Here is a 55,612-nt window from a genome sequence, read left to right on the forward strand (position 1 = left end):
ACGAAAGTACAGTTCCCCGATGTAAAAGGTCCTGTGAATCCAATTTATAAAAATAGTTTATTCTTAGATAGCATAAAGGAATTTCAAACTGATTTATTATTAAAAGAGAATAATCATATACAGTATTCAACACAAATAATGGACTATGAAAAAAATGATATAAAATATAAATTATTAATTAAACCAAAAAAAGAAAAAGACGGATCGGTGACATACATATACGCGATGGCTTCTTTACAACCTGTCGATGAGGCGGTACAAATGGTGCAAGATTATTACATCTATATTGTTGCATTTGTAGTCGTTCTAATTTTTCTAGCTTCGTTTTATTACTCAAAACAAATTGCAAAACCGCTACTAAAAATAAATGATACAACGAAGAAAATAGCTCATTTGGATTTCACAGAAAAAATTCCGATTACTTCAAAAGATGAAATTGGTGATTTATCGCAAAATATTAATACATTATCTAATAAACTACATTCACATATTGGACAGTTAGAACAAGATATTGAAAAAGAAAGAAAGTTAGAAAACACAAGGAAAGAATTTATTGCGGGTGTATCGCATGAACTAAAAACGCCGCTGAGTATTATGAAAAGCTGTATTTTCATTTTAAAAGATGGGGTAGCTGAACATAAGAAAGACTACTATTTTCAGGCGATGGAAAAAGAAGTAGACAAGATGGATATACTAATTTTGGATATGCTTGAATTAGCTAAATTTGAGTCTGGCACATACAACATGAAGATGGATTCTTTCTATATCGATGGAGTGATTGAAGAAATATGTGAACAGCTTTCATCGGAGATAGAGAAAAAAGAACTGAGTGTGCACAAACATATATGTCCAGCAGAAGTGATTGGGAATCAAAATAGAATTGAACAAGTAATTGTGAATTTTATTACGAATGCAATACGTTATACACCAGAAAAAGAAGATATTATTATTTCCACAATAGACGGGAAGGATCATATAAAAGTATGTATTGAAAATAAAGGTGCTCACATTGAAGAAGAACAATTAGATAAAATTTGGGATCGTTTTTATCGCGTGGATGCGGCAAGGAAACGTTCACAAGGTGGAACAGGGCTTGGTCTTGCAATTTCAAAGAATATTTTAGAATTGCACGATGCTGAATATGGGGTGAAGAATACCGAAGATGGTGTGTTATTTTACTTCTATTTACCGAAAAAAGCGTAGACAATACTATCTACGCTTTTTTAATTTATTTTCATATTATCTTTACCTAATCTTTATTTCTAAACAGTATACTTTGAATAGAAAATGAGGTTATGTAAGGAGTAGATTAGCCGTGAATAGCAATTTACTAGGTGTGATGGTATTTATTTTCTTGTGTGCATTTATTGTATTTTTAATTGATATTACGATATGAAAAAAAGAGCGCTAATTAAGCGCCCTTTTTTTGTGTATTCATTTGATAAGCACCGATGCTTTTGAATAAGCGTGGTGAAGTTGTAAATAAAAGAATTAGTAATACAGTACATAGTATGAAAGAACCGATCATGGTGCTGCCGTTTACAATTAATGAATATAGCACAGCTGATTGTCCTTTAGGTGCATATTGACCAAAGAAAATAATACCAGCAATAAAGTGACAGAAATAGCGTGCAAAGCTGCCGACAAATGTGGCAAGGATAATGTAAACGAGTGCTTTTTTTCCTTTGTTTTGTTTTGGTTTATCTTTGCGACTACCAAAACTTGAATGCTCTGCATTACTGTTGTCTGAGGCAAGTGCTTTTTGAATTGGACGATAGAATAAACCAGCAAAGCCGATAAAGGCAAAGGCAATGAAGTACTCAATGAATGCTTGAACTGGTGTTAGAATGTAAGCATCGCCTACGACAATTTGTAAAAGCCCCCAAATTAAGCCTCCTAAGAAAGCCCTTTTGAAGCCCCAGCGGTATGCGATAATAAAAATAGGAATCATAGCAAATGAGATGGAACCGCCTGTTGGAAGTTTAATTGATAATGGTAGAATGTCGATGACCAAGGCGAAGGCTGCAAGAATAGCAGATTCGATCATCGCTTGTAAATTGGTGTTACGCATGTTGTCTCCCCCTAAATCCAAGTTGCACAAAAAAGAACATTATCATAGGAGGATACGAAATACGTAAATAAAAAAAGAGGTGTGTATTTCGGACGTTTGCACAATTCCTGCGTTAGCATTAACTAACAGGTTCAAAGGGTCGGAACGAATTGTTCCCTCTCAGCGGTAAGGCTCCCCCTGTGATAACGAGATTCTTTATTTGTTATTGTTTATTGTAAGTGAAATGGATGAGAATGGCAAACATACTTTGTATGACAATTATTGAAATATAATTGTATTGAAATGTTAATAAATATGAAGCAAAAAGATATAGTCCAAGTGAAATAGAGTGTGATATAATTTTTTTGAAAATAATTATCATTCTCTTCTGAGGGGGAAGGTTATGAGCTTAGTAGATATTAAAATTGGCGAGAAAGTGTTAGTAAAAAGTATTCAGTCTTTAGATCAGTTATTAAAGCGTAGACTAGCTGCTTTCGGTCTCGCGGAAGGAAGCGAACTTCGCTTGAAACAGAAAGCGATGTTTAAAGGTCCTTGTACATTGGAGTGTCGTGGACAGTTAATTAGTATTCGTCATTGTGACGCGAAAATGATAAAGGTGGAATTAGCGTGAATAAGGTTGCTTTGCTAGGGAATCCGAATACAGGGAAAACATCATTATTTAATGCACTTACTGGTTCTTATGAATATGTAGGAAACTGGAGCGGTGTAACAGTAGAAAAGAAGGTTGGTAAATTAAAAGATAAGCAAGGAACATTAATTGATTTACCAGGCGTTTATGATTTGAATCCAGTTTCACGTGATGAAGGTGTCGTTACGAATTTTCTACTAACAGATGAATTTCATCATATGTTAAATATAGTGGATTCTTCTCAATTTGAGCGAAATATGCATTTAACATTGCAATTACTTGAATTTGGTAAGCCCGTTTCAATTGGTTTAAATATGATTGATGTGGCAAAGCAAAGAGGAATTGTGATTAATGTAAAACGGCTATCAGAAATATTAGGTGTAACAGTCGTTCCTGTCATCGCAAGAACCGGAAAAGGCTGTGAGGAATTACTTACTACTCTTCATGAAGAGAAACAAAAAGAGAAAAAGCCATTCATTATTTCATATGGTGTACAAATGGATGAAGGGATTGGAGAGGTAATCGCTCTTTTAGAGACAGCGAATTATGAGCATCCGAGATGGTTAGCCCTTCAATTTTTAAGCAATAACGAAGTAGTAGAAAAAGAAATGAAAGCATTACCAATTTATAAGGAACTTATAGCCATTCGATCTCGTTTAGATGGAAAACTTGATTTTACGTTGGAAGAGCACATTTACAAGACTCGTGAAGCGTATATTGAAAAGTTAAAAACAAATGTTATGCAACATGAGAAAGAAGGAAAAATTCCTTTTTCAGAAAAAATTGATAGGTTAATTACACATAAAATTTTAGGACTTCCAATCTTTTTAGCAGTTATGTTTTTTATTTTTCAGGTTACGTTTACGTGGATTGGTACACCTTTATCTGATATGCTTGATGGATTTTTTGGCGGACAACTTACTGATTGGGTTACAGCTCGGCTCACAAGTGTTGGCGCTTCTGACTTTATTCAAGCACTCGTTACAGAAGGTATTATTGCTGGCGTTGGTGCGGTATTAGTATTCGTTCCACAAATCTTTGCACTATTCTTCTTCATTTCATTATTAGAAGACTCAGGATATATGGCACGAATTGCAGTTGTTATGGATAGAATTATGGAGTTTTTCGGTTTAAACGGAAAAGCATTTATTCCGATGATTATCGGCTTTGGATGTAACGTTCCAGGTATTATGGCAGCGAGAACGATTGAACAAGAAAAAGAAAGGTTACTTACAGTTCTTGTAACACCGTTTATGTCTTGTTCGGCACGTTTACCTGTATATGCACTATTTGCGGGAGTTTTCTTCCCTCATAGTCAGGCGACTGTTGTGTTTTCTTTATATATCGCAGGGATTGTTCTTGCATTACTCGTTACAAAAATTATGTCTCTTACTATTTTAAAAGCAGAAAAATCTATTTTTGTAATTGAACTACCACCTTACCGTGTGCCGCAAGCGAAAACGTTATGGCTGAGCACGTGGGAGAAAGGTAAAGGATTTGTTCGTAAAGCGGGTACATTCATCTTCGGTGGTTCTGTTGTCATTTGGTTATTAAACTATGCAGGTCCATCAGGATTTGGTGTTGATATGGGAGACAGTTTCTTAGCGATGATTGGTGGATTTATTGCACCACTTTTTGCACCGCTCGGTTTTGGAACGTGGCAAGCTGCGGCATCCCTTTTAACAGGATTTTTAGCGAAAGAAGTTGTCGTTTCTACGATGGCAATTATTTATGCGGTTAAAGAAGATGTGCTAGGAAATGTAATGGGAGCACATTATACTGCGCTATCAGCATATGCATTTATGTTCTTTATTTTATTATATGTTCCGTGCTTAGCGACAGTAGCTGTTATTAAACGTGAAACAGGATCGATGAAATGGACAGTTTTCTCTGTCGTTTATCCGCTCGTTGTTGCTTATGTATTAACGCTCATTATATACCAAGTTGGGTCCTTACTCGGATTCTAGAAGGAGATGTATCGCGGTGATGGTCAATATTATAATTGGAGCTATCATTTTTGGTTATGCAGCATATACGTTAGTTAATTTTGTAAAGAGAAGTAAAAAGGGAAAATGCGCAGCATGCTCTTTAAGTAAGTCATGTCAGTCGCAAACTTGTAGTCCAGATATGGAGCAAATTGCTCAGAAATAGAAAAAAGCTTTGCGAAATTCGCAAAGCTTTTTTGTTTACTTTTTAATTTTTACAAGTTGTGATGCTTCTACTCCATTTGCTCCAGGTAATTCTTTGCTAGGGTCTTTATCAAATTTTAGAATACCTACAGATTTTTCTTCACCTTTTACATTTCCATATGCTGCGTCATCAACGATGGCAAACATATCTCCATAAGAACGGCCGTCACCGATAATTGTGTTACCTTCATATTTTAATTTCGCTCCATCAAGTGTAGCATTTTCAACTTTCTCTTTTGCAAATAATACACCTTGCTCTGCTGTTACAGCTGGTAACTTATCAATTGCTTTTGTGTCATCATTTTTATCGACTTTTTTAAGTAGTTCTTTCTTAACGAGTTCTTCACCAGTTTTCTTATCCATTACAAGTACTTTTTTACCTTCAAGTGTTGCAACTTTCATTTTATATACATCTTTTTCTTTTACATCTTTTTTGTTTTTATCTGCGATTTGCTGAACTTGATCTTCCGTTCCGTATAATACTAAGCCGTTCGCTTTTTCTCCTAATAAAGAACAACCTGATAATGCTCCGAATGAAATTGCTGCTGCTAGCCCGATTCCTACTAATTTTTTCATGATGATTTCTCCTTTTTATATGTTTTATAGTAAATACAGTTTTTGTATTAGTCCTTACAGTATGAGAAGCTTTTTTGCTATTCCGTTGCTTCTGGTATTAGTGTATAAGAAATATTGAAACGTAACTATCGAGTTAGCTTACAGTAACATTACAATTATGTAATTTAGTGAAATCGCGCAAAAATAAGTTAATTTTGGAGGCAGAAATAATAAGGATATAGTAGGAATACAATATTATATCTGGAATGTCATATTATATTAGTTGTATTTTGGAAATAACATGTAAGGACATCTTAGTTTTGTTATAATAAACACATAGGTTGTAAAAATGAATATTCTTACTGAAAAGGGAGATTTTTAATTTTCCAAGTAGTGAATTTGAAATATGAGGTATATCATAGGAGGAATTTGGATGTCTGTATTTAAACGATTAAGAGATTTAACAATGTCGAATGTGTATTCATTAATTGAAAAAGCTGAAGATCCAGTTAAGATGACGGATCAATATTTACGCGATATGCAAGCGGATGTACAAGAAGCTGAGAAAAGTGTAGCAGCTCAAATTGCACTTGAGAAGAAATTCAAAATATTATTTGAAGAGCAAGAAGCACTTGTGAAAAAACGTGAAGAGCAAGCTCATATGGCTGTTCAAGCTAGCAACTTAGATCTTGCGCGTCGTGCTCTTGAAGAAAAACAAAATGCAGAGCAAAAGATGAATGAGTATAAAGCGAGCTATGAGCAAAACAAAGCAGCTGCTGATAACCTTCGTCTTAAGCTAGAAGAAATGCGTAAGCAATTAACAGAGCTGAAAAATAAACGTGAAACACTTGTTGCACGTGTAAATGCAGCGAAAGCACAAAAGAATATTAATCAGGCGATGTCTGGATTTGATTCAAATTCAGCAAAAGCTGGTTTAAGCCGTATGGAAGAGAAAGCACTTCAATTAGAGGCTGAAGCAGAAGCAAGCGGTGAAATTTACAAGAAAGAAAAGTCGTTAGATGATGAATTCGCAAGCTTAAACAAAAATTCTGTTGTTGACGATGAATTAGCTCGTATTATGAAGCAGTACGAGAAATAATATAGAATAGACAAAGAAACCGACATGTCTGAAGAGAATTCATGTCGGTTTTCTATTACCCCGCATTAACGGGCAGTAAGACTCCCACCTCAACATTTTGTGAAAGCAGAGAGGTTGGTGGGAGTCGAGCTGCCCGTAAATGCCCGATTGGTGAAGGCTAATAATCAGTAGGGGATGGAAAACTCCCCACTGATTAAAGTTTCACTTTACTTTTTTAGAGGAGGTTTTGTAATGACGTGGATGAATGTTTTAGCTATGCTTGTATGGACTGGAGCGAGTGCGGTACTTTTATTTGCAATTATGTGGGTTGATTCGATTTTTACAAAATACAATGATTTAAAAGAAATGAAAAATGGAAATACAGCAGTGACAACGCGTTTCGTTATGAAATTATTTGCGCAAGGGTACATTTTATCTCAATCTATAACGAAAGCGAATGACTTATGGCAAGCGCTTCTTGCCTCAGCAGTTTCATTCGTTATTTTATTAATTGTAGAAATGTTCATTGAGTTTGTGTTAAAGAAAATGTCTGGTTTAGATTTAGAAGAAGGAACGAAAGAAGGCAGCTTAGCACATGCGTTGTTAGCTGGTTCATTACATATCGTTGGTGCACTTATTTTAGGTGCTTGTTTATAAAGAGAAAAGGAGGGGTAGATTGTGAGTTTATTTAAACGTATTAAAAATATAATGAAGAGTCCGGAGCCGCCGAAGCCAGAAAAGAGTCTTTTAACGTTGGCTCCTGGCGATATGATTGAAGTCTCGTTAGTCATGTACGAATTAACTGGGAAAACGAGCATGCATTCTCGCAAGGAGATTATTTTAACTTTGCAGGATGGGAAAGATATTCGTTATTTGAAAATCGAAGACCGTGAAAATACGTATTACAAATTGTATACACCGATTGATGGTCGTTTAGATTCAATCGATGAAATTCCGACGACGATTGAAATGGATGATATAGAGTATCATATGGAAGAACAATATAATGGACGTGTTGTTGTTATGGGGAAAACACCATTTGCTGCTTCAGAAGAACAGTACGTATGGGAATTCCAATCTGATAACCGTAAATTATTACGTGTTGAATGGCAAAATGGTCGCACAATGATGTATGAGGGAGAAGTAATTATTCCTGCTGATGTACAAATCATAAGAGCAACATAAGGGGGGCGTAATCATGTCAAACCGATTGTTTACCATGATTAAATCGTTCGTAATCCCTATACTTGCTATCGTTACATTACTTGTTATTGCCGGTTATGCTTTATCGGGCTGTCAAAGTGGTCAGGCGAAGTCAATTCAGGACCGTTACCCACTAGAGTCTGTCGCAAAGGATGGTAAACAAGAATCTTACGTGTATAGGGCCGCCAATCGGTCAGTTCCTGAAGTTGCAAAGGAACTTATAGCCGAAAGGAAACCGAAGCAAGCATCTAAAGAAGACGAAAATCAAATGTTCCTCGTTTATTCTGATAAAATGTATAATTTACAAAAGGATAAAGAGAAACCATCTGATACGTTAATTGAAATAAGCAATGAAGAATTTGTCCGTCAAAATTACCAACCATCCTTCTTACAAGGATATATTATGGGGAGTATATTAAACGATATATTCGGTTCACGCAAATCATCATACGGTGATTATCGCGGATATAATGACAGACAAAATCATAAACCGGTGATCCCGGAAAGACCACCTACGAAAGAGGAAAAGAAAACCCCGCCTCCAATTACGAAGGAAGGGAAAGGGTCTATTATTAAGCGAGGCGATAATGTAGATCCGAAATCATCTGTAGGTGATAAAGGAAGTATTACGGAAAAAGGAAGTAAAACGACGCCACCGCCTTCTACCGGAAGCAAAGGGAAAATTACGAAAAATCCGGGTGGCTCGAGTGGATCTGATGTGAAGCCGAAATCATCCATTAAAACCCCACCAAAGAATACGTCGCCCCCGAAAACAAGGGTTGGCGGTTCAGGGAAAATTATGAAGAGAAGATAGTATAGAGACCGAAAAGTGGAATTTGCTTTTCGGTCTTTTTATTATGGGAATTAATTCCTTATAGCTGGTACAATTAAGTTATAAGGAGGAGATTATTATGAGTATATATAAAAGGTTTAGTTTGATTATGTTCCTCGTCTTATTCCTCAGTTTGTTTATTAGCACAACGATGAAATTTCACTTTATCCCGCATTAACGGGCAGTAAAACTCCCACCTCAAAATTCGGCTGGAGCAAAGAAGTTAGGTGGGAGATCAACTGCCCGTAAACGCCCGATTGGTTCAACTAATAATCAGTGGGGGATGAACAAAACCCCCACTGATTATAGTTTCACTTTATAGTAGGTATTCTATGGATACTGTGTACATGTACTCTCTTTCTATATGTTCCGCTTCGCTTTCAGCATGAAGTGCCCGCCTTTCAAAAGTACGTCGATTGGATTAAAAGCGGGGGAAGATGGGGGGAGTAAAATATATCAACGGTTTTTCGATTATATCTATCGTAGCTCAAAATATATCAACGATTCGAAAAGGAATATCGATTTACCAACTTCATAATAAAAAGAGGGTGTACCAATATTTTGGCACACCCTCTTTTTTCATAATGATTAATGAATATCACGTTTCTTAAAGTTACCGCCCTTTACTTCAGCTACGTCATAAACTGTAATAAAGGCATTAGGATCGATTTCATTAATCAGGTCCTTCATTTTACTTTCTTCTAAACGGTTAATTACACAAGAAATTTCTTTGAATTTCTCTCTTGAATAACCACCGTATACTTCGTTATACGTTGCGCTTCGGCCTAAACGATCGCGAATTGTTTCTACCATTAATTCAGGCTCTTTCGTGATGATTTTAAATGTTTTCGAACCACTTAAACCAACTTCAACGATATGAATCACTTTCGAAGCGATAAAGTAAGCAATTGCCGAAAGGATAGCCCCTTGAAGACCAAATACTGTTGAAACAAAAATAAAGACAAACATATTTAAGAATAAAATAAGGTCACTTGTTCCAAAAGGTAACTTACGAGAAAGTAATACAGCTAGCATATCGATTCCATCTAATGCGCCGCCGTTACGTAATGCTAGTCCCATACCGAAACCGATAATAATACCACCAACAACTGTAACGAGTAATGTATCACCTTCAATAATAATTGGTATTCCGTGCATGACAACGGTACCTATTGCTAATGAAGCAATCCCGATGATGGAATAAATTGCAAAACTTTTACCAATTTGTTTATATCCTAACCAAACGAAAGGAATGTTAATAACTGCGATTAGAGCTCCTAATGGCAATCCAAATAATCTTGAACTAACGATACTTAAACCAGTCACACCACCGTCTGATACGTTATTTGGAATTAATACCGATTCTAATCCGTACGCTGTGATAAATGCCCCAATAATAATCATCAAAGCTTTTGAAGCGATTTTCAGCTTATTGGGCTTACTCTTGACAATTTTCTTCATGTAATTTCCTCGTTTCAAACTAGTTTCTTATTTGTTACGTAATTCACACCTAAATTCCATTTTAACATTTAATTTGAAAAAATTCTCCTTTAATGGATGTATGCAGGGGATATTATCACCATATTACCATTAAAATATTTTTGAAATTCGTATAAGAAATCCCATCCTTTTAAAGGATGGGATTTTGTTAAGAAAGTATAAAACTAACGACTGTTAGGAATAAAGCGAAACCTAAAATAGTTCCACATATTTTCATATGGCGCTTACGCCCCATAACGACAATTGCGACATATTCGCGAATCATTGCATTAGGCCAGTAATAAAAGGCTGTTTTTGATCCTATTCCTTGGCTATTAAGGCCAGCTTGTCTTGCATATATGCCAGCACGGAAAAGATGGAAATTATTCGTTGTAAAAATACTTTTATACTTACCTTCTGGTTTTAAAGAATCCATAATTTCTTTAGAGAACGACATGTTTTGATATGTGTTTACAGAACGATTTTCTTGTACCGTATGTTCAAGCGGAATTCCTTTTTCAACAGCATAATTTTGCATCGCTTCTGCTTCCGGAAGACCTTCATCAGGCCCTTGCCCACCAGAGAAAATGATTGTTGGTGGTGTATTCACAGCGGCTTGTTTCCAATAAAAGTCGATTGCTTTATTAATGCGACTTGCAAGTAAGGGTGGCACTTTGTCATTAATTAAGCCGCTACCAAGAACGATGATGAAATCTTGATTACGTCTCGGTCTATTGAATTGGTATAGAAAATAAGCGCTTAAGAAGTTAGATAAATGTATAAAGAAATACATAGTTACAAGAGAAATAGCAGCAAAAATAAATTGAAAATGCTCTGAGAATAAACTTGCTGGATTTATGATAGGGATTAGTACACAGAATAAAATCCCTAAAGCAGCAATTAAAGTTAAAGAGTTTGTAAAGCGTCTTCCTTCACGCCTCATCAAGATTCTCGCATTAAGAAATAGTCCAAACATTAGAGCAACGATGCCAAAAGGTATCATGAAAAGTAGAGCTAACATGGGTAGAATAACGATGAAATGTAAAGTGTTACTACCAGATGCAAACGAGGCGATTGCACAAAATAATAGAAATGAACAGAAAAAGGCATTAAATAAAAAGCCATTTATTATTTTTCGTGGATCTTTTAAGTAAGAGATAAGAAAAATAATAAACAATATAAGAGGAATGATTCCGAAAAACATAAATATAGTACACCTCAATTTGTATAATGTTTTATTGCATCCTTAATATTACATGATTTTGAAGATGTTGATAAAAAAATAACGATTTCGAATTTTCTCAATAACCGATATAGTTAAATATGGTAAAATGTATTCAAAGTGATATATTAAAAGTAAAATGGTTGAAGAGGCACTCTGTGGAGTGTCTTTTTCTTTTTGGTATGTAATTATGCATATTATGTTTATTTTCAAGGGAAGAGGATTAAAATATAAGTTGTGGATACACGCTATAAAGCAGAATTTTATATTAATATTTACCTCTACTCTTTTGTACCTAACAATCTTGTAACAATTCATGATTCTGTTTTCTAGTGTGTGTTTACAAAAAGCGGGATGGGGTATATATAAACAGGGGAAAGGACGTCTTCTTGAAAGGCGTCTTTTTGTTTCTTAGTATAGATAATTTCCACTATTAACGTAGTGCAAACTATCTATACTAAACATTAGCAATCTTCCGTATAAATATTATCAATTTACTATATATTCCAGTGGTGTTAAGTTAAATATGAAAGGCTTTCTTTTTCAAAATATTACCCCTAATAAATTTTTGGAAAAGTCAACTGTCTCCAAACTTGCCATTAATGCTTAGAGAAAAAGCACTCAATTTGAGTGCTTTTTCTTATTGAAACATGCTATTTTTGTAGGCGATGTTCATAAAATAAAAGTAACGAAATGAAAGTAGGTGATAAAATGCCAGCTATTGTGGAAGGGGTTATTATTGAGAATTGTAACGGGACAATTAACTTAGGTGATAAATATAACGTACATCCAATTGAAAAAACGAAAGCTTATAATGGATCTGGATCTTCAAATACGGGACTAAATGTGAGGACATTCAGTGGTATTAGTACGGCAGATGTAACGGATAACGATGTGAATGACCAAGTAATTCAATCTACGTTATAATTTTTATATGTAAAATTGCATAAAATGATGTGCTTGCCCTGTGATACAATTTAGTTGTGAGCTGTTAGTGATTCTTCTTTATCATAGTTGTTAGATTAGAAATGTAACATCTTATCGAAAATCATACGTAAAAAAAGACACTTCAAGCGAAGTGTCTTTTTCATTTTAGTGATATCCTTTAGCAGAGTCTTTATGAATTTTATTTTTAAATATGCTGTAGCTCCAAAGCTGATATCCAATAACGATTGGTACCATGACAATTGCAACGAAGAACATAATTTTTAAGTTTAATTGACTACCAGCTGCGTTGTATAACGTTGTACTATAAGCGTCGTTAATACGAGATGGTAACATTCTTGGGAACATACCTGCAAAACCAGTTGTCATAAACATTGCGATTGTTAAGCAAACGAATGTGAATGCAAGGCCGATTTTATGTTTGTACACCATAATAAGTGTGAGTACACTCATTAACATTGCAAGTACTGGAAGAATGAATAGTACAGGATATTCCGTGAAGTTTTGGAATAAATTTGTACGATTTGCAGTTGCGACATAGAAGATAGCTAAAATGATAGCAGCTGCCATTGAAAATGGTCTTGCAATTTTATAAGCACGATCAGATACTTCGCCAGTTGTTTTAATCATAATCCAAAGGGCACCAGATACGACGAATATAGCAGTGAAGAAAAGACCACCTAAGATACCATAATGGTTTAGTAAGCTAAGTAAAGTTCCTTCATAACCATCTTTTCCGATTTGCAGCCCGTAATACAGGTTAGCGAATGTAACACCGAATAAGAAGGCGATTAGGAAACTACCAATTGTAAACGCCCATTTACAAGTTTTTTGCCAAATTGGTGAATCGTCTTTATGCATAAATTCAAGTCCAGCGGCACGAGCAAATAGTGCAAGTAATACTAAAAATAGTGGTGTATATAGGTAGCTAAACATATTTGCATATGTGACTGGAAAGGCAGCAAATGTTGCGCCACCAGCTGTAATTAACCATACTTCATTACCACCCCAGAACGGGCCGATAGCTTCTTGTAATTGATTTCGTTCTTGTCGGTCTTTCGCAACGAATGGGAAAATCATTCCGTTACCGAGTGCGTAGCCATCAAGAATGAAGTAAACTGTCCAAATTACGCCCCATAAACCGAACCAGATAATTGCAAGCATATCATGAGACATGAGCTGTACCTCCTTCAGTAGCAGGTTCTTCTAATGCAGCGGGTCCTTTTTTCGCGAACTTCAGCATTAAGTATACGTCTGCAATTAAGAGTAAAGTGTAGAACAATATTAAACTAATTAATGAGAACCAAATTTGTGGAACTGATATAGGTGACACGGATTCTGCTGTACGCATTAGTTTATAAACTGTCCACGGTTGACGACCTACTTCAGCGACAATCCAGCCAGCGTTAATTGCGATATATGGAAGTAAAACAGACCACATTGTAATTTTTAAATAACGTTTTGAGTTTTCTAGTTTTCCTTTTCGGTTTAAATAGAAACCGTACCAAGTTAATGCCATAAAGAACATGCCAAGTGCAACCATTAAGCGGAAGCTATAGTACACGAGGTTAACATTTGGACGTTCATCTTTCGGGATATCTTTTAAACCAACAATTTCGCCATCAAATGAGTTTGTATAGAAGAAGCTTCCGAGCTTTGGAATAGTAAGGAATTCAAAGTTCTTTTCATTTTTTACATCAGGAATTTGAATGATTGAGAAACCTTGTCCTTTTCCAGTGTCCCAAACAGCTTCCATTGCAGCTCCTTTTGCTGGTTGATATTTAGCAGCTGATACACCAGATTGATGGCCCATAAATGGTGTAATTGTTGCAGCGAATAAACCTAACATTAAACCAAACTTAAATGATTTTTTGAAGAATTCAACTTCGTTTTTACGTAATAAATGATATGCACTAATTGCCATAACGAAGAAAGCACCGACAATATAACAACCAATTACAGTATGGAAGAACATATTCCATGCATATGGATTTGTAACAAGAGCCCAGAAATCATTTAATTCAGCGCGGCCGTTACGTACGACGTAGCCAACTGGGTTTTGCATAAAGCCGTTTGCTGTAATAATCCAAAGGGCAGAAATATTTGTTCCAAGTGCAACCATCCACATACAGAAAGCACGGAACTTTGGTGAGATTTTGTCTTTACCGAATAACCATATTCCCATGAAAGTAGATTCTAAGAAGAAGGCAACGAGTGCTTCGATTGCGAGAGGTGATCCAAAAATATCTCCCATATATTTGGAGTACTCAGACCAGTTTGTTCCAAATTGGAATTCCATCGTAATCCCAGTTATAATCCCCATTACGAAGTTAATTGTAAAAAGTTTTCCCCAGAAATTTGCCATTTTGCGGTATGTTGGATTCAATGTGCGGGCGTATTGAGTTTCCATACATGCTACTAAAATAACAAGTCCGATTGTCAAAGGTACAAATAAAAAGTGATAAAAAATAGTAATTGCAAATTGAAAACGACTTAGTAACAGAACGTCGGACATAATAAATATTCACTCCTTTTTTACATTATCTACAATCAGTTTATAGTGAAAAAACGTTTAAAGTATGTGAGACTTGTTACAAAGGTGTGTGTATATTTTGAAAGAATTATGTCGATTATCTGAAAATATCCTATTTTTACTATAAAGCAATATCCTTTTTGAGTTTTTCAAATTTTGGTACACTATATATGTAGTGTAAATGAGAGAAAAGAGGGTTCTTTACTATGAAGTCATTAGAAGAGATTTTACAATACAATGAAAAATTTGTTGAAGAGAAAAAATACGAAGAGTATGAAACAGGGAAATTTCCAAACAAAAAGATGGTAATTATCTCTTGTATGGATACTCGTCTTGTTGAATTATTACCGAAAGCAATGAATATGCGTAACGGTGATGTGAAAATTATTAAAGTAGCAGGCGCTGTTATTTCACATCCATTCGGAAGTATTATGCGTAGTATTTTAGTCGCTGTATATGAGCTTGGAGCTGACGAAGTATGTGTTGTCGGTCATCATGATTGTGGTATGGCAAAAATTCAAGCAAGCAGTACAATTGAAAAAATGAAAGAGCGCGGCGTAACAGAAGAGAAATTAGATACACTTCGTTATTCTGGAATCGATTTAGAAAGATTCTTACAAGGGTTCTCTAGTGTAGAAGAAAGTGTAGAACATAGTGTGTCAATACTTCGCAACCATCCGTTACTTCCGGAAGAAGTACCTGTTCACGGTCTTGTTATAGATCCTGACACAGGAAAATTAGATTTAGTTGTAAATGGTTACGAAAATTAAGAATTTACTTTGTCATCCTTTTTATCTGGGACAGGATCAAATCCTCCTGGATGGAAAGGGTGACATTTTAATATACGCTTACATGTAAGCCAAAATCCTTTGAAGGCACCGTGTTTTTGAAACGCTTCTAATCCATAATGAGAGCAAGTCGGATGAAAGCGGCACGTTGGCGGTGTCATCGGAGAAATGAACTTTTGATAAAAGCGTATAATACCGATAAAAATCTGTTTCATAATGGTCCCCTTTTCAGCATAGTCTTAAAGTATTATAGCACGACAGTACATAATTCTTTACTAATGTCGATTTCCGTTATATCATATTGGATATAACGGAATTAAATTAAAAGCGGGAGAGATGTTGTATGCCATCAGTAGAAAGCTTTGAATTAGACCATACGATTGTAAAGGCGCCTTATGTAAGACATTGCGGAGTCCACAATGTAGGTAGTGACGGTATTGTAAATAAATTTGATATTCGTTTCTGCCAACCGAATAAACAAGCAATGAAACCAGATGTTATTCATACGTTAGAACATTTATTAGCATTTAATTTACGTAAATATATTGATCGTTATCCGCATTTTGATATTATCGATATTTCACCAATGGGCTGCCAAACAGGATATTATCTTGTAGTAAGCGGAACACCAACGGTTCGAGAAATTATTGATTTATTAGAACTAACATTAAAAGATGCGGTTCAAATTACAGAAATTCCAGCTGCAAATGAAACACAATGTGGCCAAGCGAAGCTTCACGACTTAGAAGGAGCACAACGCTTAATGAACTTCTGGCTAAGCCAAGATAAAGATGAACTTGAGAAAGTGTTTGGATAAAGTGATACTTTAATCAGTGGGTGAGAGTCTTATTGCCTACAAATAAAAAAACTGCCTGTGAAAGGGCAGTTTTTTTATTTGTAGAAATGTATGTTATGAAGAGTATTGACTTTAACGTATACGTCAAAGTTTATAGTAGGGATAAATAAAGTAAGTAAAGGGAGGAAATGATGGATAAGTATAGCATTGGCGAAATTTCAAAAGAAACGAATGTAACGACGAGAACACTTAGATATTATGAGGAAATTGGATTGATAAGACCGTCTTATGTTGCTGATTCAGGATATCGTTACTATTCAAAAGATGATGTAATTACATTGCAGCAAATCACAACTTTTAAAAAGCTTGGTTTTAAGCTTTCAGAAATAAAAGAAGTATTAAAAGAAGAAAAGGGGATTTCAGAAGAAGGAAGATGGAAAAATGCGATTCAAAATGAAATTCAAACAATACAAGGGGAAGTAAAAAGATTACAGGATTTAGAAAAGCTACTATATACAACATTTCATTCCATTGAATTAACAGGAGAGCTTAGAACAGAAGATTTAATGTTATTTATAAAATCAGTACAGGGAATTGATCAGAGGGAGAAATTTTGGAAAAGATATTTTAATGAGGAAGAGCAGCAGATTATTCAGGGCTTACCAACATTTGAAGAAAACGATAAAAGAACGAAAGAGTGGCTGCAAGTATTAAGAGAAATTCGCGAGCGTATAAATGAACCAGTAGATTCACCAGAAGTTCAACAATTGGCGGAGAAAGTAGTGGCTTTTTCCATGCATATATTTCAAGAAGATGAACAATTAATAAATAAGTATTGGGAATTAATTAGACCTGAAGAGGGGGAGATTGCAAAAGTATATGGACTTGATTCGGAAACAATGAAGTATATAGATGAAATGGTAGATTATTATTTGAAAAAGGAGGAAGATAAATGACAGCTATGCAAAAAGAGAAGCTATATGGAAAGGAGCACGCGCGATTAGAGCGGCAATACTTTTATAAACATGTGGGCATTTTCATTCTTGCGCAGCTTTTATTTATTTTTCTAATAGGGCTTGTACCAGCTCAAGAGTTACCAAGTGGATCTTATATTCTTCATATGAAAGAATGGATTTTGAATAAACAAATAGGCTTTTATAAAAATGCAACTGTTAATACCATTATCAGTGTTTGGACATCGGTGCTCATTATTCATTTTATTTGGGCGATGTCGTATATCTTTTTTCCGAAAAAGAAACGTAGTTCGCTAAAGCAAGAAACACGACAAGAGGTAAAAGAAGAAGTGAAAAAGAAAAAGGAGATTAGTACAAATAGGGCGTGGCTGTATTTAGTATTTGGAGGCTTAATTGAAATATATTGGGCAACAGGATTAAAAACAAATTCGATGAGCATTTTGACACTTATTGCAATTTTAGTTAGTTTTCATCTATTAATTGAAGCAACTAAAAGAATCCCAATTGGAACGGCATATGCAGTATTTACTGGAATTGGGACAGTGGGAACGATAGTAGTAGATATTTTATATTTTAAAGAGCCATTTTCGTTTATTAAAATTTTCCTTGTTTGTTTATTAGCACTATTTATTATCGGATTGAAATTTAGTGGCGACAAGGAAGAGGTGAAATAAAATGGCGTGGATGTATTTAATTATAGCTGGGCTTTTTGAAATTGTCGGTGTAATTGGGATAAAGAAAGTAACAAAAGATAATAATTGGACGAATAATATTATTTTAATAGGTGGATTTATTATTAGTTTTCAATTTTTAACGATGGCGCTCCAAGAAATTCAGTTATCAATTGCATATGCAGTTTGGACTGGAATTGGGACGCTCGGTGCAGCGGTTGTCGGTATTTTATTTTTTAAAGAGCCGAAAAATGCTTTTCGGATTATTTGTATCGTTGGAATTATGGGGACGATTATTGGATTGAAAGTAGTGAGTTAAAGAAGAGCAAAATCTGCTCTTCTTTTTTATGAAAGTAGACTAGACACCCCAACATATAAAATAAAGGCAGAACCGAGAAAATAAACAAATGCTTTTGCTTTTTGCCGCTCTTTTATTTCATCAATTCCAAAAAGGATAAACATAATACTTAAAAGGATAAATACGAATGGTAAAAGCATAGAGAAGTTTGAAAAGAGGCTAAATAGGGCGAGAATAAGAGCGATAGTCGCTATTATAATTCGAATGTTTTTTAACATGAAATCCTCCTTTAGAAGAACAGTATAAATGGAATGACAAAAATAATGGTAAACATACTTAAACCGATGCTAATAGCTCCAATTTGCTTTTACTGCTTTTGAATCATCTCAATGCCTACTAAAATGCCATACAAATGGTAGGTGAAAAGATTTGAAAGTTCATTGTAAATGTACTGTATAAACATAGAATCAAAGTAATAAAAACGATGATTAGTTGTATTTGTTTTATGTGCATTTTAGCCCCTTTTAAGTAGAAAGAGTTAGTTACCTGGAGATAATAATTATAATAGCGACGATTAAAGTAAATACGCCAGAAAAGAAGGAGAGTGTACTATGTACTTTCTTTCCTTTCTGTTTTTCTTCTGCGCTCATGATGAAAGTCATAATAGATAAGGCAATAAGCATATAGGGCATCGTAACAAGCGGGTTTGTAGATATTCCATATAGAGCGAGAGAGATGACAATAAGAGCGGATATGATGCGAAATGTTTTTAGCATACTACCACCTATCTTCTTGTAGTTTTAAATTAGCCTTCAATGTAATAACAGTTCGTAGTTGGTATTTAAAGTTTCATTCTACATGTAACGAAGGTAGTTCGATATTACAATGAAGAGCATAAGAATAGAAACGAAAAAATGCGAGATACCCATTGATTTTCTTCCGGATTTCAGTTCATTAATTCCTAGAAGAATAAAGAAACAACTGAGAGCAAATTGCATGTATGGGAGAAGTGTGAAATTATCGGTAGCAAGAGAATAAGTGCAAAGAGAGATTGTGAGAAGCATGAAAAAATAGCGTATTCCAGTTAGCATCGAATTCCTCCTTTAAAGAGACCATTTATCGAAATATTTCTGAGAAGCCAAGAAATAAAGCAACAGCCCCTGCTAACAGAGCAAGTATGCTACCACCTTTTTGCTGTTTTAAGATTTCCTCTATACTAATAATGAAAGCCATCCCCCCTAAAAAGATGAACATATAAGGCATGATTTCCCTATTACCAGTAAAAAAGCTATAGATTGCTATAGATAAAGCAATAAGTGATAAAGTAATCCGTAATCCTTTCAGCATAAAAGACCCTCCTCTATTTTATGTATGTAATGATGAGAACAATCCAAGAGAATGCTCCAGCAACAATGCAAATAAATCCGGTTCCTGAATCCTTCTTTTTTATTTGCTCAATTGCGATGAGAAACATTAAAGCTCCTAATAGAAATTGTGAAAGTGGTAGAAAGTTATTTTGACCTGTATAGAGCCCAATTGCCGACATAATTATCACAGTGAGTGCGAGTGCGATGCGAAGTATACGAAGCATACTATGATTCCTCCTTATTATTTTTCGAGTAAGGGTTATCTTCGGGCTTATCAACAGAATGTTTATATGCGTAGCCTTTATTAATCGTCATAACGGAGAGTACTAATATGATCAGTACGATTATAATGCCGATAATTAATATTTTGAGCATGAAATCCCTCCTTTTCTTTATTTTACATAATTTTGTAATTGATGAAAACAATAGAAATTAAAAGGATGAAAGAAGGGTGTTACATGGAGAATAAAAAAACATATTATATATCAGTTGGAAATGGTCAAATTTCGCAAGTGAAGACGGCGGATACGTATAATTTTGAAATTTATGCAAATGACGAAGAGATTACGGAGTTAAGAGAGTATTTTGATCAAGCGTATGAAGAGGACTTAGGTTCGTATGTACGCTCTCACGTTCCATTCGTTGAGTATCATCACGATTCGAATAATGATCGATATGATGAACAACTACAAAAGGCATATAAAATGATTTATGATCTAGGGAATCATGAAACGAAAGAATTAGTCGCACAAATGGGAATAATCAATGGATTGTAATTGGATAATATTATGCAGAAAAGCGAGAATATGCTACAATTTGTGGTAGGAAAAACTTGTAATCATCAATAGGGGAGTAATGGCATGTACAAATTTAAAGATTATTACCACAACACTGTACAATTATCGTTTGAACGTTACCCATTTTCTCCTGAGCCAAAGCATGTTTGGGTTGTATGCCGGTACGGGGATCAATGGTTATTAACGCATCATTTACGCCGTGGTCTTGAATTTCCAGGTGGTAAAGTAGAACTCGGGGAAACACCGGAAGAAGCGGCAGTTCGAGAAGTTCATGAGGAAACCGGCGGCATAGTTTCTGATTTAACTTACTTAGGGCAATACAAAGTATCCGGAAAAGACAAAATAATCATTAAAAACATTTATTTTGCAACAATTAGTGCGGTAGAGCAACATACGCATTACGAAGAAACGAAAGGGTCTGTTTTATTAAAAGACATTCCTGATAATATTAAAACTGATAGAAAATTTAGCTTTATTATGCGCGATGATGTATTAGCGCGTACGATGAAACATATAGAAGAAATCGGCTGTTTTACGAAGTAAAGTGGCCGGTTTCTTTTTTTGATTAAATACCCAAAAAAGGTGTGAATATATCTTTACTTTTAGGGAGGCATTTTGGAATGAAAGTATCCACTTACTATTGTCACTTTTTGTCGGTAAATCGATATATTTCAAAAATCGCTGATATATTTGGAGTTGCGGTCGATATATTCGAAAAATCGCTGATATAATTTATTTACTATTGTATTGTTTTTACCTCCACCTCTAAAAATGAAAGAACCTCCAACAAATCATCCACCACACGTGAATGTTCAAAGTCACCCCCAAATAAATCTCTCTTCCAAACGCCAAGAATCCCTACTTGTTCAGAACCAAGCACATCATTTTCTGGATGGTCTCCAACGTAAAGGCATTCTTCTGCTTTTACGTTTAGCTTTTGCAAAGCTCGTTCGAAAATCTCAGGATGTGGTTTTTTAATTCCTTCTGCTTCTGAAATGAAAATTGTGTTTGTATACGTATGTATGTTTAGTGCTCGGAGGTTGTTCATTTGAAAATCAGTAAAGCCGTTTGTAATAATACCAATTTTAATGTTTCGCTGTTTTAATTGTTGAAGTAGTTCATGCATATTTTGGAAAGGAATACAATGATGTTGGAAGTTTGTAATGTAGTCGTGTAGCAGTTGCTCTTGCGTTAAAGTGGTAATGTTGTATTCGCAAAGGAGAGTGGAATATACCTTATCTTTCCACGTGTAACCATTATTGTCGAGTTCGAGAAAACGAGAGCAATACTCGAATTTTTCTATGTTTATCAAATGAAAGGCGAAGCGATTATATTGATCGCGAATAAATTGCTCTAGAGATTGGCGACGATCTAATAGTGTTCCATCTAAGTCAAATAAGACTGCTCGAATCATGGGAAACCTCCATACAGCTTTTATAATTAATTATCGCATATTCGTTAAAAAATGATTATGATATTTTTGTAGAATGGAATAATGGAGGTGCGTATGAAGAAACTGTATGGCAAGTTAATGTGTTTTATGATTTCAACGGGCTTAGTAGCTGGATGTGATATGTCGGAGCAAACTTCGAAAAGAGAGAAAAAAGATGTGTGCGAAACGACAGAAGAATGCACACAAATAGGTGATAAAACACTTCAAAAAGTATATAAAAAGATAGATGGACTTTCAGAACTTGAAGTACTAGAGGATTATGATTTAGAAGGACATTCAAGTAACGATATGAAAGAAGCAGAAATGAAAAAAAAGGATGATGAAAATTATTTCTTTTTAGCTTCTTATTATATCGATGGTGATGAAATTGTAGATCCTTATTTCGATAAACTAGATCGCAAACGATTGAATAAGGCTTTTGCGGAGGATAAGGACGCGAAAGAAGAAGTATTAAAGCAACGTCAAGATAGGGATTATCATGAATCGTTATGGGAGATGTATAGCACGCTTATTCCTGCTAAGTATCGCACTGACATAAAAGAGTTTGATATGGTAACAGATGGATACGATGGAATTGTGGCTCATGTTATGCCAAGTATGGAGTATCCGAAAGAGTGGACCATTAGTTTAGATACGCTTGATTCTGCAGTAAATATCGATCAAGTGATGAAAACATTAATACATGAGACGGCTCACGTATTGACGCTGGGACATAAACAAATACCAGTAAATGAAAAGTACTTAAAGGCTTTTGAAGAAGATAAAGATATTTTATCATACCAAAATAAATGTAAATCTCTTTTCTTACAAGAAGGATGCGCGAAGGAGAGCTCTTATATAAATCAATTTTATAATTCTTTCTGGAAACCAATTGACCAGGAGTGGACAGAAAAGAAAGTGGAAGAAAGCGAAGAAGCTCAAATTGAATTTTTTAAGGAAAAGCATGGTGAGTTTGTTTCACTGTATGGGACGACAAATGTAGCAGAGGATATTGCGGATACATTTACAGCGTTTATTTTACAAGATTCAAAAAAGGTGAAAGAAGGAACAGAATTAAAATATAAAAAAATTGCCTTCTTCTATCAATTCTCCGAGCTTGTAAAAATGAGAGCGGAAGTGTTAGCTGGGTTATATGATGTGTCGAAAACGATGGAACAACCAAGTGGACACTAATGCGAATTATGTGTTCGATATATTTTAGCCAAGGGAAAACGTGAAGAATTGTAGTTCTTTGCGTTTCTTCATGTTGATAAAATTGAAAATTCTGTCTTTTTTAAAAAAAGAAGAAGGAACTGAATCATTAAAATAGAATTAGTATAAAAACGTCACAAATTAGACACAATTATAATGCGCATAGTATAGGGGCTATAAGTTTACTCTCGAGGAGGTAATGAAACGTATGAAAACGATTCTTGCTGTGGCTGGTCTCATTTGGGTAATGTCTCACGGTTTTCCGATTTTTGAAGGGGAGCAAATTCGTAGTGCATTAAATAAAGAGTTTAATGATTATCATATTATTGATCGAAAAGATAATGTCGTTACGGTGCGTGTGAAAGATTGTTTCCATACAGTTACGGTTGCTAATGGGAATATTGCAGATGATTCGAAAATATGTGATAAAAGGTAGAAGAAAGAAGCTGACTCTAGCGTATCGCTCTAAGTCAGCTTTTTTTTCGTTTTCCAATAAGGAGTTTTTCAAATGCCTCGACAAATACATACATAAGAGTTGCGAGGACGCAAGTGAGCAATACACTGAGCAAGACGAGTGTGAAGTTAAAGACTTGGAATCCGTAGCTAATTAAATAGCCAAGTCCTTGTTTAGAAACGAGGAGTTCCCCGAAAATAACACCGACCCATGATAAGCCAACATTCACTTTTAACGTTGAAATAATTGCAGGGAAAGATGAAGGGAGAATAACGTGCTTATAGCATTGCCATTTATTTGCGCCAAATGTGTCCATGACCTTAATATAGTTGGAATCGACTTCTTGAAATGCGCTGTAAATAACGAGAATGGTAATGATGATAGAGATGATTACCCCCATTGCGATAGAGGATGAAATATTTGGACCGAAAATAACAATGATGATTGGACCGAGTGCGACTTTTGGCATTGCATTTAGGACGACGAGATAAGGATCAAGTACGCGGGCCAAAAGTGGCATCCACCAAAGGAGAGTAGCAATAATAGCTCCAAGTACAGTTCCGAGAATAAAACCCACTCCTGTTTCAAGTAATGTCGTCCATATGTGGACCCAAAGTGAACCGTCAATCCATTTCGTTAAAAAGAGATCCCAAATACTTGAAGGAGAACTAAAGAGTAAAGGATCAATCCATTCTTTTTTACTAGCTATTTCCCATAGTGCAAAGAAAAGAACAAGAAGTACAAGTTGTAAAGAGCGAGCTAACCATGCATGTTGTCTTTCTTTTTTTCGAAACTGTTCATGTAGTTGTTTTATATTATCCAAGTCGTTCCAGCTCCTTCCATATTTCTTGGAAGAGGGATGGGAAGTCATGGTGGTGGCGTGCTTCTAACGGCGATAAGGAACGGATACTTTCTGGGACGATGAATGTTTTTGCGATTTTTCCAGGGTTCGCCTGCAGTAAATAAATACGATCACTCATCGCAATTGCTTCTTCAATATCATGTGTCACAAGTAGGGATGTTTTCTTATAGTTACGTAGTAATGTGAAGACGAGATCTTCTAGTTTTAATTTTGTTTGATAATCAAGAGCGGAAAATGGTTCATCTAACAATAAAATTTTTGGGTCGGTCGCTAATGTTCGAACGAGTGCAGCACGTTGGCGCATACCACCGGATAGTTCACGAGGGTATTGCTGTTCTATATCATATAGGCCGACTTGTTTTAAAAGCTTTAATGTATGTTCTTTCGTATTTTCATCATAAACCTTCCGAATATGAAGTCCGAGCATAATATTTTCTTCAATTGTTTTCCACGGAAACAAGTAATCTTGCTGGAGCATATAGCCCATAGAGGGGGTCTTAGTTGTAATCGGTTCACCATCTAAAAATACGATACCTTCAATTGGATCGAGTAGACCTGCGATGATGGAGAGGAGCGTTGTTTTTCCGCAACCACTTGGACCAAGGATTGAAATAAATTCGCCTTCGTCTACTTGCAAACTCATATCTTCAAGAATAAGTTTGGCATTTTCTTTTGCAAAAAAGCAGTGAGAAACGTTACGTATTTGTAAAAAGCTCATACACTTCGCCTCTATTTCTTAATAACGCTTTCGGCAATTTTTGTATTGACGAGCGCTTCATGTGGAACTTCTTTTTGTAATTCACCAGATTCTTTCATAATCGTTTGGAGTTGTTTCCATTCTGCATCATCTAATAATGGATTTGTCGCATAAGAATGTTGTTTTTTGTAGCGCTCAATTACTTTTACTGAAATGTCTTTTGAAGTGTCTTTAAATAGTGGTGAAACGGCATCGGCAATCTCTTCTGGACTATGTGTATCAACCCATTGCTGCGCTTTATATAGTGCGCGCGTGAATTTTTCTGCAGCAGCTTTATCTTTCTTTAAGAAACTTTCTTTTGCCATAAACGTTGTATAAGGGACAGTACCAGATTCAGCTCCGAAAGACGCGACGATATAACCTTTTCCTTCTTTTTCAAGTATACTTGCAGTCGGTTCAAAGAGCTGTACAAATTCTCCCGTACCAGATGCAAAGGCATTTGCAATATTAGCAAACTCGATATTTTGAATTAAGTTCGTATCTTTGCGAGGGTCAATGCCATTTTTCTTTAAAACGTATTCACCAACCATTTGCGGCATGCCGCCTTTACGCTGTCCTAAAAACGTAACGCCTTTTACGTCGTTCCAATTAAAAGAGTCTAATTTTTTACGGGAAACTAAAAATGTGCCATCTGTTTGTGTAAGCTGTGCAAAATTAATGACAGGATCTTTTGCTCCTTGTTGATGAACATAAATAGACGTTTCTGAACCAACGAGAGCAATATCAATTCCGCCAGATAAAAGGGTGGTCATCGTTTTATCTCCGCCAGCTGTTGTTTGTAAGTCAATATTTAAGCCTTCATCTTTAAAAAATCCTTTTTCAATTCCAACATATAATGGTGCGTAGAAAAGAGAGTGTGTAACTTCGCCAACGCGAATTTTTTGAGCTTGTTCTTTCGTACTTTCCTTTGTACTACTACAAGCAGCGAATGTGAAAACAGCTAGTAACATGATGCAAAAAACGGTTATTAATTTTTTCACTATACGACACCTCCTAGAAGTCAATCTACAAGCATAATATGTAGGTAAGTGCCCATATGTGAGTATATATAGCAGGAATTTTTTGGGTAGTAAAGAAGTACAAATATAAGGGGTGATAAAATGGATTACGAATACGATGATAGCGTACATTTACATCTTGATTATTTCGGAACTGAATGTGATATGGAATCGATTGCTTATAAGAGGAAGCATGAAGACGTGTGGGATGTGTATTTTAATTTTGGAGTATACGGTATTCAAAAAGATGATGTAGGGGCAGGGATGTTTATGGACGAATATGCCGGTTATTACGTTTTTTCTGTACATGCTCGTGATTTGAGCTGGGAATTTGGAAGTGCTCAGTTTGAGGAATGGGTTTTGAAGAACCATATAGTAGAAAGAACGCTTCAAAAATAGGGAGGAATTTTGTGTTTGAATTTCTCATCTTATTGCTTATTTGCGTAATTGGAATTTACATCATGTAAGTGCTTACTTACCGATTCGCAAAGAAAAATATTCATAAATATAAGGAAATGAAATGGATTTATATGTGGCTAGACATGACTATGAAAAAGGGTCCGAGATTAGATTTGTTTGATTTTGTACTTATAGTAATCGTAAGTATCATATGGAAAATATGGATGCTTCCTCTTGTATAGTAAACATGCTAATCATCGTATCCTAATAAATAACGAGAAGAACCTGTCATACGACAGGTTCTTCTCTATTTGGAGCATGTAGTGTTACATGGAAAATCCAATATATACGACAAATTACGACAAAGGGATTCATACATATTTGTTATTCTATTAAAGGTCATTATTTGTAATATATATATAGGAGGATTTTTTAATGTTAAAAAAATTATTATTATTTTTACTTACGGGCTTATGTGTAGTTGTTTTAACAGCTTGTAAAGATGAAGAGGAAAAGCTGAAGGTAGCGGAAGAACAGAAAATAGATGAGAAGAAAGTTGAAGAAGATAAGAAGGTAGAAGAGCAGCAAAAAGTAGAGGAAGAAAAACGTAAGCAAGAAGAGCAGCAAAGGGTAGAGGAAGAAAAACGTAAGCAAGAAGAGCAGCAAAGAGTAGAAGAAGAAAAACGTAAGCAAGAAGAGCAGCAAAGAGTAGAAGAAGAAAAACGTAAGCAAGAAGAGCAACAAAGAAGAGTAGAGGAAGAGAAACGTAAGCAAGAAGAGCAACAGAAGATTCAGCAACAGCAGTCGGCGCAACAAGAGAGAACACAGAAACAAGAAAAAACAACAGAAGCAACAGGTGGGAAACCGACAAGATCACAAATTTCGGTTGGTTCACATGTAGTTATTCAATTGGATAAAGATTATAGTAAAACAGTGAGTGGTGTTGTGAAAGATGTTTTAACAAATACAGAAACACATACGTACGGAATTAAAGTTCGATTACAAGATGGACAAATTGGCCGTGTTCAAAGTGTTGGATAAATAAAAAGGAGGTCGTCCATCTTTGGACGACCTCTTTTTTATTATGCTTGGTTAGTGCGGAAAAATGGAAGCTTCTGCACAGCGTAAACTAACCCATATGCAAGAATTAAGCACATAAGAGGGTTAATGAAAAATCCGTAGCGATTAATCGCTAAGAATAAGTTTGAGAAGATGATGTAAATAACAGAACTTGCTACTAGCATCATAACGCGCTTATGCTTAAATGAATTTAGCATGCAGAAGAAACTGCTCAAGAATGTGCCTATGATGAAGACTTTATGACACATTTGCATAAATTTATGAATATGGTATTGGTCTACAGCAGGAGCTGTTTTGAATAATTCAATTGTTTTACCAACAGTGAACCACGAGAACCAATATGTGAAGTCCGTTTTAAATCCATTTTTGATTAAATCTTTTGCGTATGCATTTTTATCTTCTAAACCCTGGGCCTTCATTTGGTTAACTACATTTTCATAGCCGATTTTGTTAAATGGATCCGCACCGGCAATTAATGGGTCCGCACCTTGGGTTGAGAATAAGATAAATTGATTGAACGCTAAATAGTTACGAACAACCCAGGCACCGATAATAAAGAACGGGCCAATGAGCCATAATAATCCAATTCGAATTGAGTCTTTAAATCCATATGTGAACAAGACGACAAGAACAGGAATGAGCATCATTGGAGCTGGATTTGGACGGAACATAAGTAAAATGGAAACGACAATTCCGAACCATATATGGAATTTCACTTTATTATATTTCCATGCGAGAACAAATACATATACACTTAACGTTAATAAGAATATTGAAGGAACTTCGGTTAATAACGTACGGAAGTATGTATAGTTACTTGGATAAATAGCATATAAAATACTTGCGACAATTCCATAAATATTCTTTTCAAATAACTCTTTTCCTATTAAGAATACTAATAACACTGTGCCGAGGTTCAGTATCATATTAATGACGGTTGCCACGTAATAGTAAGGAAGTGATGTAACATCAGAAATAATCATAGCGCCAGCTAATAATAGTGGCTGACCTGGTGTGATGTATGCATTTTTTCCAGGAACTTCACTAGGCTCCAAATAAACATATCCGAAGACACCGTGTTTTAATAGCTGTTCAGCTGTTAACGAATAGTTGAACGCATCATATGCACCATATGTTACTTTGACTACTTCTCCATTTAATCCTGGCTGTTTTACTAGACAAAAAACATGCAACAGGAAAGAAAGCGCCAAAATTACATATACCGCTTTAGGCAAATTTTTAAACTTATTTAACAAAAATGAGCAGCTCCTTTTTTATTAATTCTTTCTTATTTTTATGATAAAACCCTAATAGTATTAAGGTTTTCCAAAACATAGTTATTATATCATAAAGTGGAATGAAGGAATTTAGTTTTTTAAGAATGAATAGTTGGTATTCCAAAAATTAACTGTTGATTAAGGGAGAATTAAGAAACTACAGTTATAGTAGAATCCAGTGTGAAGACGAAATGCATGAAGTATGTTATCTTAATAGAAACTGTTTTTACGGTGCGGGGTGAAATTAATAAACAGAAAAGAGGGAATGAATTGAGGGGTAATTTTTCATTTCATCAGCCAAGAAGAAGTATATTAATTTCAGCAATGTTAAGTGGCCTAGTAACCCTATATGTAATACCAACACTTTTCTTGATTTTAAAATATTTTAGTTTAGATGCGATGAAAGATATGTTAAATCAAAAAAAATTTTTAAGTATAATGACAATTTTGATGTGGGTTGTACTACTATATGTTGCGTATTTAAATAAAGGTATAGTTAATAAATTTAAACCGATTATTCGGATTTATATTAGACTGTTTTTAGTAGCGCATGTGGTTACTTTGCTTTTTATTTTCACGCAAAATAATATGAATCTCGTAAATACACTGAATTGGGTTTACAATTATAACGCACAGTTTATATTTAGTTTAATTGTAATTTATGCGATATATGTTTTGGTGTATAACGTGCTTGGGAAAGTTTTTTTGAGTACTATTTTGACAAGCATTTTGCTAATCATTTTGGCTATTGTAAATCACTTCAAAATTGTTTTTAGGGGAGACCCACTATATCCTTCTGATTTTACACAGATTGGACATATGCAATCTGTTATACCAATGGTGATGGATTATTTTAGTTGGGGTTATATCCTTCTCGTTATTGTAAGTGTTGTTGTCTGTATTTTGGCGGGTATGTATGTGAGGAAGTATATTCAAAATGTAAAAGTTCATGCAGGCGTACGAGTTCTATTTATAATAGGATCCGTTTTTATTTTATATGTGTATGGTAATTTTACGAATACGTTTATGAATAAATGGTTTCAAAAGTCAGGTATAGAGTTCGTTTTGTGGAATCAAAATGAAAATTATGCTTCAAATGGTTTTGTGCTAGGATTTATAAGTAATTTAGATATGACAGTCATTGAAAAGCCGAAAGGTTATTCAAAAGAAAATATGCTTCAAATAGCAAACGATATAAAGAAACAATATAGTAGCAATATAGGGGCGCAGAAGCAAAAAGAGAAACCGAATATTATTTTTGTAATGAGTGAATCGTTTTGGGATCCAACGAAGTTAACGAACCTGTCCTTTAGTGAAGATCCTTTACCTAATTTGCATCATTATATAGAAAGTTTTCCTGGTGGACAAACTATTTCTCCTGCATTTGGAGGAAATACTGCAAACGTTGAATTTGAGGCATTAACGAGTTATTCAATGAGTTTGTTAAAACCAGGCTCTATACCATATCAGCAAGTTGTTACAAATAAGAAAGAAATCCCATCAATTCCTCGAGCTTTGAAAAAAGAAGGGTATTATACAAGTGCAATTCATTCGTTCGGTCGCTCATTCTTTAAACGGGATGATGTATATAAAGTGTTAGGGTTTGATAAGTTTAATGCACAAGATACGATGGAAAATGTAGAAGTTGATGGAGATTATATTAGCGATTTATCTATGAGTAAAGAGATAATAGCTGAATTAGAGAAGCAAAAGAAACCTACGTTTGTTCATGCAGTTACGATGCAAAATCATTTTCCATTTACAGAAGGAAGATTTGGTGAAAATCAAATAGAGATTAGTGGATTAGAAAATGAAGAGTCGAAGGCTGAATTAGAGACTTATACAGAAGGGTTAAGACGTTCAGATGAAGCTCTTCAATATTTAATAGAGGAGCTAGATAATTTAGATAGACCTACATTATTAGTATTCTTTGGGGACCATCTCCCATCACTAGGAACAAATAAATCTCTTTATAAAGAGACTGGTTATATAACAAATGAAAAAACGCCAAGTGAACGATTAGCGATGGCGCAAACGCCGTTATTAATGTATGCAAATTTTGATATGCCAAATGACAATTTAGGTTTAGTAAGTCCAATCTATTTTTCAAATCTTGTCTTTGATTATGCTGGATTAAATAAGGTACCGTTCTATCAATTTTTATCGAAGTTATATGGAGAAATTCCCGTACTTCGTGATGAATTGAAGATAGGAAAAGACGGAGAAGCAATAAAAAGTTTAACAGAAAAACAAAAAGAAATGTTAAAGCAATATGAGTTTATTCAATATGACTTACTCATCGGAAAGCAATATAGTAAGGATATATTATTTAAATAGGCGACAAAAAAGAACTTGTATACGATACAAGTTCTTTTTTCATAGTATTTAACGGGATAACCAGACAAGCTAGGTTTAGGGAGTATTACTTGTACATTTAGTATAAATTAAAATAGAGCCGTTTTAATAATTGATTTGTGAGAAGTGTGTGAATTTTCATCTAGTATATAATTGGACAATTTGTTTAATTTTAATAGAATCAGTTCCAGATTTATTATTAATTTTTAGTTTACAATTATTTGTTGTGTGGATTTATAAACAAACAGGATTTCGAGTTGTTAGTATTTATGCGTTTAACGATGAGCGTGTTTATTTTTTACCTATTCTTTGTATGACTATTGTTCCAACTTTTCATTTTTTCCGCATTATCGTTTTATTTTTAATGGAGGAGAAGAATAAGCCATATGTGGAATTTGCTCGTGCAAAAGGTAGTTAAGAAAAAAGAATTTGCCGTAAGGGCAAATTCTTTTTTTACTGTAAAGGAACTATGAATTTAAAAATTTTATCAGTTCCTTATTTAATTCATCCGCTTGATCGATTGGAGAGCCGTGGCCACTATTTGTAAGAGGATATAGTTCAGAGTTTTTAATTCGCTCTTTTGTTAGCTCAGCACTTTTATAAGGGATGAGTTGGTCGTGAACACCGTGGAATATTTTTGTTGGGACGTTAATTTTACTTAAGTCCTTCGTTACGTCTTCGTTTGCAGCGGCTTGCAAAATTTTGATGAGAGCATAAGAAGCGGACTGCATACCGAGATAAGAAAACCATTCTAACGTGGCAGCTCCTAAGTTTCTATTAAAAAATGATAAAGATACATCACTTAGAAACTTAGGTAAATTTACATACATTTGAGCAATCAGAGCATCTGCTTGTTCTTTCGGTACGCCGTAAGGGGATTCTTGGTTTTTCACGAAAGAAGGAGAGACAGCATCCACTAATGCAAGTTTGGAAATACGACGCCCATTATATCGTGACATATACCGAATAGAGAGAGCACCACCGACTGAGAAGCCGACTAACGTAGCATTTTCTATTTGAAGTGCATCTAATACAATTGCGATATCATCAGCTAAACGATCATAAGTGTAACCAGTCCATGGTTTATCAGACTGTCCGTTTCCTCGTATATCCATGGCGATGCAGCGGAAACCATGTTGTGGTAAGATATTAAATTGATATTGGTACATTTGATGATTTAAAGGCCAGCCATGAACGAAGAAGACAGGTTTACTTCCAGGGCCTGGGTTAATATCCTCAACAAAAATGTGTACATCTTTTTCCACTGTAACGAACATGATGTATCCTCCTCATGCATTTTAGTAGGCTCTCTTCCAAAATCGCTGTTTTGTCATTGCCTGAATAAATTCATTCGCAAGTAAGGTAGGATTTTGTTCTGTTATAACGCCAGGTTTTCCTTCGATGTTTAAAGATTGAACAATAGTAGTTCCATTTTGGAAAGCGCCAATTGGCTTAAAGTGATTATACGATTCTACGACGAATGAACTTGCCTTGTTAAGAAAATGATCATTAATATTTCCACCAATAAGAAGTAGCCCATCATAAAGAAGTGGTGATCCTGTTAAGAAAGTATCATTCACTTCCCACTGTCCATTTTGAGAGCCTTGCACAAAACCTAATCGTTCGGAAATAATAACGGGCTGAAGACCGGCTTGTTTGAATTGATTTATAATATATTGTGCGTTTTGACCGTCATATCCGTTTGCGACAATGACGCCTACTCGTAATGTATTTGGGCTGAATGTTGTATGTTCCATACTTAGTGCTGGTGAGGATTTTGTAACATTTGATTCTTGAACATTTGGTACTGTTGCCCCGACTGCTTCAGCTACTAAAGTAGCTAATTCCGTACTTATATGACCAATCATACCTACGACTTGTTGGCGAACTGATTTACTTTTTACTTTTTCTAATTCAAAGGAAAAGGCCTGCATAATATGGATTTTTTCGACGTGGCTCATACTATTCCAAAATAAACGGGCTTGTGAGAAATGGTCTTTAAAACTTGCGGCTGTCTCTCTTGTTTTATGTCCAGAAACAGTAGAAGGATATGTAACGAAACCGCCTTTCGTACCAGGTACAGTAAAGGGAGAGTTATTAGCTAAAGAGTTATTATGGTAAGCGACTTTTCCTTTATCAATTATATATTTAGACGCACCATCTCTTTGATTGTTATGAAAAGGACATACCGGACGATTAATCGGTAACTCTTGATAGTTTGTACCGACGCGTGCTAATTGTGTATCTGTATAAGAAAATAGTCTACCTTGTAAGAGAGGATCATTTGTAAAATCGATACCGCGGACGATGCTTCCAGGGTGCAGTGCGACTTGTTCTGTTTCCGCAAATACGTTATCAACGTTTCGGTTTAACGTCATTTTTCCGATGATCTTAACAGGGAAGTCTTCTTCCGGCCAAATTTTTGTTGCATCTAATATATCGAAATCGTATTTAAATTCATCCTCTTCTTCTAAAATTTGAACGCCAAGTTCGTACTCAGGGTAGTTTCCGGCATTAATATTTTCCCATAAATCACGGCGATGATAATCTGGATCAGCGCCGCCTAGTTTTTGAGCTTCATCCCAAATTAACGAGTGAACGCCAAGCTTTGGCTTCCAGTGGAATTTTACGAATCGTGACTTCCCATGTTTATTAACTAAACGAAATGTATGAACGCCGAACCCTTGCATCATTCGAAAACTTCTCGGAATTGCGCGATCCGACATAATCCACATCATCATCGCAGCTGATTCTTGATTATTGGCGATAAAGTCCCAAAAAGTATCGTGTGCTGTTTGTCCTTGGGGAATCTCATTATGTGGCTCTGGTTTAAGAGCATGAATAAGATCCGGAAATTTAATACCATCTTGAATGAAGAAAATCGGAATGTTATTACCCACTAAATCGAAATTTCCTTCCTCTGTATAAAACTTAACAGCGAATCCTCGTACATCTCGGTTCGTTTCATTTGCACCTTTTGATCCAGCAACTTCAGAAAAACGAATAAAAATAGGTGTCTTTTTAGATGGGTCTTGTAAAAAATGAGCCATTGTTAAGTCTTCTAAAGAATCATATAGCTCAAAAACACCATGTGCTCCGTAACCGCGGGCATGAACGACTCTTTCAGGAATTCGTTCACGGTCAAAATGAGCGAGTTTTTCTCGCATCAGGAAATCTTCTAAAAGTGTAGGACCACGATCGCCGGCGGTTAAAGAGTTTTCATCATTTGAAATTTTGACACCCGTATTCGTTGTCATCTCTTTTCCTTCATTGTTTTTCGTAAAGGATTGTAACTGTTCTATTTTTTTATTTTCACGACCGTCCATATAAAGCACCTCCCATATTATACGTATTATTTTTCGTTAGTTTTATGCTTATATAACTATGGGTATATATTACTTATTTGGTTTATTTTATCTTTGTTTACCTATTAAAATCGTTTATTATAATAAATGGTATTCTTTGAAATATCATTTTGAAGGGGTGTTGAAGTGAGAGGAAGTTTTCTATCGGCTAAAGAAGAAAAGAAAAACGCTAAGATTTTCTTATGGATATTACATGTTATTTTAATAGGATACGAGGTTGCATATGCCATTATATTAGAAGATAAAATGCCTTTAGAAAATTGGTATAAAGTAATATGGAAGATTACATATATTATGACTATATTAGGTATTAGTGTTTATTTATTTGAGAGGGGCAAAGCACATTTAGTTAAATATACATACTTATTTGCATACATGATTGCGGAGATTTTTAATATTGGATGGTATGCCTTTCATAATAAAATAGCATTTGATGAAGGGAATATCATCGAATTTATTTTCATTTTTTTCGTGCCAATATTTTTAAGTAAACGATATTTATTTATGTTAACGCCATTTCTTATAGGGAAATATATGATATACCTATTTGTATTTGGAGAACTTAATTTATTTACACCTCTTGTTATGAATATGTTATTGCTTTTCGTGTCGTATATTATTTTAAATCGGTTTTTACAATATCTTTCAGCAGTAAAGAAAAGTATTACAGAGGCTAGTCAGTCACAAAAATTGGCGGTTATCGGAAAAATGGCAGCGACAGTCGGGCATGAAATAAAAAATCCACTCGCGTCATTAAAAGGGTTTACGCAATTACAAAAAGAAAAGCACAAAAAAGATGCGACATATGGACAAATGATTATTGAAATAGAAAATATAAATAACATGATTAGCGAATTGATGGAGGTTGCTACATGTAAACCTTCTGTTTATGAAAAACATATTGTAAGTGATGTTCTAATACAAGCAGTAGCAAATATGCGTGAAAAAATGGATGAGCTAAATATAAATTTCACCTTCAATGAAGAGTATAATAGAAGTGAAATTGAATGTGATAAACGTAAAGTAAAAGGGGTATTCTTGTATGTTATTAAAAATGCTTTAGAGGCAATGGAGCACGGTGGAACATTACAAATACAAGTTGAAGATAAAAAAAGAGATTATGTAATAGTAAGTATAGTAGATAATGGTTTCGGGATAAAAAAAGAGAATTTAGGAAGAGTTACAGAGGCTTTTTATACAACGAAGCAAGACAAAATCGGATTAGGCCTTACGGTAGCAGAGCGAATTATTAAAGAGCATCTTGGAGAATTACATATTTCTAGTGAAGTAAAGAAAGGAACGAGAGTAGAAATAGTACTTCTGAAAAAATTTGAGCGTAATGTGGCACAAGATTAAGAGGTGTTGTTAAAGGAGCTACTATATGGACAAAGACTATATATTTGAAAAGGAAGAAATAAAGGCGTTGAAAATATTTTTAAGTTTATTCTTTGTTATATTTTTTGTGTATGATTTTGCTGAAAAGGCTACTGTCTTTTTCTCGGAGGGAGATCTAAAGCCAGCAGATGTTTTTGGAGAAGGATTAGGTTTATGGTTATATATTTTGATGGTCTTATTATTCTTTACTGGAATTTATTTTATGAAACAGAAAAAGCCATATATTGTGAAGTACATTATTTTAATTGGCTATAATATATTGGATTTTATTCATAACTTCATTATTTATTACGGAAGTGATGCTGAATTTGATGGCGGTAATATAGTAGAAGGATTTTTTATTTTATTTGCACCAATCTTTGTGAATAAAAGATATTTTTTGTTAGTGGCAGGGATACTTGTTGGAAAGTACGCTCTTATGGGAATCGTTATTCAATCCGCTATCGTTCTAATTCCAATGGCATTATGCAGCGTATTTGCTATTATATGTTGGATTATACTTTTAAGATTTCAGTCTTACGTTCGCAAACTTGAAATGATGGATAAAGAAATACAAAAGGTAGAAAAATTAGCGATGGTTGGAAAAATGGCAACAGTAATTGGCGATAAGATTAGAAGGCCGTTAGTGAAATTGAAAAAACTTGTGAATAAGCAAGCGAAAAAACATCCAGAAGATAAGGTTTATAGCGACATTATGAAACAGGAAGTAGATCGTATTAATATAATTGCTAACGAACTAAGTGGATTTGAGAACTCTAAATCGATAGAATCAGAAACTCATAACATAAAAGAAATCATCTCTTATGTTATCCGAGTTATGGAAAAGCCAGCATTAGAACAAGGGGTGAAAATACATGCTATTTATAGTAAAGATATACCTCCAATTACATGCGATGAAAAACGATTGAAACAAGTATTTTTTAATTTAATAAAAAATGCGATTGAAGCAATGTCAGTTGGCGGAACTATTACTGTGAAAGTTATTGTGGAAGATGTAATCATTGTTCAAGTTATAGATGAGGGATGCGGCATTCCAAAAGATAAAATTCCGAAGCTAAATGAAGCTTTTTACACAACGAAAGAAACTGGAACAGGCTTAGGATTAGTAGTTACGGAAAAAATTATTAAAGATCACCACGGTAAATTGAACTTTGAAAGTGAAGTTGGAGTTGGAACGACTGTTGAGATTATGTTACCGATTTAATTATAGTGGGAAATTTTAAAAAGGGGAAATCACTTTCTTGAGAGTGATTCCCCTTTTCATTGTAGAGGGGATGTTTACAACATTGACAAACTGTACAAATTCACAATCCAAAATAGGGGTGTTTTAAAGCGAGAGTATATAATGAATTTGTCTGTTATTTGTTTTCATTTATTTGTAATTTTTTTGCCTCGGTAGCGAGGTTTTTGTGAAATCAACGATTTGTAAGTGTGGGCTATATATCAGTGATTAGAAAAATAGAATATACAGCACTTGCCGTAATCCCGGGGGTAATATAAAGAGATATCGCATCCCCCCTCGAAAACAGGTTTCCGGTTGTGATACTAGTCCAAGTTACAGTGGCAGGTCCAGGTGCTGGAGTAGGGTTATACACTTGAGGTTGTCTAGAGCCAATATCCGTAGGTTTAATTGAAAATGTCATAGTTCCCGTAATTTTATCTGTAGTAGTTAAAGTAATAGTAGATAGGATGTAACTAGAGGTAGGGGCAGAGAGGTTTGTTGGGACATTCCTGCAAATATCAATCGTATAAACAGCAGCGGGTAAGTTATTAATATTTATAGATGTAGCAAAACCAACTATATTTCCAGCTCCAGCAGTTACATACGGAATAACGTTAGAATCAATTCCTGGAGAACCTGCTATACGTTGAAACCCAGCATTCGTCCCTTGAAAAACAATACTTTTCGCTGTTGAACTACCAGCAGGTCCAGTAGTTCCAGTAGAACCAGTGACTCCAGTAGCTCCGGTAGAACCAGTGACTCCAGTAGTTCCGGTAGCTCCGGTAGAACCAGTGACTCCAGTAGTTCCGGTAGAACCAGTAGAACCAGTAGAACCAGTAGAACCAGTAGAACCAGTAGAACCAGTAGAACCAGTAGAACCAGAAGTTCCGGTAGCTCCGGTAGAACCAGTAGATCCAGTAGGACCACCTTCTACCAATACGATATAATCTTGAGACACATTCGGAAATCCTTGAGGTGCATCTTTTTTTACAACATAGCCGCTACTCGTGTAAGTGACAACTTGTCCCTTTTTATAGTTAGGAGCGGCTGCTAGACTAAAAGCGGTAGTACTTTGCAAACCGGCCCCGGCATTGCCAGTAGGTCCAGTAGCACCAGTACTGCCGATAGAACCGCTGTTGCGTCTACCATCACAACTAAAGCAATTGCGTTGGTACATATATTATCTCCTTTCTATATTTTTGAAAATCTAGTTTTAAAAGTAGAACTACTTTATATATATTGTAGATTCTATATTTTTGTGTGGTCGATCGTATTGTGTATATAGATTTTAAAAATAGGGGAGGTGTTATTAGTTTTATAACCACCGGGTCTCCTGCGGAATCAAAGTAACATTTACATCAATGTCTCTTTCATTAAATATTCAGAGGCAGAGTGTGACACACCGATGAGTGACATATTTGTTTCTTTCGCATAATCCATAATGAGTGAGTATTTATGCCTACCATAATCATTGTCGATATGGCAATGGATTTCTCCTGTAATAAATGATTAAGTTATTGTTCTATTTCTTTTAAGGCTGGCATGTTTGGTAATCCTCCTTAAGATAGTTCTTACTTTGTTAGTTGTTTTTGTTTTTTTATGGAAAAATAAGAAGCGGATAGGAAACAAATAAAACCTAGAATCCAGCCAATAGAAGGAGAATAGGGAAGTATATGTTGTAATACCATTCCGCTAGAAATAAAAAAGCTACCTAATAGACCTAAGAAAATGAGATATCGCTGTAGTTTGAACATCAGTGATACAACCTCCTTTATCTCGCATTAACTGCTCGTAAAAGCCTGATTGGCGAGGGCTAATAATCAGAGGGGGATGGATACCTCCCTGATTAAAGTTTCACTTTATCACATATATTTTATAGTAGTCTTAATTTTCTGTATATAAGATTCAAGAAAAATGGTGGTACAATATATAAATGATACGAGAAGAGAGGATGTAGGTTAACACATGTACGTTACTGTAACAGAGGCAGCATATAAAAAGATTATGAATACGATTCCAAGTGAAACGAAATATATAAAGTTATTTTATGATAATGAAGGTTGCGGTTGTGTTATGAGCGGGATTATTGATTTAGTAGCCGTTTCAGAGAAAGATGAGCGCGATGTAGATATCGAATCAAGCGTACTAAACTTTATTGCAGATCGCACAAAGCTTGTATTTATGGATGATAAATTAACAGTTGATTGGCATGAAGTTGGAGGGACTTTCCAGTTGAAGAGCCCAAGCCAGTTTTATAATCCGAATATGAAGTTACATGTTCGATTATAATGAAGAGAGAAGGAGTATATAATATGCTCCTTTTTCTTATGGATTTTTTCACATAATGAAATGTACATATAGTTGAATTTTCTGTATAATTCTCTTTGCGGAGGGGGTTGCGCATGAAAAGATGGGGAATTGAGTTATTAATTTTAAGTGTCGTTATTATTTGGGGGATTAACTATACGATTGCGAAATATGGACTTTTAGAATTTACAGCAATAGAGTTTACTGCAGTTCGAATGATGACAGCAGCACCACTACTGTTATTACTTACGTTCTTTATCGAAAAGTCACTTTATATGGAGCGAAAAGATATACCAAGATTAATCATCGTTAGCGTTGTAGGTATTGTACTGTATCAAACGTTATTTATGGAAACTGTAAAATACACATCCGCTACAAATGCTTCTTTACTCATATCTATTTCACCTATTTTTACAACTGTATTTGCGATTTTCTTGAAACAAGAAAAATTTTCTTCTCGAAAGTTAGTTGGTTCCATGATTGCCTTTATTGGTGCTACATTAGTTTTAGTAGCGGGGCATTCACTCGCTAGTTCTTTCTACGGAAATGGGATTGGACTTATTACATCAATATGTTGGGGACTTTATCCCGTTTTAGCAGGGCCGCTTATTAAAAAATACTCAGCATTACGTGTTACTGCATGGTCGACATTAGTTGGAGCGATTCCGCTCTTATTGTTAAGTGGTCCACATGTATTTGTCATGCCATTTCACATTACACACGGCATGACATTGTTTGCTTTACTATATTCTATTTTCTTTGTAACAGTATTCGGTTTAGTCATGTGGTATGTTGGTGTTCAAAAAATTGGTGCGTCACATACGATGGTATATATGTATATTACGCCGCTTGTAGCTGTTTTATTTGCAGCTGTATGGGCAAATGAATATGTATCGTTTCAACAAATAATCGGTGGAATCATCATTTTCTTCGGTCTATGGTTTGTGAAATCAGAGAAAGTAGAAGCTAATTCTATCGTGCAAGAACCTATATCAAAATAGGAAAACAGATCACCTATGATCTGCTTTCCTATTTTTTTATTTTTGGTAAAAATACGAGGAATAAAATGGCAGTAATAAGTGGGATTAAATTAAGAAAAGGAATGCGGAAGAGTGTAATAAGAATAATACCTGGAAGAAGAACACCGAGGACAGCATAGAAAATACTATGTTTTTTCGTGTACCAATACAAGGAAAGTCCAATAAGTGCAGGAACAATGAGATGAATGAGAGCCATTAAAAAATAAATCATTAGACGCCCCCTTTATTTATGTGCTTATTACATCATATCCGTATGTTCATAGATTGATATCAATTTTTTCATAATTGGACGAAAATGTTTTGAAAAACGTCACATTTATGAGGGATTCTATATTAGAAATCTTGTATAATATTATTTCCTAAAAGCATTTAAAAAACATAAACATACTGTTTATGTTTTTTAAATTTGAGTGAAATGAATTTTAAGTACCATAGACTCGAAAGAAATGAGTTATATAGCTTTGGTTGGATAGATAAAAACTATTGAAGGGGAGTACAATATGATTAGTATGTCATTAAGGTCGTTTAAAATTCAATCGTATTATCTACTAGGTATTCTGTTATTAGGCTGGATGTTAACACCGTTTTCAGCACATTTTCTAGGTGCAGGAATTGGACTTATTGTAAGCATGTATTGTGTTTGGATTTTAGGAAGGCGTATCGAAAAGCTTGGAGATAGTATAGTAAAGAAGACGAAAGCGCCGACGCTTGGTATGTTTAATCGCTTTGCAGCTGCAATTTTGGGTGCTATTATTATGTACGAAATTGAGCATCATATGGTAATGTGGGCATTTGCAGTAGGTATTCTGGGTGGTTATTTCTTAATCGTTATTAATTTAGGGTATTATAGTATGAAGGATGAGGAAGAATTAACGAAGGGCTGAAAAAGATGAAAAGCCTCTTTTTAGATGGAATAGAGAATCCAGCGGTGGATAGAAGCGGTTAGGGCCTTTTTTAGCCACATGCGGTGTGAAACCAGAAGGAGCAAGTGAGCGAGAGATCTCTTTATATTTTCAAAGCCTTGATTTGTATGTGTGAAAATCCGAGTATATCAATTGAAAATTAGGTTTGGAACTTTTTTAGATGGAATAGAGGATCCGGCGGGGGATAGAAGCGGTTCAGAGCCTTTTTTAGCCACATGCGGTGTGAAACTAGAGCGAGGTAGTGAGCAGGAATATAATTTATATGTTCGAAGCCGTAATTTGTATATATGAAAATCTGGTTATTTAAATTGAAAATTGGCTTACTCTGGAATAAGGGATCCGGCGATGGATAGTACAACAGGAAGCGTAACTTTGTATAAAATATAGGTTTCCGCTTCCAATAAGTTAATATGAAATCACTTAGTAGTATGACTCTTAGGTTCTTTAAAAAAGTTGGATACAATACAACAAACTATTCCGGTAATTAGAATAATGTATTTTATCGTTTCACTTGTATGCTCAAATAAATTAACGTTAAGCATTACAAGTCCCCAAAACATTTGAATCGCTCCATAACTGAATAAAATTTTTCCTGTATGAGAAAAATTTTTCATGGGCCTCACCATTTCCTTTATATGTAAATTATATCATAGGAAACTACAAACGAATGATTATAAAATGAATTTTCTGTAAATTTATAGGTATTGGTATGCAATAGATGAAGAGATTAAAGTTTCACTTTATATAAGATATAGAAAGAAGCTTACGTTTTTAACGTAAGCTTCTTTTTTATGTAAGTGTGTGTAACCGTTAAGCCGCATTGGGTTTTGTCGGTGAGTACGCGGAACTTTACGGTTATACGACACTTATTCATATGAGTAAAAGGGTTATTCCAACAGAAAATTTGTAATTAAGCGATTGGACCGCCTAAGTTAATAATAGCTTCAGAAACGCTATCGAATTTTTTGAAGTTTTCTTTAAATTCGTTTGCAAGCTCAATTGCTTTCACTTTGTAAGCATCTTTATCAGCCCAAGTTTGTTCAGGCATTAATACTTCATCAGGTACACCTGGAACATGACGAGGTACTTCAAGGCCAAAGATGTCGTGTTTTGCAGTTTCAGCTTTAGCAAGTTCACCGCTTAGTGCTGCTTGAATCATTGCACGAGTGTAACCTAAGTTCATACGTTTACCAACGCCGTATTCGCCACCAGTCCAGCCAGTGTTTACTAAGAATACTTTCGCATCATGTTTCTCGATTTTTTCACCAAGCATTTCAGCATAACGAGATGCATCAAGCGGTAAGAACGGTGAACCGAAGCAAGTAGAGAATGTAGCTTGTGGAGATGTAACACCGCGCTCTGTTCCTGCTAGCTTACTAGTGTAACCGCTTAAGAAATGGTACATAGCTTGTTCTTTTGATAACTTACTGATTGGAGGCAATACGCCAGATGCATCAGCAGTTAAGAAAATAATTGTATTTGGATGTCCTGCAACACTTGGCAGTACGATATTGTCAATCGCATGCATAGGGTATGCAGCACGTGTATTTTCTGTTAAAGTAGTATCGTTATAGTCAGCGATGCGTGTTTGACCATCAATGACAACGTTTTCTAAAACTGAACCAAATTTGATTGCATCGAAGATTTGTGGTTCTTTCTCATGAGAAAGGTTTACACATTTTGCATAGCAACCGCCTTCAATATTGAATACGCCGTTATCAGACCAACCGTGCTCATCGTCACCGATTAATTTACGGTTTGGATCAGCAGATAATGTTGTTTTGCCTGTTCCAGATAAACCGAAGAATAGTGCTACGTCGCCTTCTTCGCCTACGTTTGAAGAGCAGTGCATAGAAAGAATGTCTTGTTCAGGTAGTAAGAAGTTCATAATAGAGAAGATTGATTTTTTCATCTCTCCAGCGTATTCTGTACCACCGATTAGTACGATACGTTTTTCGAATGAAACCATAATGAATGCTTCAGAATTTGTACCGTCAATTGCTGGATCTGCTTTGAAGTTTGGTGCAGAAACAATTGTGAACTCTGATTCGTGAGTTGCTAATTCTTCTTCATTTGGACGAATAAATAATTGATGTACGAACAAATTATGCCATGCATATTCGTTAACAACTTGAATTGGTAGGCGATAGTTGCGATCAGCGCCAGCAAATCCTTTGAAGATGAATAACTCTTCTTTTTCTTTTAAGTATTCTAAAACTTTTATATATAATTTATTAAAATGTTCTTCAGAGATCGGTTGGTTCACGGCTCCCCAAGCAATTTTGTCAGCAACCGATGCTTCCTTCACAATAAATTTATCCTTAGGAGAACGTCCTGTGTATTTTCCTGTTGAAGCAGAAACGGCACCAGTAGAAGTTAATTTCCCTTCGTTTCGCATTAATACTTTTTCCACTAATTGCGGAACACTTAATTGAATCTGTGCATTGCTTCCGTTCAATAATTCATGTAAACCAATTTGGACATTCACAGTACTCATATTTATATACCATCCTTTTCATTTAATGAAATATTTCTCGTAATCCCCATCAATAGTATAACACAATTATATAAATAATGTATACTATTTATTTATTTTTGTTTGTGTGAATGTATCATTTCCCTATTAATATTTCATTCTATGGGTATTGAGAAAAACTTTCAGGAAAATGTGAATATTAATTGACAAATGAATATCATTTCTTTAGTATAGGTTGGGACGGATACTCTCTTATCCCGAGCTGGCGGAGGGACAGGCCCGATGAAGCCCAGCAACCTCATTTGTAGTGGTAAATACAGGTGAATAGGTGCTAAAACCTGTGCGAGGCTAACGGTCTCGAACGATAAGAGCAAAGGGCAAAAAGCAGTATGCAAGTAGCAAATTAAACCTTTCCTCTATGTTAAGTAGGAAAGGTTTTTCTGTATGCTTGTGTGGGAGAATAAATGTATGTCGCAGTTTGTGGCAAATTAAGGATGAGTTCCGTACAATATATACAATTACTGTAGGGAGGTTTACCACATGACAAAAAAACGTCATCTGTTCACATCTGAGTCTGTAACTGAAGGACATCCAGATAAAATTTGTGACCAAATTTCTGATTCAATTTTAGATGCGATCTTAGCAAAGGACGCAAATGCACGTGTAGCTTGTGAAACAACTGTAACAACTGGTTTAGTATTGGTAGCGGGGGAAATTACGACTTCTACTTACGTAGATATTCCAAAAATCGTTCGTGAAACAATTCAAGGCATTGGTTACACACGCGCAAAATACGGATTCGATGCAGAAACTTGTGCAGTTTTAACATCTATCGATGAGCAATCTGCTGACATCGCTATGGGTGTTGACCAAGCACTAGAAGCACGCGAAGGTCAAATGACTGACGCTGAGATTGAGGCAATTGGTGCGGGAGACCAAGGTTTAATGTTTGGCTTCGCATGTAATGAAACACAAGAATTAATGCCACTTCCAATCTCGCTTGCTCACAAATTAGCTCGTCGTTTAACTGAAGTACGTAAAGATGACACATTATCATACTTACGTCCGGATGGAAAAACGCAAGTTACAGTTGAGTATGATGAAAATGGTAAACCTGTACGTGTGGATACAATTGTAATTTCTACACAACATCATCCAGATGTTACGTGGGAAGAAATCGATCGCGATTTAAAAGAGCACGTAATTAAAGCTGTAGTTCCAGCAGAATTAATGGATGGAGAAACGAAATTCTTCATTAACCCAACTGGCCGCTTCGTAATTGGTGGACCACAAGGTGATGCTGGTTTAACAGGACGTAAAATCATCGTTGATACTTACGGTGGATACGCTCGCCATGGCGGTGGTGCATTCTCTGGTAAAGATGCAACGAAAGTTGACCGTTCTGCAGCATATGCAGCTCGTTATGTTGCGAAAAACATCGTAGCAGCTGGTCTTGCTGACAAAGCAGAAGTACAACTTGCATACGCAATTGGCGTAGCACAACCAGTATCAATTTCAGTTGATACATTAGGCACTGGTAAAGTATCTGAAGACGTATTAGTAGAACTAGTTCGTAACAACTTCGATCTTCGCCCAGCTGGTATTATTAAAATGCTAGACTTACGTCGCCCAATTTACAAACAAACAGCAGCTTACGGCCACTTCGGACGTACTGATGTAGATCTTACATGGGAACGTACAGACAAAGCAGCTACTTTAAAAGAGCAAGCTGGTCTATAATATATGAAAAAAAGCTTTGCGCTGTGTGCGCAAAGCTTTTTTTATTTGGTTTTATCCCGTAAAAGCCCGATTGGTTTAACTAATAATCAGTGGGGAAGAACAAAATCCCCACTGATTAAAGTTTCACTTTATTTACTACTTGAATGCAAGAACTACAATAAACTTCCCCGTCTAGCTCAATATACTTCTTCATATTTGTCATACCACTTGCCGGAAATGGCATATGAATCCAAGCTTTTTCATACGTTTGTATTTCCTTTTCACATGATTTACAAAGGATTGGTTTCTTACGGAACATAGACGGTCAGCCTTTCAGTTGACGCGCTTTTCCTGCGCAAAAAGCACTGCTCAGTAAAAATAGCGTTGCGAATATAATACTCACTAATGTAGCGTATGGAATCGCGCCTTTTAAGGAAAAGCCGACAGTGATGGAAGCAACAAATAAGAGGATGAATGTTGTTGTTAATTTTTTGTATAGTTCCATAGTGAGTGAACCTCCAAATTATTTTGTAATTTAAAATGAAATCTACTATGTAGAAAATATAAGGGGATTTAAAGAGTAGCTAATGGTGTGTAGTCCAGGCGTATAAGAAAATATATTTTCCTTTTTGTGGTCGTATATACTTATATTGTATCACGGTGCATCATTGGCTTCATACATAATTGTGTAAAGATATGTATGATAAAATGAAGAAAAGTCTTTAAGAAAGGAAAGATGAAAAATGAGTGTAACTGAACATAAAAAACAAGCTCCAAAAGAAGTGCGCTGCAAAATCGTGACGATTTCCGATACACGTACGGAAGAGACGGATAAGAGCGGACAACTATTACATGAATTATTAAAAGAAGCAGGACATAAAGTGACCTCTTATGAAATTGTGAAAGATGATAAAGAAAGTATCCAGCAAGCAGTGTTAGCAGGTTATCATAGGGAAGACGTTGATGTCGTGTTAACGAATGGCGGAACTGGTATTACGAAACGTGATGTAACGATTGAGGCAGTGTCAGTGTTATTAGATAAAGAAATTGTTGGATTTGGTGAGTTGTTCCGTATGATAAGTTACTTAGAAGATATCGGAAGTAGTGCGATGTTAAGTAGAGCAATCGGTGGTACAATCGGGCGTAAAGTTGTCTTTTCGATGCCAGGGTCTAGCGGAGCGGTTCGTCTTGCGATGAACAAGTTAATTTTACCGGAATTAGGTCATATTACATTTGAGTTGCATCGTCAATGAAAATTGCAGGAATTGTATTAGCTGGCGGACAGTCTAGTCGTTTCGGAGAACCGAAAGCATTGGTGATTTGGAAGGGAACTACTTTTGTTGAGCATATTGTGCAAGTAATGGAAAGTATTTTGCAAGATGTTGTTGTTATTAGTCATACTGATATAAAAGAGAGAGTAGAGCAATTAGTACAAGTTCCAGTTATAGAAGATATGTCGCACTATAAAGGAAATGGGCCACTTGCTGGAATAGTGTCAGGAATGGAATACATAGATTCAGATTGGTATATTATCATGCCTTGTGATGCACCGAACGTTTCAAATGAATGGATTACCATTTTATTAGAGCAAACGAGCGATGAATATGATGCTGTTGTCCCTATTATTAATGGAAGAAAACAACCGTTACTTGCAGCGTATAATAACCGCGTGAAAGAAAAGATTTATGCTTTGCTTCAAGAAGAAAAAAGAAGTATGGGCCAGCTTTTATCACAATGTAATGTGAAATATATTGCTGGTGAAGATGTACAAGCGAATGTAGATTGGTTTATAAATGTGAATACGAAAGAAGAATATGTGCAGGCTCAAAAAGACCTTTCAAATGAATGAAAGGTTTTTTGATATACAGAAATTGGGGAACAATTGCTGTATAAAGGTATGTGAGTAAGTTGATTTTAACGGGATTTTTTAAAATCACCATACAGTAAAAAATACTTTATAACCATATATTAATTTTTATGGGTTTTTATTACAAGTCTGTTTAGTTATGTATCTTTTTGTTATAATGAATATAGGAATAAAATGATATTTCACCTTATGTATCATTTATTAAACTAAAATTTATAACTGTGTAATAAACTCCCTTCGTTTTTTGGAAGGGAGTTTTTCTGTTTAAGCGAGTAATTCTGATGCAGTGTGCTGAAGGACTTCTGCATATTGGTCAAGTAAGCCACGAAGGATCTCATCCCAGCTTTTTGATTTAGCATAAGACGAAGCTGCTATGCCCATTTGCATAAGTTGATCTTCATTTTGCAATAAAGAATTGATGGAGGATAGAAAGGAATCTATATCTTTTGGTGGACAAAGAATTCCCGTTTTTCCATCTGTAATAATATTTTTAACCCCGCCACTATTCGCACCAATAACAGGTGTACCACATGCGAGTGACTCCAGCACGACGTTCCCAAATGTTTCAGTAGTAGATGGAAATACCATTAGATGGGAGGAAGCATAGACTTCAGCTAAATCTTTACCTTGTAAATATCCAGTAAAGGTTACATTTGTTTTTGGAACATTTTCATGCAGGCCCTTGGCAAGAGGTCCATCTCCAGCGATGAGCCAATGAATATCGTCACGTTCTTTGTTTGTCGTTTGAATAAGTGTTTGAAGAGTATCGATATCTTTTTCAGGAGCAAGGCGCCCGACGTAGGAAAGAATATATTTCACTGTAATATTATATTTTTTTCGGAATAGGTCTTTATTGTAAGTTGGATGAAAGAGAGTACAATCTACACCACGTCCCCAAATATAGAGCTGTTGAAATCCTTTTTTCTTTAATTGATGTAATGTTTCAGGAGAAGGAACAAAGTTTTTTTGCATATGACTATGAAACCACCTTAAATAGTTCCATAGCATATTGGAGAGAAATTCGATTTTGTAATAGCGTAAATAGGCGTCAAAATCAGTATGATAAGAACCGACAACTGGGATATTCAACTTTTTGGCATAATATAACCCACAAAGTCCCATATTGAAAGGCGTAGCGATGTGAATGATATCAGGTTTAAAGGCAAGAAGTTCCCGCTTAATGCGCGGAGTAGGAAAGGCAAAGCGACATTCTGGATATAATATTGTTAATGGGATACTTCTCATTTTGTTCACATTCGCTACGAAATTATCTTCCGCCGTATGCTGGGGGGCGAAAACAGAATAGGCGATATTTTCTTTTTGAAAATATTTAGTTAAACGTTCCAAAGTTTTCGCCACACCGTTGACTTGTGGTGTAAATGTATCGGTAAATATGGCGACTCTCATCATATCGCTCCTTTACATGAGTGGAATGAGTTGATAAAAAGAGATGATGCCAGAGCAAGTGCCAAGGCACATGCCTACAAATACATCTGACGGATAATGAAGCCCTAAATAAATACGGGAAATACCGACGCATAATGCTAACGGTAATAGAAAAGCAAGCAAGTTTGGATTATAGCAAATAAATGGAATGAGGACAGAGAAAACAGCCGTTGTATGTCCGGATGGAAAAGAATGATCTTTTAAAGGCTGTACTGGATATTTCGCATCTTGAATTGTTAAATAAGGACGTTTTCGTGGATACCATCTTTTTAATATTTGCACAGGAATATGGCTAATTGTTAAAGAAATAGCAGTTGCAATTGCGGCTTGATGCAAATTCCCTGTTGCGAAAATTAAAAAGAATAGGGTAAGTGCAATGGAAAAACTTGCACCACCGATATGGGTAATATTGCTGAAAAAGATGTTTAATGTTTTTTGATCAAAGTAGCGATTAATTCCTTTGAAGATGTAACATTCTATTTTATATAGTCCACTGACCTTCATGAGATTTTTCCTCCCTCATTTACATATATATGGAGTTATTAACTTCTATTTTAATAAGATTTTATTGAGGGAATAATAATGTTTTGTAAAGAAAAAGTTAGATTTTTTCATAAAAAAAGCTGCCAGTCTTATGGCAGCGATAAAATCACTTTTGTAACGATTTATAATATTGTCCTTTTTCAACGTATTGTGTGCGGATACGTTCCATATCTTTACGGTCTTCTTCTGTTAATTCGCGAATGACCTTCGCAGGGCGACCGAAAGCTAACGTATTAGGAGGGATTTTCTTTCCTTGTGAAACGAGACTACCAGCACCGATGAAAGCTCCTTCACCAATTTCAGCGCCATCTAATATGATAGATCCCATTCCGATTAAAGCATCTTTTTCAATTTTGCAGCTATGTAAAATAACTTGATGCCCAACGGTAACGTCATCTTCTAAAATAAGAGGATACTGGGGGCTTTGGTGAAGTGTACATTGATCTTGTACATTTACTCTATTTCCAATTATCGTTGGTGATACATCACCGCGGATGACTGTATTAAACCAAATGCTAGATTCTTCGCCAATTGTCACATCGCCTGTAATGGTAACATAGTCAGCGATAAAAGCACTACTCGCAATTTTTGGATTTTTTTCTTTGTAAGGATATATCATGTAAAGCCTTCCTTTCCTAGAGACTAGTTTTAGTGTATCAAATTATGAGAAAGAGTGAAATGGAGGAGGTCCGTATGTGGAATTATGAAGCAGAGGAAGCGAAAGCTGTAGTCGTTATCGTGCACGGCGCAATGGAATATCACGGACGTTACGAAGCTATAGCGGAAATGTGGAATCATATCGGCTACCACGTTGTGATGGGAGACCTTCCATCACATGGAACGACTTCGAGAAATAGAGGACATATTGATTCATTTGATGAATACATAGAAGAAGTTAAATTATGGGTGAAAGAGGCAAGGAAGTATCGATTACCTATTTTTATATTTGGTCATAGTATGGGTGGTCTTATTGTCATTCGTATGATGCAAGAAACGAAGAGAGAAGATGTAGATGGTATTATTTTAAGTTCACCATGTTTAGGTGTATTAACTGGACCTTCTGCTCCGCTTCGAGCTGCCTCAAAAATATTAAATGTTGTTGCTCCAAAATTGCAATTTGCAACGAATCTTACAGTGGAAATGTCAACTCGTAATCATGAAGTGAGAGATGCGATGGAGAATGATTCATTGTTCTTGCGCAAAGTATCAGTACGTTGGTATAGTGAATTGATTAAGTCTATCGAAATTGCGCATAAAAAAATAGGCGATTTTCCAGACGTTCCACTCTTGCTAATGCAGGCTTGTGAGGATAAACTTGTAGATAAAACACGTGTCCGTACTTGGTTTGATAATGTTAAAATAAGTGATAAGGCTTTTAAAGAATGGCCGAATTGTTATCATGAGTTATTAAATGAGTATGAGCGTGATGAAATTTTGAATTATATTCAGTCATTTACTGAAATACGCATCAATAACATAATAGAAACAAATAAGTAAATTATTTGTACATTGAATAGAGGAGATGAAGGAAGAAGTGAACGTACCGAGTAATCCCATAACGCTCATGGCGAAAGTATACCGTGATGTGTTTCCGGTAGTACACCATGAGCTAGCGATGTGGAAAGAGCGTGCCTACCATATTCCGAATGACGAGCTTCATAGTCAGGCAATCGCAAGTATTGAGAATAAAACGTTTCATTGCGAGGGCGGTGGCATTTTAGCGCTACTAGCAAATGAACACCGAGAGGAATGTATTCGTTTTATCGTAGCTTATCAAACGATTAGCGACTATTTAGATAATTTATGTGATCGTAGTACATCACTTGACCCGAAAGACTTTGCGGCTCTTCATGAGTCGATGGTAATGGCATTAAGCCCTGAAGTTGAAGGGGGCGGTAACTATTATCGTTATCGTGATGATCAAGATGATGGTGGTTATTTAGATGAGCTTGTTGAAACATGTCAGGATGTTTTAAAGAAAACGAAGCATTATGATAAAATTGCTCCAATTCTTCATGAACTTGCTTGTTATTATTGTGATTTGCAAATTCATAAACACGTGAAGTTAGAAGAAAGAGAACCACGCTTAAAAACATGGTTTGAAGCACATAAAGAAAACTTACCAGAGATGAGTTGGTTTGAATTTTCAGCATGTGCCGGTTCTACACTTGGAATTTTCTGTCTTGTCGCATATGCATTTCATGATGAATTACATGATGAAGATATTGCGAAAATTAGACAAGGATACTTCCCTTACGTACAAGGACTTCACATTTTACTTGATTATTTCATCGATCAAGAAGAAGACCGTATAGGCGGGGATTTGAATTTCTGTAGTTATTATGAAAACGAGCAAGTGATATTAGATCGTATGAAACATTTTGTAGAAGAAGCAGAGAAGAGTATTGGTGATTTGCCTCATGCGAAGTTTCATCGTCTCATAAGCCGAGGGTTACTTGGTATTTATTTATCAGATCAAAAAGTATCAGCACAAAAGAATATGCACAAAATGGCACGGCGCATTGTAAAATACGGAGGGCTTACTTCACGATTCTTCTATTGGAACGGGAAGATGTACCGAAAGAAAATGGCGCAGTGATGAAGAAAACCACTCTTGTAGAGTGGTTTTTTTATTATGATCGTATTTTTAAAAATACATATATGAGAAGTTCAATCGCGAAAATAACTAAAACAGATAGTCCGAATAAAGGCATGCCAGCGCCTAGTATAACCATCATGATAAAGAAAATGAATGTGCTTTTCTTATCTCTTTGCTTAGGAGGTGCTGCTAATTTTCCTTTCGGTTTTCTCGCTAACCACATTTTTACTCCGTAATAAATAAGAAGTAATAAAGATAACGTCGTTAGTAAGCATAATATTTTATTTGGCCATCCGAATAAATGTCCTTCGTGAAGCGGGATACCGTAAGTGAACCATTGTGCAAATAATCCATAATCACGATAGTCCGTTTTCGAAATGAGTTCTCCGCTATATTGATCAAAGTAAGCTGTTATTTCTTCATTTGGTGCCACATCCATACCTGTAATACCGGAACCGCTTGATTTCGAAACAGTGAATACACCTTTCGGATCAGTCGGTAGTGAGATAACGTATGGCTTCTTTATTTCAATTCCTTTTTGTAATTCATCGACAGAAATTGCTTTTGGCTCATTTGAATTCGATTCAGGAGGAGCTTCTTTTCTAGTTGCCCACGGTAATTCTTTTACCTTCGATTCAGGCGGTGCCATATACAATGTCGGATATCCAATCGATTCATTCGACGATGCGATTTTATAAATTTGGTTCCCCATAAATCCTGACCATGGTAATCCAGATGCGACTAACAAAACGAGTGGAATTGTAAATATAATACCGATAATAGAATGACGTCGTTTTGCTTTTTCTCGCTTAGTGGATGCGGGTGTGTTTTTGAATTGGCGTATACTCATATACAATCCAGTCACAATTAAAAAGATTGTCCAGCATGCCGCAAGCTCTACAGTATAGTTGACGACAGTGCCACCAACTAAAAGAGAACTATGTAATTCACGCATTATATTGGCAAACGTTTCAGCTGCATTTTGATCCCCAACAATTTGATTATTGCTATCTAAATACACAAATTTTTGCTTTCCTGTATATTCATTAGCAATGGTAAGTCTCGTATTATAATCCCCATTAAACTCACTAATTTTCGTCACGCTATAATGCGGATATTTTGTCTCTGTTAAGAAAAGCGAATCAGACATCGAAATAGATTCTGTCTGGGCGCTCTTCCCAAAATATAAATCTTTATAGATGAAATCTTCAACTTCTTCCCGAAATAAATACCCAATTCCGCTCAGTGACAAAGTAATAAGAAGCGGCGTAATAAAAAGCCCGGCATAAAAATGCCAACGCCAAAAAATATAATGAAGCGAACGATTTTGTTTCATACGACAGTTCCCCTAACCTTCCCTATATGAATAAACTACTTATTTAATATAGCGAGATTAAGTGTGATTACTTTGAAAGAATTGTGAAAAAAGTTAAAAGTTTTGGGGATTTTTATCAAATACAAAGCACATTTCAAAAGGGATGTGTTCTATGTTTATGAAGACCTTTTTATATTTGATGCATAGATCCTAACAACTGCTTTCGCAAGACATTGAGCGGAATCAACAAAGTCCTCACTCACCACCACATTCAAATCGGTACATGCGATAATAGCGGTATCTACTTCGTCTTTTAACTGTAAAACGAGCAGACTCCATAATTTGCGAGCTTCCTCAATTTCTCCGCCTTTAATACAAGTAATAATTTGATTAATCATTTCTTGCCATTGTTCATTATGAATGTACTCTATATTACGTTTTGTAATCCCGTCTTGGTAAATACCTGCTTGAACAGTCGCTTCTGTTGCAAGAAGAGCGACTCTTTTTGTATTTTCAGGAATTGCTTTTAACGTCTCATCGACTATATTCAAAATAGGAATGGTAATAGAACGCTGTAATTCCTCGAAATAAAGATGCGCTGTATTACATGGCATTGCGATGAAATCTACACCAGTACTTTCAAGTCTTTGCGCTCCTTCAATAATCGCTTTTTTCATCGCCGCATGATCAATAGGGCGATCCATATAAAACGGTGTTGGGCACGAATAAATCATCATATGAGGAAATTCTATATCATGCTTTGCTCCATATATTGTTTGGCACCCTGCTACAACTGTATCGACGAATGGTCCGGTTGATTTTGGACCCATTCCTGCTAGTATTCCAATCATTGTTTAGTCCCCTTTAATAGTGTATACATCCATTATATAGGAGAATAAGAAAAAGACGTGCAGTGAGTGCACATCTTTTTTTGTTATGTTTTGTCGAATCATTGATATTTTATCGCTTCTCAATCGCTACAATAAATGGCGGGTTATTTTGTTGGTTAATGAAGCCATATCGCAGTACGTGAGCTTGTTTTTGGTCTAATTCTTCTGCAAATTTGAGAACAGCGTCGCGTTCTACTTGTCCTTCTGGATGACCGTGATAAATAACAAGGACGATGATACCCTCTGGTGCCATTACGCCTAGTAATTGTTCGATAGCCGAGAGAGTTGAGTTCGGTTTTGTGACGATATGCTTGTCACCGCCTGGAAGGTAACCTAAGTTGAAAATTGCGCCTGTTACTTTTCCTTTTGCATCTTCTGGTAATACGGATAAGAGTGTGTCGTGACTGTCGTGAACTAAAACAGTGCGTTCGAAAAGTTCTTTTTCTTTTAGGCGGATAGTAGAGCTTTCGATTGCTTCTTTTTGAATATCAAATCCAAATACTTTTCCGTTATCCCCAACGATTTCAGCTAGGAAGCAAGTGTCATGTCCATTGCCAAGCGTTGCATCTACTGCGTAACCGCCTTCTTTAACAGCCGTTTGCAGCAGCGAGCGAGCAAACGGTAATACACGTTCTAATTTCATTTTTGTTTCTCCTCATTTGCATATTTTCCTTGCCAGCTTCCGCGGCGTACAAATTCTGCATCGATGGAATTTAATACTTCCCATTTATTTAAGCTCCACATTGGACCGATCATTAAATCAGGTGGACCGTCACCTGTGATGCGGTGCACAATTACGTCTTCTGGAATAATTTCAAGTTGGTCAACAACGAGACTTACGTAATCTTCAAGAGATAAGAATTCTAGTTGTCCTTTTTCATATTGCTTCACCATTGGCGTACCTTTTAATAAATGAAGTAAATGAATTTTAATTCCTTGTACGTCAAGTTTTGCTACTTCACGAGTTGTTTCCATCATCATGTCGTAATCTTCAAGGGGAAGACCGTTAATAATATGAGAGCAAACTCTAATGCCATGTTTGCGTAATTTATTTACGCCTTCCACATAAGATGGATAATCGTGAGCACGGTTAATAAGATTTGCAGTGCGTTCATGAACAGTTTGTAGTCCGAGTTCAACCCAAAGGTACGTACGTTTATTTAAGTCCGCTAAATATTCAACGACATCGTCTGGTAAACAATCTGGACGAGTTGCGATAGAAAGACCGACAACGTCTTTTTCTGCTAGAAGCG

General features: G+C 35.6%; 65 protein-coding genes, 2 pseudogenes and 2 riboswitches (2 of these 69 only partly in view). Of the genes and pseudogenes, 32 read left to right on the forward strand and 35 right to left on the reverse strand.

Annotated elements, in window-relative coordinates:
- Positions 1–1,203: the 3' portion of a sensor histidine kinase gene (locus AC0IXC_RS07720; protein ID WP_471652792.1), read on the forward strand. The gene continues 651 nt to the left of window position 1, outside the view; 1,203 of the gene's 1,854 nt are visible here — the last part of the coding sequence; its start codon lies off the left edge, out of view; it ends in the stop codon at positions 1,201–1,203.
- Between the two features lie 208 nt (positions 1,204–1,411).
- On the opposite strand, the gene thiT is transcribed toward AC0IXC_RS07720, so the two are convergent.
- Positions 1,412–2,071: an energy-coupled thiamine transporter ThiT gene (gene thiT, locus AC0IXC_RS07725; protein ID WP_471652793.1), complete on the reverse strand. Its 660-nt coding sequence runs from the start codon at positions 2,069–2,071 to the stop codon at positions 1,412–1,414.
- A gap of 86 nt (positions 2,072–2,157) precedes the next feature.
- Positions 2,158–2,259, reverse strand: a riboswitch (TPP riboswitch).
- A gap of 194 nt (positions 2,260–2,453) precedes the next feature.
- Between thiT and AC0IXC_RS07730 the strand changes: the two genes are divergently transcribed.
- Genes AC0IXC_RS07730 through AC0IXC_RS07740 form a run of 3 tightly spaced genes read left to right on the forward strand, consistent with a single transcriptional unit; the run spans position 2,454 to position 4,850 of the window.
- A complete protein-coding gene (locus tag AC0IXC_RS07730) occupies positions 2,454–2,681 on the forward strand; it encodes a FeoA family protein (protein ID WP_000060512.1) in 228 nt (75 codons plus the stop codon).
- The gene (feoB, locus tag AC0IXC_RS07735; RefSeq protein WP_471652794.1) at positions 2,678–4,666 is read left to right on the forward strand and encodes a ferrous iron transport protein B; all 1,989 of its coding nucleotides are present in this window, start codon (positions 2,678–2,680) and stop codon (positions 4,664–4,666) included. Before AC0IXC_RS07730 ends, feoB begins: the two co-directional genes overlap by 4 nt.
- Positions 4,667–4,682: 16 nt before the next feature.
- Complete coding sequence (locus AC0IXC_RS07740; protein ID WP_033708410.1) at positions 4,683–4,850, forward strand: FeoB-associated Cys-rich membrane protein; 168 nt, start codon at positions 4,683–4,685, stop codon at positions 4,848–4,850.
- A 35-nt stretch (positions 4,851–4,885) separates the two neighbouring features.
- On the opposite strand, the gene AC0IXC_RS07745 is transcribed toward AC0IXC_RS07740, so the two are convergent.
- Entirely contained in the window at positions 4,886–5,464 is a 579-nt protein-coding gene (locus tag AC0IXC_RS07745; protein ID WP_044443882.1) for a lipoprotein BA_5634 family protein, read from the reverse strand.
- Positions 5,465–5,876: 412 nt separating this feature from the next.
- Here AC0IXC_RS07745 and AC0IXC_RS07750 point away from each other — a divergent pair, with 412 nt between their 5' ends.
- The 4 genes from AC0IXC_RS07750 (at position 5,877) to AC0IXC_RS07765 (ending at position 8,538) form a co-directional block, all read left to right on the forward strand.
- Entirely contained in the window at positions 5,877–6,542 is a 666-nt protein-coding gene (locus AC0IXC_RS07750; RefSeq protein WP_002015754.1) for a PspA/IM30 family protein, read from the forward strand.
- A 231-nt stretch (positions 6,543–6,773) separates the two neighbouring features.
- Positions 6,774–7,178 (forward strand): DUF350 domain-containing protein, encoded by a 405-nt coding sequence (locus AC0IXC_RS07755; RefSeq protein ID WP_002015753.1) that lies wholly within the window; start codon positions 6,774–6,776, stop codon positions 7,176–7,178.
- Between the two features lie 21 nt (positions 7,179–7,199).
- Positions 7,200–7,706, forward strand: coding sequence for a DUF4178 domain-containing protein (locus AC0IXC_RS07760; RefSeq protein WP_002015752.1), 507 nt, complete (start codon positions 7,200–7,202; stop codon positions 7,704–7,706).
- Positions 7,707–7,719: 13 nt separating this feature from the next.
- Positions 7,720–8,538, forward strand: coding sequence for a DUF4247 domain-containing protein (locus tag AC0IXC_RS07765; protein ID WP_002129590.1), 819 nt, complete (start codon positions 7,720–7,722; stop codon positions 8,536–8,538).
- Between the two features lie 606 nt (positions 8,539–9,144).
- On the opposite strand, the gene AC0IXC_RS07770 is transcribed toward AC0IXC_RS07765, so the two are convergent.
- Both AC0IXC_RS07770 and AC0IXC_RS07775 read right to left on the reverse strand, forming a co-directional pair.
- On the reverse strand, positions 9,145–10,017 hold the full coding sequence (locus tag AC0IXC_RS07770; RefSeq protein WP_012261882.1) for a YitT family protein: 873 nt from the start codon (positions 10,015–10,017) through the stop codon (positions 9,145–9,147).
- A gap of 187 nt (positions 10,018–10,204) precedes the next feature.
- Positions 10,205–11,239: a YdcF family protein gene (locus tag AC0IXC_RS07775; protein WP_215590280.1), complete on the reverse strand. Its 1,035-nt coding sequence runs from the start codon at positions 11,237–11,239 to the stop codon at positions 10,205–10,207.
- A 711-nt stretch (positions 11,240–11,950) separates the two neighbouring features.
- Between AC0IXC_RS07775 and AC0IXC_RS07780 the strand changes: the two genes are divergently transcribed.
- The gene (locus tag AC0IXC_RS07780; protein ID WP_286676699.1) at positions 11,951–12,184 is read left to right on the forward strand and encodes a spore germination protein; all 234 of its coding nucleotides are present in this window, start codon (positions 11,951–11,953) and stop codon (positions 12,182–12,184) included.
- 165 nt (positions 12,185–12,349) lie between these two features.
- Here the strand turns inward: AC0IXC_RS07780 and cydB are convergent, their stop codons facing one another.
- Positions 12,350–13,378, reverse strand: coding sequence for a cytochrome d ubiquinol oxidase subunit II (gene cydB / locus AC0IXC_RS07785; RefSeq protein ID WP_002129586.1), 1,029 nt, complete (start codon positions 13,376–13,378; stop codon positions 12,350–12,352).
- A complete protein-coding gene (gene cydA / locus AC0IXC_RS07790) occupies positions 13,368–14,717 on the reverse strand; it encodes a cytochrome ubiquinol oxidase subunit I (protein ID WP_012261878.1) in 1,350 nt (449 codons plus the stop codon). Before cydA ends, cydB begins: the two co-directional genes overlap by 11 nt.
- A 224-nt stretch (positions 14,718–14,941) precedes the next feature.
- On the opposite strand from cydA, the gene AC0IXC_RS07795 reads away from it, so the two are divergent.
- Entirely contained in the window at positions 14,942–15,505 is a 564-nt protein-coding gene (locus AC0IXC_RS07795) for a beta-class carbonic anhydrase (protein WP_002089163.1), read from the forward strand.
- Here AC0IXC_RS07795 and yidD read toward each other — a convergent pair.
- On the reverse strand, positions 15,502–15,738 hold the full coding sequence (gene yidD, locus AC0IXC_RS07800; protein ID WP_002112460.1) for a membrane protein insertion efficiency factor YidD: 237 nt from the start codon (positions 15,736–15,738) through the stop codon (positions 15,502–15,504). The genes AC0IXC_RS07795 and yidD overlap by 4 nt on opposite strands.
- Before the next feature lie 128 nt (positions 15,739–15,866).
- Between yidD and luxS the strand changes: the two genes are divergently transcribed.
- The 4 genes from luxS (at position 15,867) to AC0IXC_RS07820 (ending at position 18,283) form a co-directional block, all read left to right on the forward strand.
- On the forward strand, positions 15,867–16,340 hold the full coding sequence (luxS, locus tag AC0IXC_RS07805; protein WP_001141371.1) for an S-ribosylhomocysteine lyase LuxS: 474 nt from the start codon (positions 15,867–15,869) through the stop codon (positions 16,338–16,340).
- A gap of 170 nt (positions 16,341–16,510) precedes the next feature.
- Positions 16,511–17,275: a MerR family transcriptional regulator gene (locus tag AC0IXC_RS07810; protein WP_341087212.1), complete on the forward strand. Its 765-nt coding sequence runs from the start codon at positions 16,511–16,513 to the stop codon at positions 17,273–17,275.
- Positions 17,272–17,967, forward strand: a complete 696-nt coding sequence (locus AC0IXC_RS07815; RefSeq protein ID WP_080448092.1) for a DMT family transporter — start codon at positions 17,272–17,274, stop codon at positions 17,965–17,967. The genes AC0IXC_RS07810 and AC0IXC_RS07815 overlap by 4 nt, the downstream gene beginning before the upstream one ends.
- A gap of 1 nt (position 17,968) precedes the next feature.
- Positions 17,969–18,283, forward strand: a complete 315-nt coding sequence (locus AC0IXC_RS07820) for a DMT family transporter (RefSeq protein ID WP_137076407.1) — start codon at positions 17,969–17,971, stop codon at positions 18,281–18,283.
- A gap of 26 nt (positions 18,284–18,309) precedes the next feature.
- Here the strand turns inward: AC0IXC_RS07820 and AC0IXC_RS07825 are convergent, their stop codons facing one another.
- The 6 genes and pseudogenes from AC0IXC_RS07825 to ytzI form a co-directional block, all read right to left on the reverse strand.
- Positions 18,310–18,540, reverse strand: a complete 231-nt coding sequence (locus AC0IXC_RS07825) for a YczI family protein (RefSeq protein ID WP_002129579.1) — start codon at positions 18,538–18,540, stop codon at positions 18,310–18,312.
- An 11-nt stretch (positions 18,541–18,551) separates the two neighbouring features.
- Positions 18,552–18,775 (reverse strand): annotated as a pseudogene (locus tag AC0IXC_RS07830) (hypothetical protein).
- 29 nt (positions 18,776–18,804) lie between these two features.
- Positions 18,805–19,038, reverse strand: coding sequence for a hypothetical protein (locus AC0IXC_RS07835; RefSeq protein ID WP_002129577.1), 234 nt, complete (start codon positions 19,036–19,038; stop codon positions 18,805–18,807).
- A gap of 340 nt (positions 19,039–19,378) precedes the next feature.
- Positions 19,379–19,609, reverse strand: a complete 231-nt coding sequence (locus AC0IXC_RS07840; RefSeq protein WP_002089156.1) for a DUF3953 domain-containing protein — start codon at positions 19,607–19,609, stop codon at positions 19,379–19,381.
- Between the two features lie 13 nt (positions 19,610–19,622).
- Positions 19,623–19,853: a YczI family protein gene (locus AC0IXC_RS07845; protein ID WP_012261874.1), complete on the reverse strand. Its 231-nt coding sequence runs from the start codon at positions 19,851–19,853 to the stop codon at positions 19,623–19,625.
- A gap of 1 nt (position 19,854) precedes the next feature.
- On the reverse strand, positions 19,855–20,004 hold the full coding sequence (ytzI, locus tag AC0IXC_RS07850; protein WP_012261873.1) for a YtzI protein: 150 nt from the start codon (positions 20,002–20,004) through the stop codon (positions 19,855–19,857).
- A gap of 83 nt (positions 20,005–20,087) precedes the next feature.
- Between ytzI and AC0IXC_RS07855 the strand changes: the two genes are divergently transcribed.
- Entirely contained in the window at positions 20,088–20,405 is a 318-nt protein-coding gene (locus tag AC0IXC_RS07855) for a hypothetical protein (protein ID WP_002089150.1), read from the forward strand.
- Between the two features lie 84 nt (positions 20,406–20,489).
- Positions 20,490–20,969: an antimutator 8-oxo-(dGTP/GTP)ase gene (gene mutTA / locus AC0IXC_RS07860; protein WP_002015736.1), complete on the forward strand. Its 480-nt coding sequence runs from the start codon at positions 20,490–20,492 to the stop codon at positions 20,967–20,969.
- 196 nt (positions 20,970–21,165) lie between these two features.
- Here mutTA and AC0IXC_RS07865 read toward each other — a convergent pair whose 3' ends face one another.
- Entirely contained in the window at positions 21,166–21,840 is a 675-nt protein-coding gene (locus tag AC0IXC_RS07865) for an HAD family hydrolase (RefSeq protein ID WP_471652795.1), read from the reverse strand.
- Between the two features lie 93 nt (positions 21,841–21,933).
- On the opposite strand from AC0IXC_RS07865, the gene AC0IXC_RS07870 reads away from it, so the two are divergent.
- Positions 21,934–23,052, forward strand: coding sequence for a recombinase family protein (locus AC0IXC_RS07870; RefSeq protein ID WP_471652797.1), 1,119 nt, complete (start codon positions 21,934–21,936; stop codon positions 23,050–23,052).
- A gap of 226 nt (positions 23,053–23,278) precedes the next feature.
- On the forward strand, positions 23,279–23,506 hold the full coding sequence (locus tag AC0IXC_RS07875; protein ID WP_060750083.1) for a hypothetical protein: 228 nt from the start codon (positions 23,279–23,281) through the stop codon (positions 23,504–23,506).
- Between the two features lie 34 nt (positions 23,507–23,540).
- Here the strand turns inward: AC0IXC_RS07875 and AC0IXC_RS07880 are convergent, their stop codons facing one another.
- Genes AC0IXC_RS07880 through AC0IXC_RS07890 form a run of 3 tightly spaced genes read right to left on the reverse strand, consistent with a single transcriptional unit; the run spans position 23,541 to position 26,123 of the window.
- On the reverse strand, positions 23,541–24,347 hold the full coding sequence (locus AC0IXC_RS07880; protein ID WP_002138764.1) for an ABC transporter permease: 807 nt from the start codon (positions 24,345–24,347) through the stop codon (positions 23,541–23,543).
- Positions 24,340–25,104, reverse strand: a complete 765-nt coding sequence (locus AC0IXC_RS07885) for an ABC transporter ATP-binding protein (RefSeq protein WP_016102906.1) — start codon at positions 25,102–25,104, stop codon at positions 24,340–24,342. Before AC0IXC_RS07885 ends, AC0IXC_RS07880 begins: the two co-directional genes overlap by 8 nt.
- Positions 25,105–25,115: 11 nt before the next feature.
- On the reverse strand, positions 25,116–26,123 hold the full coding sequence (locus AC0IXC_RS07890) for an ABC transporter substrate-binding protein (protein ID WP_002089139.1): 1,008 nt from the start codon (positions 26,121–26,123) through the stop codon (positions 25,116–25,118).
- A 120-nt stretch (positions 26,124–26,243) separates the two neighbouring features.
- Here AC0IXC_RS07890 and AC0IXC_RS07895 point away from each other — a divergent pair, with 120 nt between their 5' ends.
- Positions 26,244–26,540 (forward strand): DUF3986 family protein, encoded by a 297-nt coding sequence (locus AC0IXC_RS07895; protein ID WP_002112440.1) that lies wholly within the window; start codon positions 26,244–26,246, stop codon positions 26,538–26,540.
- A gap of 435 nt (positions 26,541–26,975) precedes the next feature.
- A complete protein-coding gene (locus AC0IXC_RS07900) occupies positions 26,976–27,581 on the forward strand; it encodes a YwbE family protein (RefSeq protein ID WP_471652798.1) in 606 nt (201 codons plus the stop codon).
- 41 nt (positions 27,582–27,622) lie between these two features.
- Here AC0IXC_RS07900 and AC0IXC_RS07905 read toward each other — a convergent pair whose 3' ends face one another.
- Positions 27,623–28,876 (reverse strand): glycosyltransferase family 39 protein, encoded by a 1,254-nt coding sequence (locus tag AC0IXC_RS07905; RefSeq protein ID WP_471652799.1) that lies wholly within the window; start codon positions 28,874–28,876, stop codon positions 27,623–27,625.
- Positions 28,877–29,167: 291 nt separating this feature from the next.
- On the opposite strand from AC0IXC_RS07905, the gene AC0IXC_RS07910 reads away from it, so the two are divergent.
- Together AC0IXC_RS07910 and AC0IXC_RS07915 are read left to right on the forward strand one after the other, a co-directional pair.
- Positions 29,168–31,234 carry an LTA synthase family protein gene (locus tag AC0IXC_RS07910; RefSeq protein ID WP_471652800.1) on the forward strand — a complete coding sequence of 689 codons (2,067 nt, stop codon included), beginning with the start codon at positions 29,168–29,170 and terminating at the stop codon, positions 31,232–31,234.
- Between the two features lie 148 nt (positions 31,235–31,382).
- Entirely contained in the window at positions 31,383–31,670 is a 288-nt protein-coding gene (locus AC0IXC_RS07915; protein WP_002190974.1) for an ABC transporter permease subunit, read from the forward strand.
- Positions 31,671–31,719: 49 nt separating this feature from the next.
- On the opposite strand, the gene AC0IXC_RS07920 is transcribed toward AC0IXC_RS07915, so the two are convergent.
- Together AC0IXC_RS07920 and AC0IXC_RS07925 are read right to left on the reverse strand one after the other, a co-directional pair.
- Positions 31,720–32,529 carry an alpha/beta fold hydrolase gene (locus AC0IXC_RS07920; protein ID WP_002129555.1) on the reverse strand — a complete coding sequence of 270 codons (810 nt, stop codon included), beginning with the start codon at positions 32,527–32,529 and terminating at the stop codon, positions 31,720–31,722.
- Positions 32,530–32,550: 21 nt separating this feature from the next.
- Positions 32,551–34,578: a catalase gene (locus AC0IXC_RS07925; RefSeq protein WP_471652801.1), complete on the reverse strand. Its 2,028-nt coding sequence runs from the start codon at positions 34,576–34,578 to the stop codon at positions 32,551–32,553.
- 165 nt (positions 34,579–34,743) lie between these two features.
- On the opposite strand from AC0IXC_RS07925, the gene AC0IXC_RS07930 reads away from it, so the two are divergent.
- Together AC0IXC_RS07930 and AC0IXC_RS07935 are read left to right on the forward strand one after the other, a co-directional pair.
- A complete protein-coding gene (locus AC0IXC_RS07930) occupies positions 34,744–35,973 on the forward strand; it encodes an ATP-binding protein (RefSeq protein WP_471652802.1) in 1,230 nt (409 codons plus the stop codon).
- Positions 35,974–35,998: 25 nt separating this feature from the next.
- A complete protein-coding gene (locus AC0IXC_RS07935) occupies positions 35,999–37,216 on the forward strand; it encodes an ATP-binding protein (RefSeq protein ID WP_353825557.1) in 1,218 nt (405 codons plus the stop codon).
- 232 nt (positions 37,217–37,448) lie between these two features.
- Here the strand turns inward: AC0IXC_RS07935 and AC0IXC_RS07940 are convergent, their stop codons facing one another.
- The 3 genes and pseudogenes from AC0IXC_RS07940 to AC0IXC_RS07950 all read right to left on the reverse strand — a co-directional run bounded on the left by AC0IXC_RS07940 (position 37,449) and on the right by AC0IXC_RS07950 (position 38,988).
- A complete protein-coding gene (locus tag AC0IXC_RS07940) occupies positions 37,449–38,411 on the reverse strand; it encodes a collagen-like protein (RefSeq protein WP_471652803.1) in 963 nt (320 codons plus the stop codon).
- Between the two features lie 138 nt (positions 38,412–38,549).
- Positions 38,550–38,743: pseudogene (locus AC0IXC_RS07945) on the reverse strand (Nif3-like dinuclear metal center hexameric protein); the annotation flags it as partial.
- 62 nt (positions 38,744–38,805) lie between these two features.
- The gene (locus tag AC0IXC_RS07950; protein WP_002034443.1) at positions 38,806–38,988 is read right to left on the reverse strand and encodes a hypothetical protein; all 183 of its coding nucleotides are present in this window, start codon (positions 38,986–38,988) and stop codon (positions 38,806–38,808) included.
- Between the two features lie 211 nt (positions 38,989–39,199).
- Between AC0IXC_RS07950 and AC0IXC_RS07955 the strand changes: the two genes are divergently transcribed.
- Both AC0IXC_RS07955 and AC0IXC_RS07960 read left to right on the forward strand, forming a co-directional pair.
- On the forward strand, positions 39,200–39,523 hold the full coding sequence (locus AC0IXC_RS07955) for an iron-sulfur cluster biosynthesis family protein (protein WP_061674603.1): 324 nt from the start codon (positions 39,200–39,202) through the stop codon (positions 39,521–39,523).
- A gap of 113 nt (positions 39,524–39,636) precedes the next feature.
- A complete protein-coding gene (locus tag AC0IXC_RS07960) occupies positions 39,637–40,542 on the forward strand; it encodes a DMT family transporter (RefSeq protein ID WP_061688343.1) in 906 nt (301 codons plus the stop codon).
- A 28-nt stretch (positions 40,543–40,570) separates the two neighbouring features.
- Here the strand turns inward: AC0IXC_RS07960 and AC0IXC_RS07965 are convergent, their stop codons facing one another.
- Complete coding sequence (locus tag AC0IXC_RS07965; protein ID WP_002034446.1) at positions 40,571–40,792, reverse strand: hypothetical protein; 222 nt, start codon at positions 40,790–40,792, stop codon at positions 40,571–40,573.
- Between the two features lie 289 nt (positions 40,793–41,081).
- On the opposite strand from AC0IXC_RS07965, the gene AC0IXC_RS07970 reads away from it, so the two are divergent.
- Positions 41,082–41,465 carry an ATP synthase subunit I gene (locus AC0IXC_RS07970; RefSeq protein ID WP_002089121.1) on the forward strand — a complete coding sequence of 128 codons (384 nt, stop codon included), beginning with the start codon at positions 41,082–41,084 and terminating at the stop codon, positions 41,463–41,465.
- Between the two features lie 455 nt (positions 41,466–41,920).
- Here AC0IXC_RS07970 and AC0IXC_RS07975 read toward each other — a convergent pair whose 3' ends face one another.
- A complete protein-coding gene (locus AC0IXC_RS07975; RefSeq protein WP_471652804.1) occupies positions 41,921–42,118 on the reverse strand; it encodes a hypothetical protein in 198 nt (65 codons plus the stop codon).
- A gap of 296 nt (positions 42,119–42,414) precedes the next feature.
- A complete protein-coding gene (pckA, locus tag AC0IXC_RS07980; protein ID WP_002034448.1) occupies positions 42,415–44,001 on the reverse strand; it encodes a phosphoenolpyruvate carboxykinase (ATP) in 1,587 nt (528 codons plus the stop codon).
- Between the two features lie 228 nt (positions 44,002–44,229).
- Positions 44,230–44,351: riboswitch (SAM riboswitch) on the forward strand.
- Positions 44,352–44,520: 169 nt separating this feature from the next.
- On the opposite strand from pckA, the gene metK reads away from it, so the two are divergent.
- Positions 44,521–45,720 (forward strand): methionine adenosyltransferase, encoded by a 1,200-nt coding sequence (gene metK / locus AC0IXC_RS07985; protein WP_002015707.1) that lies wholly within the window; start codon positions 44,521–44,523, stop codon positions 45,718–45,720.
- 115 nt (positions 45,721–45,835) lie between these two features.
- On the opposite strand, the gene AC0IXC_RS07990 is transcribed toward metK, so the two are convergent.
- On the reverse strand, positions 45,836–46,018 hold the full coding sequence (locus tag AC0IXC_RS07990; RefSeq protein ID WP_002067721.1) for a hypothetical protein: 183 nt from the start codon (positions 46,016–46,018) through the stop codon (positions 45,836–45,838).
- A gap of 6 nt (positions 46,019–46,024) precedes the next feature.
- Positions 46,025–46,204, reverse strand: a complete 180-nt coding sequence (locus AC0IXC_RS07995) for a hypothetical protein (protein ID WP_002067722.1) — start codon at positions 46,202–46,204, stop codon at positions 46,025–46,027.
- 238 nt (positions 46,205–46,442) lie between these two features.
- Here AC0IXC_RS07995 and AC0IXC_RS08000 point away from each other — a divergent pair, with 238 nt between their 5' ends.
- Together AC0IXC_RS08000 and AC0IXC_RS08005 are read left to right on the forward strand one after the other, a co-directional pair.
- Entirely contained in the window at positions 46,443–46,952 is a 510-nt protein-coding gene (locus AC0IXC_RS08000; RefSeq protein ID WP_002034407.1) for a MogA/MoaB family molybdenum cofactor biosynthesis protein, read from the forward strand.
- Positions 46,949–47,548, forward strand: a complete 600-nt coding sequence (locus tag AC0IXC_RS08005) for a molybdenum cofactor guanylyltransferase (protein WP_471652805.1) — start codon at positions 46,949–46,951, stop codon at positions 47,546–47,548. The genes AC0IXC_RS08000 and AC0IXC_RS08005 overlap by 4 nt, the downstream gene beginning before the upstream one ends.
- 282 nt (positions 47,549–47,830) lie before the next feature.
- Here the strand turns inward: AC0IXC_RS08005 and AC0IXC_RS08010 are convergent, their stop codons facing one another.
- The 3 genes from AC0IXC_RS08010 to AC0IXC_RS08020 form a co-directional block, all read right to left on the reverse strand.
- Positions 47,831–48,973 (reverse strand): glycosyltransferase family 4 protein, encoded by a 1,143-nt coding sequence (locus AC0IXC_RS08010; protein WP_471652806.1) that lies wholly within the window; start codon positions 48,971–48,973, stop codon positions 47,831–47,833.
- 12 nt (positions 48,974–48,985) lie between these two features.
- A complete protein-coding gene (locus tag AC0IXC_RS08015; protein WP_002167520.1) occupies positions 48,986–49,516 on the reverse strand; it encodes a phosphatase PAP2 family protein in 531 nt (176 codons plus the stop codon).
- A 145-nt stretch (positions 49,517–49,661) separates the two neighbouring features.
- Entirely contained in the window at positions 49,662–50,174 is a 513-nt protein-coding gene (locus tag AC0IXC_RS08020; protein WP_002015678.1) for a gamma carbonic anhydrase, read from the reverse strand.
- 74 nt (positions 50,175–50,248) lie between these two features.
- On the opposite strand from AC0IXC_RS08020, the gene AC0IXC_RS08025 reads away from it, so the two are divergent.
- Positions 50,249–51,052, forward strand: coding sequence for an alpha/beta hydrolase (locus AC0IXC_RS08025; RefSeq protein ID WP_002129529.1), 804 nt, complete (start codon positions 50,249–50,251; stop codon positions 51,050–51,052).
- A 37-nt stretch (positions 51,053–51,089) separates the two neighbouring features.
- Positions 51,090–52,154, forward strand: coding sequence for a tetraprenyl-beta-curcumene synthase family protein (locus AC0IXC_RS08030; protein WP_353825548.1), 1,065 nt, complete (start codon positions 51,090–51,092; stop codon positions 52,152–52,154).
- A 34-nt stretch (positions 52,155–52,188) separates the two neighbouring features.
- Here the strand turns inward: AC0IXC_RS08030 and AC0IXC_RS08035 are convergent, their stop codons facing one another.
- From AC0IXC_RS08035 to mnmL, 4 genes are all read right to left on the reverse strand, one after another.
- Positions 52,189–53,490 carry a PepSY-associated TM helix domain-containing protein gene (locus AC0IXC_RS08035; protein WP_353825547.1) on the reverse strand — a complete coding sequence of 434 codons (1,302 nt, stop codon included), beginning with the start codon at positions 53,488–53,490 and terminating at the stop codon, positions 52,189–52,191.
- Between the two features lie 155 nt (positions 53,491–53,645).
- The gene (locus tag AC0IXC_RS08040; protein ID WP_471652807.1) at positions 53,646–54,320 is read right to left on the reverse strand and encodes an aspartate/glutamate racemase family protein; all 675 of its coding nucleotides are present in this window, start codon (positions 54,318–54,320) and stop codon (positions 53,646–53,648) included.
- Between the two features lie 109 nt (positions 54,321–54,429).
- Complete coding sequence (gene mnmM / locus AC0IXC_RS08045) at positions 54,430–55,002, reverse strand: tRNA 5-(aminomethyl)-2-thiouridylate-methyltransferase MnmM (protein ID WP_471652808.1); 573 nt, start codon at positions 55,000–55,002, stop codon at positions 54,430–54,432.
- Positions 54,999–55,612, reverse strand: partial view of a tRNA modification radical SAM protein MnmL/YtqA gene (mnmL, locus tag AC0IXC_RS08050; RefSeq protein ID WP_002034421.1) — the 3' portion only. It continues 346 nt past the right edge of the window; only the last 614 of its 960 coding nucleotides appear in the window; the start codon falls outside the window, past its right edge — the gene reads right to left on this strand; its stop codon occupies positions 54,999–55,001. Before mnmL ends, mnmM begins: the two co-directional genes overlap by 4 nt.

It is taken from the genome of Bacillus sp. AC266, assembly GCF_979253805.1.

What these genes read in the sequence shown, in the direction of transcription:
- cydA (WP_012261878.1), bottom strand. Translation starts at nt 14,717, where the DNA reads ATGTCCGACGTTCTGTTACTAAGTCGTTTTCAATTTGCAATTACTATT.
- AC0IXC_RS07815 (WP_080448092.1), top strand. Translation starts at nt 17,272, where the DNA reads ATGACAGCTATGCAAAAAGAGAAGCTATATGGAAAGGAGCACGCGCGA.
- cydB (WP_002129586.1), bottom strand. Translation starts at nt 13,378, where the DNA reads ATGTCTCATGATATGCTTGCAATTATCTGGTTCGGTTTATGGGGCGTA.
- yidD (WP_002112460.1), bottom strand. Translation starts at nt 15,738, where the DNA reads ATGAAACAGATTTTTATCGGTATTATACGCTTTTATCAAAAGTTCATT.
- AC0IXC_RS07855 (WP_002089150.1), top strand. Translation starts at nt 20,088, where the DNA reads ATGGAGAATAAAAAAACATATTATATATCAGTTGGAAATGGTCAAATT.
- AC0IXC_RS07935 (WP_353825557.1), top strand. Translation starts at nt 35,999, where the DNA reads ATGGACAAAGACTATATATTTGAAAAGGAAGAAATAAAGGCGTTGAAA.
- AC0IXC_RS07810 (WP_341087212.1), top strand. Translation starts at nt 16,511, where the DNA reads ATGGATAAGTATAGCATTGGCGAAATTTCAAAAGAAACGAATGTAACG.
- AC0IXC_RS07955 (WP_061674603.1), top strand. Translation starts at nt 39,200, where the DNA reads ATGTACGTTACTGTAACAGAGGCAGCATATAAAAAGATTATGAATACG.
- thiT (WP_471652793.1), bottom strand. Translation starts at nt 2,071, where the DNA reads ATGCGTAACACCAATTTACAAGCGATGATCGAATCTGCTATTCTTGCA.
- AC0IXC_RS07865 (WP_471652795.1), bottom strand. Translation starts at nt 21,840, where the DNA reads ATGATTCGAGCAGTCTTATTTGACTTAGATGGAACACTATTAGATCGT.
- AC0IXC_RS07975 (WP_471652804.1), bottom strand. Translation starts at nt 42,118, where the DNA reads ATGAAAAATTTTTCTCATACAGGAAAAATTTTATTCAGTTATGGAGCG.
- AC0IXC_RS08005 (WP_471652805.1), top strand. Translation starts at nt 46,949, where the DNA reads ATGAAAATTGCAGGAATTGTATTAGCTGGCGGACAGTCTAGTCGTTTC.
- AC0IXC_RS07750 (WP_002015754.1), top strand. Translation starts at nt 5,877, where the DNA reads ATGTCTGTATTTAAACGATTAAGAGATTTAACAATGTCGAATGTGTAT.
- pckA (WP_002034448.1), bottom strand. Translation starts at nt 44,001, where the DNA reads ATGAGTACTGTGAATGTCCAAATTGGTTTACATGAATTATTGAACGGA.
- AC0IXC_RS08020 (WP_002015678.1), bottom strand. Translation starts at nt 50,174, where the DNA reads ATGATATATCCTTACAAAGAAAAAAATCCAAAAATTGCGAGTAGTGCT.
- AC0IXC_RS07870 (WP_471652797.1), top strand. Translation starts at nt 21,934, where the DNA reads ATGAAGAAACTGTATGGCAAGTTAATGTGTTTTATGATTTCAACGGGC.
- AC0IXC_RS07970 (WP_002089121.1), top strand. Translation starts at nt 41,082, where the DNA reads ATGATTAGTATGTCATTAAGGTCGTTTAAAATTCAATCGTATTATCTA.
- AC0IXC_RS07775 (WP_215590280.1), bottom strand. Translation starts at nt 11,239, where the DNA reads ATGTTTTTCGGAATCATTCCTCTTATATTGTTTATTATTTTTCTTATC.
- AC0IXC_RS07925 (WP_471652801.1), bottom strand. Translation starts at nt 34,578, where the DNA reads ATGGACGGTCGTGAAAATAAAAAAATAGAACAGTTACAATCCTTTACG.
- AC0IXC_RS07845 (WP_012261874.1), bottom strand. Translation starts at nt 19,853, where the DNA reads ATGCTTCGTATACTTCGCATCGCACTCGCACTCACTGTGATAATTATG.
- AC0IXC_RS08000 (WP_002034407.1), top strand. Translation starts at nt 46,443, where the DNA reads ATGAGTGTAACTGAACATAAAAAACAAGCTCCAAAAGAAGTGCGCTGC.
- AC0IXC_RS08015 (WP_002167520.1), bottom strand. Translation starts at nt 49,516, where the DNA reads ATGAAGGTCAGTGGACTATATAAAATAGAATGTTACATCTTCAAAGGA.
- AC0IXC_RS07840 (WP_002089156.1), bottom strand. Translation starts at nt 19,609, where the DNA reads ATGCTGAAAGGATTACGGATTACTTTATCACTTATTGCTTTATCTATA.
- AC0IXC_RS07895 (WP_002112440.1), top strand. Translation starts at nt 26,244, where the DNA reads ATGGATTACGAATACGATGATAGCGTACATTTACATCTTGATTATTTC.
- AC0IXC_RS07825 (WP_002129579.1), bottom strand. Translation starts at nt 18,540, where the DNA reads ATGTTAAAAAACATTCGAATTATAATAGCGACTATCGCTCTTATTCTC.
- metK (WP_002015707.1), top strand. Translation starts at nt 44,521, where the DNA reads ATGACAAAAAAACGTCATCTGTTCACATCTGAGTCTGTAACTGAAGGA.
- AC0IXC_RS07995 (WP_002067722.1), bottom strand. Translation starts at nt 46,204, where the DNA reads ATGGAACTATACAAAAAATTAACAACAACATTCATCCTCTTATTTGTT.
- mutTA (WP_002015736.1), top strand. Translation starts at nt 20,490, where the DNA reads ATGTACAAATTTAAAGATTATTACCACAACACTGTACAATTATCGTTT.
- AC0IXC_RS07765 (WP_002129590.1), top strand. Translation starts at nt 7,720, where the DNA reads ATGTCAAACCGATTGTTTACCATGATTAAATCGTTCGTAATCCCTATA.
- AC0IXC_RS07795 (WP_002089163.1), top strand. Translation starts at nt 14,942, where the DNA reads ATGAAGTCATTAGAAGAGATTTTACAATACAATGAAAAATTTGTTGAA.
- AC0IXC_RS07780 (WP_286676699.1), top strand. Translation starts at nt 11,951, where the DNA reads ATGAAAGTAGGTGATAAAATGCCAGCTATTGTGGAAGGGGTTATTATT.
- luxS (WP_001141371.1), top strand. Translation starts at nt 15,867, where the DNA reads ATGCCATCAGTAGAAAGCTTTGAATTAGACCATACGATTGTAAAGGCG.
- AC0IXC_RS07770 (WP_012261882.1), bottom strand. Translation starts at nt 10,017, where the DNA reads ATGAAGAAAATTGTCAAGAGTAAGCCCAATAAGCTGAAAATCGCTTCA.
- AC0IXC_RS07900 (WP_471652798.1), top strand. Translation starts at nt 26,976, where the DNA reads ATGTTAAAAAAATTATTATTATTTTTACTTACGGGCTTATGTGTAGTT.
- AC0IXC_RS07940 (WP_471652803.1), bottom strand. Translation starts at nt 38,411, where the DNA reads ATGTACCAACGCAATTGCTTTAGTTGTGATGGTAGACGCAACAGCGGT.
- AC0IXC_RS07875 (WP_060750083.1), top strand. Translation starts at nt 23,279, where the DNA reads ATGAAAACGATTCTTGCTGTGGCTGGTCTCATTTGGGTAATGTCTCAC.
- ytzI (WP_012261873.1), bottom strand. Translation starts at nt 20,004, where the DNA reads ATGCTCAAAATATTAATTATCGGCATTATAATCGTACTGATCATATTA.
- AC0IXC_RS07960 (WP_061688343.1), top strand. Translation starts at nt 39,637, where the DNA reads ATGAAAAGATGGGGAATTGAGTTATTAATTTTAAGTGTCGTTATTATT.
- AC0IXC_RS07920 (WP_002129555.1), bottom strand. Translation starts at nt 32,529, where the DNA reads ATGTTCGTTACAGTGGAAAAAGATGTACACATTTTTGTTGAGGATATT.
- AC0IXC_RS08010 (WP_471652806.1), bottom strand. Translation starts at nt 48,973, where the DNA reads ATGAGAGTCGCCATATTTACCGATACATTTACACCACAAGTCAACGGT.
- AC0IXC_RS07835 (WP_002129577.1), bottom strand. Translation starts at nt 19,038, where the DNA reads ATGCTAAAAACATTTCGCATCATATCCGCTCTTATTGTCATCTCTCTC.
- AC0IXC_RS08040 (WP_471652807.1), bottom strand. Translation starts at nt 54,320, where the DNA reads ATGATTGGAATACTAGCAGGAATGGGTCCAAAATCAACCGGACCATTC.
- mnmM (WP_471652808.1), bottom strand. Translation starts at nt 55,002, where the DNA reads ATGAAATTAGAACGTGTATTACCGTTTGCTCGCTCGCTGCTGCAAACG.
- AC0IXC_RS07885 (WP_016102906.1), bottom strand. Translation starts at nt 25,104, where the DNA reads ATGAGCTTTTTACAAATACGTAACGTTTCTCACTGCTTTTTTGCAAAA.
- AC0IXC_RS07730 (WP_000060512.1), top strand. Translation starts at nt 2,454, where the DNA reads ATGAGCTTAGTAGATATTAAAATTGGCGAGAAAGTGTTAGTAAAAAGT.
- AC0IXC_RS08025 (WP_002129529.1), top strand. Translation starts at nt 50,249, where the DNA reads ATGTGGAATTATGAAGCAGAGGAAGCGAAAGCTGTAGTCGTTATCGTG.
- AC0IXC_RS07745 (WP_044443882.1), bottom strand. Translation starts at nt 5,464, where the DNA reads ATGAAAAAATTAGTAGGAATCGGGCTAGCAGCAGCAATTTCATTCGGA.
- AC0IXC_RS07990 (WP_002067721.1), bottom strand. Translation starts at nt 46,018, where the DNA reads ATGTTCCGTAAGAAACCAATCCTTTGTAAATCATGTGAAAAGGAAATA.
- AC0IXC_RS07965 (WP_002034446.1), bottom strand. Translation starts at nt 40,792, where the DNA reads ATGATTTATTTTTTAATGGCTCTCATTCATCTCATTGTTCCTGCACTT.
- AC0IXC_RS07820 (WP_137076407.1), top strand. Translation starts at nt 17,969, where the DNA reads ATGGCGTGGATGTATTTAATTATAGCTGGGCTTTTTGAAATTGTCGGT.
- AC0IXC_RS07755 (WP_002015753.1), top strand. Translation starts at nt 6,774, where the DNA reads ATGACGTGGATGAATGTTTTAGCTATGCTTGTATGGACTGGAGCGAGT.
- AC0IXC_RS07950 (WP_002034443.1), bottom strand. Translation starts at nt 38,988, where the DNA reads ATGTTCAAACTACAGCGATATCTCATTTTCTTAGGTCTATTAGGTAGC.
- AC0IXC_RS08035 (WP_353825547.1), bottom strand. Translation starts at nt 53,490, where the DNA reads ATGAAACAAAATCGTTCGCTTCATTATATTTTTTGGCGTTGGCATTTT.